The sequence below is a fragment of the Rhizobium sp. 01L419 genome (assembly GCF_056400025.1).
Genome location: NZ_JBFTSM010000003.1, coordinates 390083 through 446851 on the forward strand (window position 1 = coordinate 390083; position 56769 = coordinate 446851).

Genomic DNA, 56769 nt, shown 5'->3' on the forward strand with positions numbered 1-56769 from the left:
CAACGAGATCAAACAGATACAGGTTCTTCCTGTTATCTCGCTCACCGCAGCGTGTGTTAAGTTTCATCATTGTATTCGGAATGGCGGCCAACCCAACGTCATCGGGATTCCGTTTGCGGAAACCGTAGATTGATGCTGAAAGCTCCGCGGCAGTTGCGCTGCCGTTGTCGTACCTTCGCTCGTTTTTCTCACCAAGGCCCATGGTTGTCGCAGCCTTTAGCCCAACTCAACATTGCGACGGCGAGCACACTTATTTTTTCGCACTTTTTATTCACCGGCATATTCGAATTTGCACCGTAGCATCGCCACATAAATGCCAATATGCCGCATTTCGATGCGTGTATGCGGATCCAGGTCTACATCATCACTTTTCTGCTCAGCGCCATCATGTGGGGCGTGACCTTCGATGCTGCGCGCAACGCTTATCGTGCCGCGCATACGGCTGGCTTGATGCCCAATCTGCATATTCAGCATAAGATCGATCGGATTCTTTGAGCGCCTCGCTCCCTTCAGACGCTTTTCTCACTCCTCAAAAATCATAGTCCTGCCGCGCCGACGTATGGCGTTGCGAAACAGCAAATAATTCCAAGAGACTACCGGCAAATTATGCAGCCGAGCGGCAGAAACCGTTCGGCTGTTGGCCATTTTCGCGCGGGCTAAGGCAAGCCTCGCACAAGAACGAAATCGGATACCGGCATCACGATGAAGATACTGCCGTTACGCTCCGTGGAGATCGTTGCCCGCATGCAGGACATGTTCGCCAGGCGCACGCCGGCCGCAATGAATATTATCAGACACTTTGGAGTTGGCTTGGGATGAAAGTCGTAATTCTGGCAGGTGGTCTGGGTTCGCGCCTCGCCGAAGAGACCAGCGTGCGGCCTAAGCCTCTGGTTGAGATCGGCGAAAAACCGATCCTCTGGCACATCATGAACATCTACGCCCATCACGGCCTGAATGATTTCATCATCTGCGCCGGCTACAAGGGCTATATGCTCAAGGAATATTTCGTAAACCTGTTCCTGCATCACAGCGACATCACCGTCGACCTCGCCACCAACGCGATCGAATACCACAAGGGCTCGAAGCCCAGCTGGAAGGTGACCATTGTCGATACCGGCATGAACTCCATGACGGGCGGCCGTATCCGGCGGATCCGGGATCATCTGGATCCGGACGAGCCCTTTTGCCTGACCTATGGCGACGGCGTTGCCGATATCGACATCAGTTCGGAGATCGCCTTCCACCGCAGCCATGGGCTGAAGGCAACGATGTGTGCGGTAACACCCCCGGGCCGCTTCGGGGCGACGAATATCGAGAATGATGTCGTGACCGCCTTCATCGAAAAGCCGAAGGGCGACGGTCAGCGTATCAACGGCGGCTTCTTCGTGCTGGATCCTTCGGTCATCGACCTTATCGAAGGCGACGACACGATCTGGGAAGCCGGTCCGTTGCAGTGGCTGACATCCAACAAGCAACTGGCGGCCTTCCGTCACGACGGCTTCTGGCAGCCGATGGATACGTTGCGCGAACGCAATCAGCTCGAAGAGCTCTGGAGCTCCGGAAAGGCGCCGTGGAAGATATGGGCCTGACGGACTTCTGGAATGGAAGGCGTGTGTTCCTGACGGGACATACAGGGTTCAAAGGATCCTGGCTTTCGCTGTGGCTGGAAAAGCTCGGCGCGGAAGTGGCGGCGGTCTCGCTCGAACCCGAGACCAGTCCCTCTCTCTATGTGAGGCTTTCGCCCTGGAACGGGCAAGGCCACCACATCGCCGACATCCGCGACGTAACGGCGTTCAAGCAGCGCCTCGTCGATTTCAAGCCCGAAATCGTCATCCACATGGCAGCACAGGCGCTGGTCCGGCGCTCCTATGAAAATCCGAGCGAGACCTTCGCAACCAATGTGATGGGAACAGCAAACGTCCTTGACGCGGTCCGCGAGACTGCCTCCGTCAGGACGGTTCTCGTCGTCACCTCCGACAAGGTCTATGCCAACAATGGCAGCGGCATTCCCTTTATCGAAAGCGATACGCTCGGCGGCAAGGACCCCTACTCCAATTCCAAGGCCTGCACCGAATTCGTCGTCCAGAGCTACCGCGACAGCTTCTTCAAGGGGCGCGATATCAGCGTTGCTACCGTGCGCGCCGGCAATGTCATTGGCGGCGGCGACTGGTCCAAAGATCGGTTGATCCCGGATTTCATCCGCGCTTTTGAAAGCAACCAGCCGATCCTGCTTCGGTATCCCGAGGCCATCCGTCCCTGGCAGCATGTGCTGGAACCGCTCGGCGGTTATCTCGCCTTCGCCGAAGAACTCACGCTTTCGGATGAAAAGGAGCTGCCCGAGGCGCTCAATTTCGGCCCCGATCCGCAGAGTTTCGCAACCGTCTGTGAACTCGCCGATGCACTTGGCCTCGCCCATGGTGTCAACGACGTCTGGGCGCAGGCACCCGGAACGCATCTGCCGGAGGCGCCTGCCCTCACGTTGAGCTCGGACCTGGCATTTTCCGCCATCGGCTGGCGCCCGCGCCTGAGCCTTCAGCAGACAATCGACTGGACCGCCGCCTGGTACAAGGCCAACCGCGAAGGGGCCGACATGCGCGCCTTCTCGCTCGGCCAGATCGCGGCCTATGAGGAAGCAATATCATGACAGCGCATAATTGCCGGTTCTGCGGCGCTCCCTTGCAGCACCGTTTCGTCGATCTCGGCTCGACGCCACTCGCCAACGCCTATCTGACGGAAGAGCAGCTCAAGCAGCCGGAGCCGTCCTATCCGCTGCGCGCCTTCGTCTGCTCCGATTGCTGGCTGGTGCAGGCCGACGCCTTCGTGCCGCCTGAAGACATTTTCAGTCACTACGCCTATTTCTCCTCCTACAGCGACAGCTGGGTGGAGCACGCCCGCCAGTTCACCATCATGGCCCGCAAGCGCTTCGGCCTCGGCGAGAAGTCCCAGGTTATCGAGGTAGCGAGCAATGACGGCTATCTGCTGAAGCATTTCGTCGAGGCCGGCGTGCCGGTGCTCGGCATCGAGCCGGCCGAAAACGTGGCCGAAGTGGCTCGGCAGATCGGCGTGCCCACGGAAGCGCGCTTCTTCGGCAAGGAAACGGCGGCCGATCTCGTCTCCCGCGGCCTGGCCGCCGACATCGTCATCGGCAACAACGTGCTGGCCCACGTCCCGGACATCAACGACTTCGTCGGCGGGCTCTCAGGCGTGCTGAAGCACGATGGCGTCGTCAGCGTCGAATTCCCGCATCTGCTGCGGCTGATCGAAAATATCCAGTTCGACACGGTCTATCACGAGCATTTCTATTACCTGTCGCTGCTGGCAGTCGAAAAGGTCTTCGCGGCGCACGGCCTGAAAGTGTTCGACGTGGAAGAACTGCCGACACATGGCGGCAGCCTGCGCGTGCTTGCCTGCAGGACGGCCTCTACCGCTCATCCGACCGGCCCCGGCGTCGCCAAGGTGCGCGCCGACGAGGCGGCTGCGGGCTTCGACGAGGTCGAAACCTACGAGGCGTTCCAGAGCCGCGTGGCACCGATCAAGGACGGGTTGCTCGCCTTCCTAGCGGAAGCCAAGCGCGACGGCAAGAAGGTCGCTGCCTATGGCGCCGCCGCCAAGGGCAATACGCTTCTGAATTTCTGCGGCGTCGGCACCGACCTCATCGACTACGTGGTCGACCGCAATCCGCACAAGCAGGGCCACTTCCTGCCGGGCAGCAAGCTGCCGATCTACGCGCCGGAAAAGATGGACGAGACGCGGCCGGACTACATTCTGATCCTGCCATGGAACATCAAGAACGAAGTCGTGGCGGCCAACAGCAGGGTCGGGGCCTGGGGCGGACGCTTCGCCGTCGCCGTGCCGGAACTGACGGTGATCGGATGAAATTCGTTCCGACCGCGGTTTCGGGTGCTTTTGTCGTGGAGGTCGACGCGCGTTCCGACGACCGCGGACTGTTTGCGCGGACTTTCGACGCCAAGAGCTTTGCCGACCACGGTCTCGTGCCTGTTTATCCGCAGTGCAACGTGTCGCAGAACCACAAGCGCGGTACCTTGCGTGGCATGCACTACCAGGCCGAGCCACGGCCGGAGATCAAGCTGGTGCGCGCCACGCGCGGCAAGGTGTTCGACGTGGCGCTCGATCTGAGGCGAGATTCGCCGACTTATCTGAAATGGGCCGCCGTTGAGCTCGATGCGGCCAGCCACAACGCCTTCTACATACCCGCTGGATGTGCACACGGCTTCCTGACGCTCGAAGACGACTGCGAGCTCTTCTACCAGATGTCGGAAGTCTACGTGCCGGAGCTCGCGCGCGGCGTCCGCTGGGACGATCCCGCCTTTTCCATCGCCTGGCCGTTTATGCCGAGCGTCATCAGCGAGCGCGACGCCGCGCTTGAAAGCTACAGCCAGGAGACGAGCCTTTGAGCGGCATCAAACTCAGCATCTGCATTCCGACCTACAATCGCGAACCTTATCTCAGAAACGCGTTGGAGCATTGCGAGAGCTACAAGTTCAGCTTCCCCTACGAGATCGTCATTTCCGACAATGCTTCGACGGACAATACGACCCAGGTTGTCGAGGAGTTCATCGCCAAGGGACTGCCGATCCATTATCACCGCCGCGCCGTCAACGGCGGCTCGGGACCGAATCTTGCCTGCGCCTTCCATCACGCGGTCGGCGAATATTCGATCTACCTTGCCGATGACGATTTTCTGGTGCCTGCCGGCGTCGAGGCAGCAATGGCCTATCTGGACGCCAATCCCGATGTCGTCGCCTGCCACGCACCCTGGTATTTCTACGACGAGGTGCAGGACAAGGACGTCTCGAAGTTCTACGAGATCGCCGAGAACACGAAGTTCGCACGGCAGAATTTCGTGGAACTCTTCCAGTTCATCTACAACGGGCACATCTTCCCCGAGATCGGCATTTACCGCTCGTCCGCCCTGCGCTCCGCCTGGGTGCCGCGCGATTTCTGCTTCTGGGCCTTCGCCTATCTGGCGCATTTCGTCGATCAGGGTGCTGTCACCTTTCTTAAAGAGCCCTTCTATCGCTCGGTGACGGTTTCCAAGATCGCGCCGACGCGCCAGCAGGCCGGCAATGACGACGTGATGACCGCCTGGGACAAGTATCGCGGTGGCCTCGAATATTTCCTCTATATCGCCGCCAAGCGCGGCAAGCTGAATACCAGCCGCGAGGCGCGCGCCATCTATGACGAGATGTGCAAGATCTTCACGCTGAACCGCATGTCGGTTGCCGTCCGTTTCTGGGTGGCGCGCAAGGACTTCATCAAGGCCTACGAGCTCTATACCCGCATGGCGCTCGGCGGGCTCGGCGAGCATCCGGAAGTGGCCCAGCTTCGTCACAACTTCCCGATGGCGGTGGCGATCCAGACGCTCGCCTATCAGGTCAACGCGACCGCCGGCATCAACAGGCTCATCCTCAGCGGCATGGCCGATCCGAAATCGATCGGCGAAATGTTGCGTGACATCGGTTTGTTGCCGGAGATCGAGATCGTCGCCGACCCGCAGACGCATGATCCGGCGCTTCTGGAGAAGACGGCGATCTTTGCCGCCGACATGCCGAGGCGCGAGAACTTCCTGAAGCTCGGCTACAAGCCGAACCTCATCTTCATCGAAACCGACCTGACGCAGCACGTGCTCGTCTGATGCCTGAAGTTGTGTCCGACGCTGCAAAGCCTCGCGCCAGTTTCACCCCCTAGTTTTTACAGAGTTCAATGTGCCCCGATTGCGTGAGTCTCAGCCCCATCACAAAAGAATTAAGGCATGACAAACAGGATATTCTACACCAAACCGTCCATCACCGAGCTTGAGACGAGCTATGCAGCCGATGCTGCGGCGAACGGCTGGGGTGCCCGCTGCTACGACTATATCATCCGCTTCGAGAAGGAATTTTCTGCCTATCTCGGCACCAGCCACGCGATTGCGACGTCGAGCTGCACCGGCGCGATGCATATGGGGCTTGCCGCGCTCGGCATCGGCGCCGGCGACGAGGTGATCCTCGCCGACACGAACTGGATCGCAACCGTTGCGCCGATCAAGCATCTGGGCGCTGAGCCCGTTTTCGTCGACGTGCTGCCCGATACCTGGTGCATCGACCCCGCGGAGGTCGAGCGCCAGATTACGCCGCGCACGCGCGCCATCATCGCCACCCATATCTATGGCAATCTCTGCGACATGGATGCGTTGCTCGACATCAGCCGCCGCACCGGCATCCCCGTCATCGAAGACGCAGCCGAGGCGATCGGTTCCGTCTGGCACGGCCGTCGCGCCGGCTCCATGGGCATTTTCGGCACCTTCTCCTTCCACGGCACAAAGACGCTGACGACGGGCGAAGGCGGCATGTTCGTGACCAGCGACACCGATCTCTATGAAAAGGTGCTGACGCTCAGCAATCACGGCCGCGCCCGCAGCCAGAAGAAGCAGTTCTGGCCGGATGCGATCGGCTTCAAATACAAGATGTCGAACATCCAGGCAGCGATCGGCTGCGCCCAACTGGAGCGCATCGAGGAGCTCGTCTCCCGCAAGCGGGAGATCCTGGCAGCCTATATGGTGCGCCTCTCGACCCTGAACGGCATCAGCATGAACCCGGAATATACCGGCACGATCAATGGCGCCTGGATGCCGACAGCCGTCTTCCACCCTGCCACCGGCATCACCCGCGAAGTGCTGCAGCAGGCCTTCGAAGCCGCAGATATCGATGCGCGCGTCTTCTTCCACCCGCTTTCCAGCCTTTCGATGTTCGGAAAAAAGCCCGCCAACATCAACGCCTGGAGCATTCCGGAGCGAGCGATCAACCTGCCGAGCTACCACGACATGAGCGAGGCCGATATCGACCGCGTGGCAGAAACGCTGATCTCGGTCGTCCGCAGCCATCAGGACAACAGCGCCGTTCACCTCCGCCAATCGGCCTGAGCGCATAATATACAGAAGGTTTCATAGACTTATGACCACCAAGGACGATCGCCTCGAATTCGAAGCCCACAAGCGCGAAATGGCGCTTGCACTCGGCAAGGACGAAGATGCCTTCCAGCACGCGCTGAACACGCTGATAGTGCTCGACAAGTATGACTATGCCTATCTCTGGTCCTGGATGGGCGTGCCGATCATCCAGATGCCGGCCGACGTGATGGCCACCCAGGAAGTGGTCTGGAATACCAAGCCTGACGTCATCATCGAAACGGGTGTGGCGCGCGGCGGCTCAATGATCTTCATGGCTTCGCTGCTGAAGGTGATCGGCAAGGGCAAGGTGGTCGGCGTCGATATCGATATCCGCGCCCATAATCGTGATTCCATTGAAAAACATCCGCTCTCGCCGCTGATCACGCTGATCGAGGGACCATCGACGACGACCGAGACGCTTGCCAAGGTCAGGGCCGAAATTCCGGCTGGCGCTTCCGTCATGGTCGTTCTCGACAGCGACCACGGCCGCGATCACGTTCTCGAGGAGCTGCGCTGCTACGGCCCGCTGGTCACCCAGGGCCAGTATATCGTCGTCGCCGATACCGTGCTCGGTCGCGCAGACATGTCGCAGACGCCGACCAAGCGTTCGAAGATCTGGTATCCGGGCGACGAGCCCTATGCGGCGCTGAATACCTATCTCAAGGAGACCGACCGTTTTGAGACCGATGAGGCGCTGAACTCTAAGCTGGTGCTTTCCAGCTCGCCGGGAGGATATCTCAAGTGCATCGGCAAATGACTAAGCGCCACGGCCATGTGGCCTGGCATGACCGGCGACGCGATGCCGTGCAAGCAGCGACTGGAGACCATGCAACATGACTGCCGTCGTCATTTCGCAACCGATGCTGTTTCCCTGGCCGGGCTTCTTCGAACAGCTCATGATCGCCGACAGCTATGTCTATCTCGACGATACGCAGTTTTCGAAAGGCAGCTTCACCAATCGCATCCAGCTTCTGCGCGGCAACGATCGCTGCTGGATGACGATCCCACTTGCCGGCAAAGGCAGCTTCCAGAAGATCTCCGAGCTCGCTGCGGCAGGCGAGGACTGGAAGGCGAGCCATCGCGCGCTGCTGCGTCAGTCGCTGCTTGGCGCACCCTTCATCGACGATGCTCTTTCGATCTTCGACAGCGTCTACAGCCATTCCTCCCTGCCGGAGCTGCTGATCGCCAGCATCGAGGAGCCAGCCCGGTATCTCGGCATCGGTGCGAACCGGACGGTCGAAAGAACCAGCAATATGGGCGTCGAGGGCACTTCCTGGCAGCGCGTGCTCGACATCGTTCTAAAGGCCGGCGGCACCCGCTATCTCACGGGCCATGGCGCGGCGAATTATATGGATCACAAGGCCTTTGAACGAGCCGGCGTGCAGGTGGACTACATGGACTACAGCCGCACCCCCTGGCCGCAGCCCGGAGGCTCGTTCACCCCTTATGTTTCAGTACTCGATCTCATCGCCCGAAGGGGTCCGGAGGCACGTCACTGTCTCATCCCGACCACCGTGGCGTGGCAAGACTTCCTGAAGGAGGAAACGGTAACATCATGACCGACGCAATCCCAACGTTCAAAGACAACCTGCGCGCTGAATTCGACAGTAAAGGCTATCTCGTCATCCGCGGTTTCTACGATCCGGCGACCGATATCGCTCCTATCCAGGAAGGTATCCGGAAGATCATCGAAGCCCTCTGCAGGAAGTACGGCGTCGATGCTCCGACCGGAACCACGCTCGAGGCCATGACGATCGCCTATCCGAAGCTCATCGCGCAGAACCGTTCGTGGGGCGGCGAAGTCTATGATGCGGTGAAGCAGATTCCGGCCTTCATGCAGCTCGTCACCAAGGCGAAGAATACGACGGTTTTCGAAAAACTGCGGCCCGATTCCGTTCCCGGCATCGCTGCCGGCGGTTACGGCATCCGCATCGACAATCCCGGCGAAGAGAAATTCCGCGCGCAATGGCATCAGGAATTTCCGGGCCAGCTGCGAAGCCTCGACGGTATTGTCTTCTGGACGCCGCTGTTGCCGGTAACGGTGGACATGGGTCCGGTACAGATCGCCGAAGGTTCCCATGCCGAGGGGCTGATCCCCGTCTATCGCGATGACGCGGGGCTCGGAAAAACCGGCGCCTACGCGCTTTTCATGGACCGGGTCGACGAACGGCTGGCGAAATATAACGTCGTCGCACCGCTTCCCGAACCGGGCGACCTCATTCTGATGGACTTCCTGACCATGCACCAGGGTGGGCATAACGTTTCGAAGACGCCGCGGTGGAGCATTCAGTTCCGGTATTTCAATTTTGCCGAACCGCTCGGCGTCCGCATCGGCTGGTGCGGTTCCTTCGCCGCTGGTGTCGATTTCAGCAAGATCCTGCCGGAACTGGTGACCGATGGGGAGAACGCCATATGACAGCGTGCCGCGTCTGCGGGTCGCATATCGCCGAAGCCGCATACGAGGCTTCGGCGCCGGCGCTCACAACGACCATGGCGTTCGTCGATATTCCGACGCTCGCCTTCGTTTGCGATGAATGCGGCCATGCGCAATCGGGCGACCTGCCCGATATCGAGGCCTTCTATGATACGTCCTACCAGATATCGATGGAGTCGGACGATCACGACCAGATTTTCGCGATCGGCGCAGACAATCAGCCGATCTACCGCACCGACCATCAGGCAGCCGTGAGCCTGCGCCTGCTCGACCTGCCGCAAGGCGCCGCGATCCTCGACTACGGCGCGGCGAAATCGACGACCTTGCGTAAGATGCACAAGGCAAGGCCAGATCTTCGGCCGCACGTCTTCGATGTCAGCGCCGACTACAAGTCTGCATGGCAGGGATGGGTCGCCCCGGAAGCTCAGGCATCCTATACGATACCGGCCGAATGGGCCGGTCGCTTCCAGGCGATCATGAGCCATTTCGTCATCGAACATGTGCCCGAGCCGGTCGCCTTTCTCAAGGTCCTGCATGATCTCCTTGCCCCCGAGGGGCGTCTTCTCCTGTCGATGCCAGATGTCGTCGCCAATCCAGGCGACATGGCGGTTGCCGATCACCTCAACCATTTCAGTATCCCATCGCTGAAACGTGCCTTCAGCCTTGCCGGCTTCAGCGTCGATACGATCGACAGGGAGGTTTTTCCCGGCGCATTCTTCGTCGTCGCGAAGCGTGCCAACGATTCTGTTCCCCTGATCGTGGACAGGGCCGAGATCGCCACGGCGACCGAGAAGGCCAGGGAGATTTGTGCTTTCTGGAAACGAGCAGCCGTCCGTCTCGACGAAGCAGCGAAAGAGTTTGCCGGTCGCCGCGCGGCAATTTACGGCTCCGGCTTTTATGGAAGCTGGATCTGCAGTCGGATCGAAAACGATGTCGATCTCAGCGTCTTCCTCGACCAGAATCCCAACCTCCAGGGTGCCCGACATTTCGGCAAACCGGTCATAGCACCAGCGAACCTCGCCGAGGACATTGACGTGGTTTTTGTTGGACTCAATCCCCTTAAAGCGAGGGCTGCCATCGCACAGCAGCCGAGCCTGCATCGTCCCGGATTGAATCTCGTCTGGATCGACGGCTAGCGTCCACAGCCACCGGCAAGCCAGAGGGCATTATAAAAGGTCATGAGCCGGACGATTGTCATCGCCAACTGCGGAGCCGACGGCACCATGTTGGTACATTTAGGAACCATCGACTCGAAGGAATTTGTAGAATGACAGCAGCAGCCATAAACCTCGATGCGGTAACGTCAGAATATCGTCCGACCGGTGCGACGGCGATCGAGAACGATCTCATCCTCAACTGGTATCCCGAGCGGATCATCAGGCGCTTCGGCCATTGCGGTTCACTGCTGGAATTGGGCATCGGGCATGGATACACGCCTGGTATCTTCAACGCTGCCTGCGACCGCCACGTCATCATCGAAGGGTCCCAGGTCGTCATCGATCTCTTCAACGAGAAAAGCCCCGGCTTCTCCGGCGAGGTTGTCTTCTCCTACTTCGAGGACTTCGATACGGAAGAACGCTTCGACGTCATCGTCATGGGCTTTGTTCTCGAACATGTCGAAGATCCGGGCGTGGTTCTTGAGCGGTTCAGAAAATTCCTGAAGCCGGGCGGCAAGCTCTTTGCCGCCGTTCCGAACGCGAAGTCGATGAACCGGAGACTCGGGGTCGAGCTCGGCAAGATCGACGATATCTACAGCCTGAACGCGAACGATCTGGCACTTGGGCACCGCAGGCAATATTGCCGCGATACGTTCCGTCAGGACTTGGAACGCCACGGGTATTCGGTGACCCATCAGGAAGGCATCTATCTCAAGCCGCTTCCGCTCGGTGTTCTCCAGACACTGCCGGATTTCCAGGAAAATCTCGAAGCGATGCTGCGCGTCGGCATCGAATTTCCCGATCTCTGTGTTGCTTTGCTGATGGAAGCCGAAGCGGCATGACGACAGCCGTCGTCATCGGTCCGCGGTCCATGCTGGGAAGCCAGATTATCGAGCGGCTGCGGGCGCTCGATATCAAGATACTGACGGCGGGACGATCGGCTGCGGACGATATCGTCCTTGATCTCGGTGTCTCCGAGGCCAAGGTGCCGGAAGGGCTCTCGGCCGATATCGTCTTTCACTGCGCAGCAAGTTTTGCCGACGACGGTGACAAGGGACACAGACAGAATTTCGACATCAATACGGCCAGTGCGATCGATGTCGCAGGGCTGGTCAGGGGACTCGGCGCCGGCGCTTTGGTTTATGCAGGCTCCGCCTTTTCCGACGAGACTTCGGATCCGGGCAATTTCACATCCTATGCCCTCACCAAAGGTCTCGCCGAACAAATCCTTGCCTGGGCGGCGCAAAAACATGGGTTTCGGTTTTGCAGCCTGCACCTTCCGCAGATCTACGATGTGGAAGGACGCTGCTGCAGCCATCAACCATGGTTCGGCCGGATCATCGCGTATGCCTCGCGCGGCGAAAATATCCGCATGCCCCGGTCGCTCGGCATCCGAAACTTCCTTCATGTCAGGGATGCCGCTGACTTGATGATCCGTGCCGGTCATACCGAGGTTAGAGGCATACTGAATATCTCCCATCCGGAAGCGATGACATCGGATGAAATCGCTATGGTCGCTTACGACACGTTCGGTCTCGGCGGCAATGTCATCGACGCGCCGGAAAAAGCGCCGTTCCGTAAGATAAACTTTCCCGATGGAGCACAGGCTTTCAGCCAGCTGAACTTGTTGCCCTCGATCACGATGAAAGACGGCATTGAGATGATACGGAATGCGGGGACCGCGAAAGCCTTCGGCCCCATGGATCTAATGTGACGGCAGCAGGCATGAAGACAACTCCCATCACCGTCGTCGTGACTGCGGTCGGCGCCATCATCGGGCAAGGAATTGCCAGCTCCCTCCGGAAATCCGGGCTCTCCGTCCGGGTCATCGGCGTCGATCGGGATGCGCACGGTATCGGTCCCTACTGGTGCGACGACTTCTTCGCCAAGCCGCCATGCAGCGAAGAAAGCCCCGACTATTTCGACTTCTGGAAAAATCTCCTGATCCGGGAAAACGTCGATCTGGTATTTCCAGGGCTGGAGTCGGACGTGCTGTTCTTCAACCGAAATCGGGCTCTTACCCAAGGGACAGACGCTCGGGTCATCCTGAACAATCCCGATCTGATCGAACTTGCGCAGGACAAATGGAATTTCGGCGAAGCGCTGCAACGCCTGGGCCTGCCGGCCATACCTGGTTGCCTTACTGCAGACTGGCACGATGCGATCGATCGCCTTGGCGCGCCCCCTTTGCTTTTGAAACCGCGGCGCGGAAACGGATCGCGCGGCATCGCCGTTCTTCGGGACGAGCATGACTTTGCCTATTGGAGCCGGAAAAGCACCGACGATTTTCTCATCCAGAAATTCATCGGCAGCGACGACACTGAATTCACCGTCGGCGCCTTCGGCTTCGGCGACGGCACCAGTCTGCCGCCGATCATCTTCCGTCGCAAGCTGTCCGTCGCCGGCAATACGCAATATGCCGAAGTCGTCGAGCATCCGGTGCTGGCCAAGGCGGTCGAGACGATCGCCGGTCTTTTCAAGCCATTGGGACCGACAAACTATCAATTCCGCATGGATGGCGAGATCCCTTATCTTCTCGAAATCAATCCCCGGTTCTCCAGCAGTACGTCCTTGCGCGCCGCCTTCGGCTACAACGAAGCCCTCATGGCCGTAGAGCTCTTTCTTTGGGCCAAGCGGCCCGCAGCACCGGAGGTCCGCCCGGGCCGCGGCTGGCGCTACTATGAAGATTATGTGGTGACATGATCGCGATCATTTCAGATATTCACGGTAACCTGCCGGCCCTCGAGGCCGTGCTGGAGCGCATCGATGCGCTCGGCTGCCGCCGGATCATATCGCTCGGCGATGTCGTGGGTTACTACGCTCAGCCGGGCGAATGTATCGATCTGCTGCGTGCCCGCGGGATCGTCAATATTCTGGGAAACCACGACCACTACATCGTCAGCGGCGAGGGATGCCCGCGTTCGAAACTGGTTTCGGATATCACCGATTATCAGAGAACGATTATTTCGCCGCAGCAGGTCTCCTGGCTGGCGACTTCGAAGAGTTTCATTGCCGACGGTCCGATCCATTTCTACCACGGCGGCATGCGGGACCCTATCGACCAATATCTCTATCAGATCGGACCCGCTGATCTTCCGGACGACGCATCGATCCTCTTTGCGGGCCACACCCATGTCCAGGCTTTGCTGAAACTGGGCGGGAAGCGCTTCTGCAATCCGGGCGCTGTCGGACAACCGCGCGACGGCGACCCGCGTGCGGCCTTCGCCACGCTCGCTGGTGATGTCATCGATCTGCACCGGGTCGATTACGACATCGACCGGACGGCATTTCATATGCGGCAGACAGGTTTTCCGGCGAAATGCTACGAGAACCTCTATATCGGAGCCCAGATCGGTGGCCGGATCGACAAGATCTCGCTAGCGGCTGTCTGACGGCTGGATAGATAACTTCAGGTTAGGTCCGTCAGCAGTATCCGCTTCCGGCTTTTACCGCACCGGCTGATAATGGCCGCGCAGCGGCACGCGGCTGTCCATGGAAATCACACCGTCCCGCTCGCAGACATACATCAGGGTCGGCATGCCGCCGGAGCGGAAGATCTCGTCGTGGCGGCGGCGGATCTGCACGGTTTCGGTGTGGCAGGCGTAGGACTCTTCCACCTTCTTGTCCGGCTGGGCCTTCACGCCCGGAAGATCCTTGTAGGGGTAAAGCGGCTGCACGGCCTGCCTGCCGGAATTCTGCCAGTCGATGGCAAAGGCGGGCGCGGCCGAAGTGCCGGCAACAAGCGACAGCAGGAGAACGGCAACCAACCGCATGACAACCTCTTTCACGCATCTTCCGTTCGATGCCCACTTTCAGGATGTAGGAAGATTGGAGGCCGCCATCAAGCGGAAGCGCGGGTGGGCTTGCGGAAATAACCTCTGATGACGGGATGAGAGAAGAGGCCGGCGAGGATCGCAAAACCGGCACCGACAGCAAAGCCGGCGAGCAGGCCGCCGATGATGCCCGCGACGATGATGATTTTCTTGCTCGGTCCATCCGCCTTGACCGGAACTTCGGCAGGGGAGACGACGCGGATATTGCTCTGGTTGAGGTTCTGCTGTTCGCTGGTCTCACCGGAGCGTTTGAGCACTGCCTCGTAAAGTTCACGGGCGGCGGTCGCCTTGCGCTGCAGCTCGTTCAGCTGCACCTGCTTGTCCGACGTCGTAGCCTGAAGAGCCTTCTGGATCGCCAGTTCCTTGGCGATATCGTCTTCGGCCTTCTTGGCCTGTTCATAGTCGGCCCTTGCCGAGGTCGCGACCCGCTGCAACTCGTCCTTGATTTCCGCCCCAATACTGCCGAGCGAAGAGCGGGCGGCCTGAAGGCGCGGGTGGCGGGCACCCATCTGGCTCTGCAGGCTGCCGACAACGGCCGCCTGCGCGGAATATTGCTGGCGCAGGCTGACGAGCGGCGATGTGCCCGTGGCGCCATCCGCCTGGCTGCCGGCGACGACATCCTCGACCCGCAGATTTGCGGCGGCATCGGCGCGGGCCTTGGCCTGAATGGTCTTTTCCTGGGAGTTGACGAGCAGCGTATTCAAGGATGAAAGGCGCTGGTCGGAGATCAGATTGCCCTCGGTCGCCGCCATGTCGTTGTCTGCGCGGAAGGTCTCCACTGCCTGCTCCGCCTGTTGCACTTTCTGGCGCAGATCGTCGAGGCGGCCGTCGAGTGTCGACGACGTGGTCTCGTAGATGCCGGTCGATGCACTGCTTTCCTCCTGCATGAAGGAGGTGACGACCTGGTTTGCGAGCTTTGCCGACTTTTCCGGATCGTGGGTCGTCGCCGCAAGCGAGACGACGTAGGTGTTGTTCTCACGCGTTATCAGCAGAGCTTTCTGAAGGGCGCCGATAACGGCGGCGTCATCCGTCCTGCCGCCAGTGAATTCCGGGTCCTGATCGAGTTTCAGGGCGTTGGCTACGCGGCGCAGCACATTGCCTGAGGTCAGTATCTGGACCTGGCTGTCGATCAGCGTCGAAACCATTTCCGGCGACACGGTCGAATTCTGCGAACCGCTATCGGCAAGACCGATCTGGCGCGGATCGAAATAGAGGGCGGCAACTGCTGTGAATTTCTGTTGAATGCGGGGCGCGATTACCGCGCCGGCGGCAGCACCGAGCAAACAAAGGCAGGCAACGATCAGGCGCCTGCTCCAGACGGCGCCAACGGCGGATCTGATATCGAGAAGTGGTCCGGCAACGACTGACGCCCCTTCGGCTGGGGGTTCGGGCGTTTCTCTGACCGGGAGAATAGCGCGAGACGAAGGCGCGGGCGCCGGCTCGGAAGCGTGGCGTTCCGATACTACCGGACGAGCAGGGAGCGGCTCGGGTTCGGGCGGCGGCGGCGGAACGAAATCGGTCGGCCGGATGATCGGGCTGCGCGCACGGGTTCCTTCAGGCGCAGGCTGAGACGACTCAAAACTGCGCCAGGCAGGCAGGCGGCTTACCCTGTTCCTGTCATACTGGTTCATACACACCGCATCCGCCCGGCGAGAAAGCGTGGCCGAGACAGAGCGACTTTAGAAATTCTTAGCTAACGGACCGTTAAGATACCGGCATCGAAGCCACGTGGCGACCTGCCGCGACCCACGAGGATGGCCCATGAGACGGAAAAGACTGCTGCAGAGGCTGCTGCTTGCCGCCGTCATGACCATTTCGTCTACCGTCCATGCGACGAGCGGGCCGCTCTGCTACTACGGCGTCAATCTTTCCGGCGGCGAGTATGGCGAGCGCGGCGGCGTCTACGGCACGAACTACACCTACCCGACGGAAGAAACGATAGGTTATTTTGCCAAGAAGGGCATGACGATCATCCGTCTGCCCTTCCGCTGGGAGCGCCTGCAGCCGACACTTGGCGCACGGCTTGACGATGACGAACTGCAGCGGCTGAAAGATACTGTGGCACTGGTTCGCAAGCACAGGATGAGCGTGCTGCTCGATCCGCACAATTTCGGCTATTACGACAAGGAACAGGTCGGCAAGCCGCCGGCGACGAATACGGCTTTTGCCGATTTCTGGGCGCGGCTTTCCGTCGAGTTTGCCAATCAGGATGGCGTGCTCTTCGGACTGATGAATGAGCCGCACGACATTCCCGCAACCGACTGGCTGAAAGCCGCCAATGCCGCAATCCGCAGCATTCGGGCGGTCGGCGCCCGCAATCTCATCCTCGTTCCGGGCACGGCCTGGAGCGGGGCGGCAAGCTGGGAAAGCGATGTGATCGGCGGCGCGAATGGAACCGTCATGCTCGGCGTGCGCGATCCGCTCGATTTTTATGCCTATGAATTCCACCAGTATCTCGATGTGGATTCTTCCGGAACGCACGATACATGCGAGGGTTCAAAGGCCGCGACCGATGCCGTCACCAATGTGACCGCCTGGCTGAAGAAGAACGGCAAGCGTGGCTTTCTCGGTGAATTCGGTGCTTCGGCGAATGCGGATTGCCTCGACGGGCTGAAGACGATGCTCACCACCGTGTCCGACAACAGCGACGTCTGGTTCGGCTTCTCCTATTGGGCAGCAGGCGAATGGTGGCCGGCGACAGAACCTTTCAACGTGCAGCCGCGCGATGCGCCGGAGCGTCCGCAGATGCGCCTTCTCGAGCAGATGGTGGAGAAACACGCCCCCGTCTGTGCCGCCGTCAAACCCGCGGGGAAGTGACATGACGGCAATCGGAGAAACCAGTGCGAGGTTTGAAAGGGCGGCCGGCGCGGCCAGCACCGCTTCACGTCTCGATTACCCGATCCTGATACTCGGGCTGCTTTCAGTCCTCTACAACGGCATCCTGGCTTTCATAAACCACAACATCATGCCGCTTTCGATGACCCATGTGGCTGCCAGCGAAGGCCTGATCATGGCAAGCGCGATCCTCTATATCCTGCACAAGGGCATTTACGAGGAGGATCTTCCGGCTTTCCTCTTCATGCTTTTCACGCTGATCGTGACGATCTATGTCAGCGTGCTCAACCGCATGGCCTTTATCGACCATTTCCGCAACGTGCTGATCATTTTCTGCTTCACCGGGCTTGGAGGCTGGTGCAACGAACGGACGCTGAAGCTGGTCTTCCGTGTGGCCTGCGCCATGGTGCTGCTTTTCCTGATCTTCGAGATCATCAGCGTGCCATTCTATGTCAGTATCGTGCATCCCTCGGACTATTTCGCCAATACGCGCGGACTGTTGCCGCTCAGCTACAATAAAACCGGCCTGTTTCAGAACGCACTCGGCTTCGAGGGTCGTTTCTCCTTCGGCCTTATCGACCATCGTTCCTCGTCGATCTTCCTCGAACAGGTGTCGCTTGCCAATTTCTGCGGCGTGATCGCGATCTACCTGATTTCGATGTGGGATCGGCTGACGAGGACTGACCGGGCGCTGGCTATTGCGACAGCAGTCCTGATCCTGACGACCAACGACACGCGCACGATGCTGATCTTGTGCATCTGCTGTATCGGTGGCTATTTCGTCTTTCCGAAAATCCCCAAAGCCGTCAACCTGGCACTGATGCCGCTCATCGTTTGTGCCGGCTTCCTTGTCTACATGAAGGACCCCAACGCGATCGGCGACAATTTCACCGGGCGCATCAATCTGACGATGAAGAAACTGATGGATCTCGATCCGCTGGCGGTCCTCGGACTTTCGGTCGACAAGGTCGCCCAATTCGCCGATAGCGGCTATGTCTATCTCGTCTATGGCGCGACGGTCTTCGGCGTCATCGCCTTCTGGCTTTTCGTCTGCCTGTTCCCGGGGGGCACGAGCCCGGCCCAACGGCGCTGCGCCCATTCACTTTCTCTTTTCATTTTTCTGAATATGATGATCGGCGGGACGGCAATCTTCTCGATGAAGATCGCCGGCCTTCTCTGGCTTGTCGTTGGGTACATGCGTTTCCGCGACACGCCACGCATCCGGCAGGATCGTCCGGCAAATGTACTGAGTTGACGAAGCGGCCTGCCGAGGGGCAATCCGCAGAGCCTGTGGGAGCAAGACATCAGATGCTTGTCCAGCTGCAATATCTGCGCGCTATCGCGGCGCTTATGGTCGTCTATTTCCACGCGATCCTGCAGCTTGCCAAGGTCAATCCCGCCATCGACGCGACCTCGTTCGTCTATGGCGAAACGGGTGTCGATATCTTCTTCGTGCTCAGCGGCTTCGTGATGTGGTTGACGACGAGCGGCCGCGCCATGACGCCGGCCGACTTCGCCCGTAAACGCGTCAAGCGGATCGTGCCGCTCTACTGGCTGGCGACGCTTTTCTCAGCGACGGTGGCACTCATCGCCCCATCACTTCTGAAGTCGACCGCCTTCGACCTGCCGCATCTCATGGCATCGCTGCTCTTCCTGCCGTGGATCAACCCGGTCGATCCGACGATGATCGCGCCTGTTGTCGTTCCCGGCTGGACACTGAACTATGAGATGTTTTTCTATTTCGTCTTCGCCTTGCTGCTGCCGCTGCGCGAGGATTATCGACTGCCTGCCCTGTTCGGCGCCTTTTTAGCCATCCTGATCGTCTGCCATCTGCTGCCGGAAACGACGGCCACGACATTCTACGGCGAACCCATCATCCTGGAATTTCTGGCCGGTGCGGTGCTTGGCTGGCTCTATGGCCAGAAAATCCTGTTGCCGCAGCGCTGGGCATGGGTCCTGCTGGCCGTCGGCTTTGCCTTCCTGTTCATCAACGAGGATCTGGTGCGGCCCGAGAACCGCTATTACGGCTGGGGCATACCGGCGATCTTCATCGTCTACAGCGCTGTTTCCATCGACTTTTCGAAACTGCCAACTGTCGGCTGGCTGAACTATCTCGGTGATGCCTCCTACGCGATCTACATCACACACGCGTTCACGCTGGCGTTCCTGCGGATCATCGCCAATCATTTCCCCATCGGCGCACTTCAGCAGCCCGTTTTCTTCGTGATCCTTTGCCTTGTGCTCTCTTCTATTCTGGGAGCAGTTATTCATGAAATCACCACGCCGCGCCGAAAAGTCCGGGTTGCCAGCCGACCGGCCACGTGACTTCAACACATCAAAAGGCGAGGACGGGCTTTCCGACGGCGCAGGCAGAACGGAATCCTGCATAGCCTGTCATAAGCTTGCGGCCATGAAAGCAAATGCCGCAGGCGTGAAAGTTCGGCTTGCAGTTTATTGCAGAAATGAAAGCTTGCCGGCCTGTTCGCGGCCACGGCTTTGAACTAAGCACGGGCCGGCGCCGCAAAGAGGGAAGAGGACATGACGGACTATGTATTGACGGTAACCTGCAAGTCGACGCGCGGCGTCGTAGCGGCGATTTCCACCTATCTCGCCGAAAAGGGTTGCAACATCATCGATAGTTCGCAGTTCGACGACCTCGATACCGGCAAGTTCTTCATGCGCGTCAGCTTCATTTCGGAAGAGGGTGTGTCGCTTGCCGAGATCCGCGAAGGCTTCAAACCGATCTACGAGAAGTTCGGCATGGACGCGGAAGTGCATGACGGGAGCGAGCGCCTGAAGGTGCTTCTGATGGTCTCCCGCTTCGGCCACTGTCTCAACGACCTGCTCTACCGCTGGAAGATCGGCGCGCTGCCGATCGACATCGTCGGCGTCGTCTCCAACCATTTCGAATACCAGAAGGTTGTGGTCAACCACGACATTCCCTTCCACCACATCAAGGTGACGAAGGAGAACAAGCCGCATGCCGAAGCCCAGATCCTCGACATCGTCGAGCAGACCGGCACCGAACTGATCGTGCTTGCCCGCTATATGCAGGTTCTCTCCGATGCCATGTGCAAGAAGATGTCAGGCCGCATCATCAACATCCACCACTCCTTCCTGCCGAGCTTCAAGGGTGCCAATCCCTACAAGCAAGCCTACGAGCGTGGCGTGAAGCTGATCGGCGCGACCGCGCATTATGTGACGGCCGATCTCGACGAAGGCCCGATCATCGAACAGGACACGGCGCGCATTACCCATGCGCAGAGCGCCGATGACTATGTCTCGATCGGCCGCGACGTCGAAAGCCAGGTGCTGGCGCGCGCCATCCACGCCCATATCCACCGCCGCGTCTTCCTCAACGGCAACCGCACCATTGTCTTCCCCGCCAGCCCGGGAAGCTATGCTTCCGAACGCATGGGTTGAGCCGGGCAACCGGCCTCCACCCAAATCCGGACGGCTGAAATCTTCCGTTGCCTGTCAGCAAGTGCTTGATTATCTTTTTTATTAGGTAGTCGAATCATGCTGCGGAGGGGTGCCATGACCGAGGAAGCGCTTGTGGACCGCATGGCGCTGCCGCGCCCCGATGTGACCGCTTCCGAAGCTGCGGATATTCTGCTCACCCATTACGGGCTTTCCGGCACGCTCTCCGAACTCGGCAGCCAGCAGGACCGTAACTACAGGCTCGATACGGACGATCGCCGCTATGTGCTGAAGATCTGCCATGCCGCCTATGCGACAGAGGAGCTTGAGGCGCAGAACGCGGCGATCCGTCATCTGCGCACCAAGGAAGCCGCGCCCCGCGTCCCCGATGTGCTTGCCTCTACCGAGGGGCGGGAGATTGTCGCGGTCACCGTACGGGAGCAGGACTATCAGGTTCGGCTGCTCGAATATCTCGAAGGAGAAGGCCTGGCGCACCGGTCCTATCTGGCGCCCGCTTCGGTCGCAGCACTCGGCGCGCTCTGCGCACGGCTGGCTGAGGCACTTGCCGATTTTACCCATCCCGGGCTCGACCGCAGCCTGCAATGGGATCTGCGACGGGCCGGCCCCGTGGCCGTGCAACTGCTTTCATCCATTACCGACAGTGTCGCCCGCGACAGGATCGCCAAGACGATGGTCATGGCTGTGCGCCGCATCCAGCCGCTTGCGCCGTCGCTGCGGCTTCAGGCGGTTCATCACGACGTGACGGGCGACAATGTCGTCAGCCGCCCCGACGCGCATGGACGACCCGTTCCCGACGGGGTGATCGATTTCGGCGACATCATCCGCGGCTGGCTGGTCGGCGACCTTGCTGTGACCTGCGCCTCTCTGCTGCATCAGGCCGATGGCGATCCCTTTTACATCCTGCCGGCGGTGAAAGCCTATCACGCAATCTACCCGCTGACGGAGGAAGAGCTGAAGGCACTCTGGCCGCTCATCGTGGCGCGCGCCGTCATTCTTGTCGCCAGCGGCGAGCAGCAGATCACGATCGATCCTGACAACGACTATGTCAGAGGAAATCTGGAGGGCGAACGGCGCATCTTCGATACGGCGATGGCCGTGCCGTTCGAACTGATGGAAGCGGCAATCCTGAAAGCGGCCGGTCTCGATATTGCCGGTGCCGATACGTCGGACTGGCAGCCGCTCCTGCCGGAAATCGATCCCACATCCATCACCTATGTCGATCTCGGCGTGCAAAGCCCGCATTTTTCTGATGGCAACTGGCTGGCGACCGACATGGACTGGCGGTTGCTTGCCCGCGCGGCAGTGGAAACGGGAACTGCGGCGACGCGTTACGGCGAATATCGCCTGTCCCGCGCTGGCCTGCACCATGCAAAGGCCCAGGCGATCTATGCCCTGCACATGGATATCTGCCTTGCGGCGGGCAGCCTCGTTGCCGCGCCCTATGCCGGCCGGATCACCTGGTACGACCAGCATCTGGTGCTTACGGGCGCCGACATGAAGCTGCATATCGACGGCATCGAACTCTCAGTCGCTGATGGCAGCGAGGTTACAGCCGGCCAGGAACTCGGCACAGTCTCCGGTGAAACATCCTCGCTTGGCGGATTGCGCCTGCAGCTTTGCAGCATCGCCGGCTTCGAGCCGCCACTCTTTGCGACACCGCAACAAGCCGGGGCGTGGTCTGCGCTCTGCCCCTCGCCCGCGGTGCTCCTCGGGCCGGGCGCCGATGCGCCGAAACCCGAAACGGCAGCGCTTCTCGAACTGCGGCAGGCGCATTTCGCCAGCCCACAGAAGAATTATTACGAGCACCCGCCGCAGATCGAGCGCGGCTGGAAGGAGCATCTCTTCGATATCGAAGGTCGCGCCTATCTCGACATGGTCAACAATGTCACCATCCTCGGCCATGGCCATCCGCGCATGGCGGAAGCGATCGGCCAGCAATGGCTGATGCTGAACACCAATTCCCGCTTCCACTATGCCGCCGTCGCGGAATTCTCCGAGAGCCTTGCATCGCTGGCGCCCGACGGCATGGATGCCGTGTTCCTCGTCAATAGCGGCTCGGAAGCCAACGATCTGGCGCTGCGGCTTGCCTGGGCGCATAGCGGCCGACGCAACATGGTTTGCCTGCTGGAGGGCTATCACGGCTGGTCGGTGGCGAGCGACGCCGTATCCACTTCGATCGCCGACAATCCGCGGGCGTTGACGACACGGCCGGACTGGGTTCACGCGGTCGTTTCGCCCAACACCTATCGCGGCCAGTTCCGCGGGCCGGAATCGACGGCGGAATATCTCGGCACCGTGATGCCAGTGCTGGAGACCATCGACGCCAAGGACGAAGGGCTGGCCGGCTTCATTGCGGAATCGGTCTATGGCAATGCCGGCGGTATTCCGCTGCCCGACGGGTATCTGACGGAGGTCTACCGGCAAGTGCGGGAGCGCGGCGGTCTCTGCATCGCCGACGAGGTGCAGGTGGGTTACGGGCGGCTTGGCCATTATTTCTGGGGCTTCGAGCAGCAAGGCGTCGTGCCCGATATCATCACCATCGCCAAGGGTATGGGCGACGGCCACCCGCTCGGCGCCGTCATCACGACGAAAGAGATCGCCGCTTCACTGGAGAAGGAAGGCTATTTCTTCTCCTCGGCCGGCGGCAGCCCGGTCAGTTGCGTTGCCGGCATGACGGTTCTCGACGTGATGGCCGAGGAGCGTCTGCAGGACAATGCCCGCGCGGTGGGCGACCATCTCAAGGCGCGGCTGGCGGCACTCATCGACAGCTACCCCATCGTCGGCGCCGTGCACGGTATGGGCCTTTATCTCGGCCTCGAATTCGTACGCGACAGAGTGACGCTGGAGCCGGCGACCGAGGAGACGGCGGCGATCTGCAACCGGCTGCTCGAACTCGGCGTCATCATGCAGCCGACGGGTGATCACCTGAACGTGTTGAAGATAAAACCGCCACTTTGCCTGACCGAACAAAGTGCTGATTTCTTCGTCGACATGCTGGAAAAGCTGCTTCGGGAAGGCTGGTAGACAGGGAATTGCGGCCATTAAAGAATTCGGTCTTTTCGAGGCTTTGCGATTTTTAACGAAACGCCCCATTGCCCGAATCAAATCGGCTTCCTATGTCTGCCTCGGCGATTTCGAGGCGTCTCGAACCGTCACATTGATTGCACGAAGGCGTGATAGAATTGTTCCTGCAAATCGAGATGTGATGGAATGAATTTTTTCGGATCGTCGAGATTTTGACACGTTTCGGAATATGTTTCTTATAGGCCGTCCGCTATTCTCTACTAGGTTTGTAGATTATAGAGATGGTCTTTCACCGGCCCCGGGCTCTTCCGGGACCTCGCAAGTGCAACGCCAACGCAAGGAACGAGACATGTTTGATTTCGAAATTCTCGCCGTACTGCCTGGGCGATCTGTGCTTGGCAATGACCGTCCGGGCGCCCTCTCCCGCCCGAACTGTCGAATGTGACGTTCGTCCCCCTTTCAACGGTACCAGACAAGTCAATTCGCCATAGCCTGCGCATCCGCGCGGCAGGAGTTCTACGCATGAAAAAAGAAGTTATCGAATATGCAGGCATCCCGGTTGGGATCGTCATTCCGGATGATGATCGGCTGAAATTCATCGCCGTCAAATTCCATGTCCATGACCTCGACGAGCAGCATTTCAGCTCGCCCGCCGAGGTGAAACTGGCCATTCACGATCTGATGACCCGCCGCCACCCGAAGCCCCTTCATGCCTGACGCAGAACGCGGCTTTGATACTATCAGAGGATTTCCGACCGGCCCGGCAAAACGGGCCGGTCTTGTTTTTTGATAGTCTTGTCTTTTAAACGCATTTGACTTCCTATCGGCGCGCTTCCATTCAAGACAGGAGCCCGCGCTTGTCCGATCTTCTCAACCTCCTCACCGATATCGAAGGCGTCTCCGTCGGCCATGCAACCGACCTCTCGCTTGGTTCTGGCGTCACGGCCATTGTCTTCGATGAACCGGCAGTCGCTTCCGGCAGCGTGCTCGGTGGTGCGCCGGGCGGGCGCGATACAGCATTGCTCGACCCTTCCATGGTCGTCGATGCGGTCGACGCCTTCGTGCTGTCAGGCGGATCGGCCTTCGGTCTCGACGCGGCAGGCGGCGTTCAATCCGGATTGCGGGAGATGGGACGCGGATTCCAGGTCGGCCCGGTGCGGATCCCGATCGTACCGCAGGCAATCCTGATGGATCTGCTGAACGGCGGCGACAAGGACTGGGGGGTGCATTCGCCTTATCGCGAGATGGGATATGAAGCCGTCAAAGCGGCCAGCAAGGGCGCTTTCGATCTCGGCACTGTTGGTGCCGGCACGGGTGCCACGACCGCGACCTTCAAGGGCGGGCTCGGCTCGGCAAGCGCCGTCAGCAGCGCTGGGCATCGCATCGCAGCCATCGTCGCCGTCAACGCCGTCGGCACCGCGACGATCGGCGAAGGCCCGCATTTCTGGGCCGCACCCTTCGAGCAGAATGGAGAATTCGGCGGATTTGGCATGCCCAAGGACATCGATCATCGGCTGCGGCTCAAGGGCGCGAAGACGACGGCAACGACAATCGGTGCGGTTGTCACCGACGCGTCACTCATCAAGGCGGAAGCACATCGGCTTTCCATCGCCGCTCATGACGGGCTGGCACGTGCGGTGTTGCCCGCCCACCTGCCGCTCGACGGCGATACGGTTTTTGCGGCTTCCACCGGCAAACATAAGCGCAACGACATGGCAAGCCTGATGGAACTGTGTCATCTCGCCGGGATCGTCATGGCGCGGGCAATCGCACGCGGCGTCTACGAGGCGATGGCACTTCCGGTGCCGGGCGCTCTGCCGGCATGGCGCGACCGCTATGCGGCCGGGCGCTGATCGCCTAGATTAAATAAAATTGCCTCACGGCGGAGAACGGGTGAATGCAGATTCGGGCGCTGATGTATTTCGACGAGCTGGTGCGAACCAACTCCATGCGCCAGGCGGCCGAAAACCTGAATGTCGCGCCGACGGCCATCAGCCGGCAGATCGAGAATCTCGAATACCATTTCGGCGCGCCGCTGGTGGAACGCAGCGCCCGCGGCGTGAAGCTGACGGCAGCCGGCGAATTGCTGGCAGCACGCGCCGGGCGCACGCTGCGCGAACTCGACCATGTGCAGCAGCTGATCGAAGATCTGAAGGGCCTGCAGCGCGGCCGTGTCAACATTTACGCGAACGGCGCGACCGTCGCCAATCTGCTTGCACCTGCGCTGGCCGAATTCAGCCTGAAATATCCCAAGCTGCGCTTTGCCGTGACGATCACGAGCGCGCGGGCCGCCATCGAAGCCGTGAACAGTGCAGAGGCCGATATTGCGGTGACGCTGTTTGCGCCACCGATGTCCGGCACGAAGGTGCGGCTGCGCTCGGAGATCACCTACGACCTCATCACCTCGCCGAACCATCCGGCGGCGGCGCGTCCGGATATTCCCCTTGGGGAATTGGCCGATTATGCGCTGGCTCTGCCCGATCAATCCTTCGGCTTTCGCCAGGCCTTCGACGCGCTCTTCGAAAAGGACGGGCTGAGCCTCGATCCGGTTTTCGTGACAAGTTCGCTGGAGATGCTCAAAGAACTGGTGTTGAGCAACGCGGCGGTGACGCTGCTGCCGGCGCTGACCGTTCGCCGCGAGATCGAGGCCGGGCAGCTCTGCGCCATTCCCCTTGCCGACAAGACCGGCATCCGCACGCATGTCGATCTATGCGTGGCGCCCGATCGGCAGCTTTCCTTTGCCGCAACGAAGCTTCTCGATTTTATCGAACGCTTCATGCGCGAACGCGCCAACCGCAAGGCCGACAGCAAGCCGTAGACCCTCACGGACTTGCATTAGGCCAGGAATTGCTGTGTAGCTTTTTCGGCTACACTGAGCACACAAAATCGTCATTGTGTGTGCACTGTCGTAGTGTCACTTTACTTGCAAAAGGGATCCGCCAAGCAGCGGAACCAACAGGGGAACAGGATGATCAAGGTTTTGCTCGCGCCGTCGGCGCGCCTCATGCGGCGTCTTTCCATGGGCGTTGCGCTTTCCGCGGGCATCATGATGCTGGCGCTGACGCCTGCCGAAGCGGCCAAGACCACACTCAATCTCGGCATGAGCGTCGAGCCTGCCGGACTCGACCCGACAATCGCCGCACCTGTCGCCATCGGCCAGGTGACCTGGCAGAACATCTTCGAAGGTCTTGTTAGCATCGACGAGACCGGCAAGGTGCAGCCGCAGCTCGCCAAGAGCTGGGAGATTTCCCCCGATGGGCTGACCTATACGTTCAAGCTGCAGACGGGTGTCAAATTCCACGACGGCGAGGCCTTCGATTCGGCCGCCGCCAAGTTCGCTCTCGACCGCGCCCGCGGCAAGGATTCCGTCAATCCGCAGAAGCGCTTCTTCGCATCGATCGCATCGATCGATACGCCGGATGCCGAGACGCTGGTGCTGCATCTTTCCAGCCCGACCGGCAGCCTGATCTACTGGCTCGGCTGGCCGGCTTCCGTCATGGTCGGACCGAAGTCCGCAGCCGACGACAAGACGACGCCTGTTGGTACCGGACCGTTCAAATTCTCCACCTGGGCCAAGGGCGACCATGTAGAGCTCGTCAAGAATGCCGACTACTGGAACAAGCAGGCGGTGGCCAAGCTCGACAAGGTGACCTTCCGCTTCATCAATGATCCGCAGGCGCAGGCAGCGGCGCTCAAATCCGGCGACCTCGATGCCTTTCCGGAATTTGCAGCTCCGGAACTGATGAGTTCTTTCGATGGTGACGCGCGCCTGGCAACCAAGATCGGCAATACCGAGCTCAAGGTCGTGGCCGGCATGAACAATGCCCGCAAGCCCTTCGACGACAAGCGCGTGCGTCAGGCCCTGATGATGGCGATCGACCGGAAGACCGTGATCGACGGCGCCTGGTCCGGCCTCGGCACCGAGATTGGCAGCCACTACACGCCGAACGATCCCGGCTATCAGGACATGACCGGCGTACTGCCCTACAATGTCGAAAAGGCGAAGGCACTGCTCGCCGAAGCAGGCTACCCCAACGGCTTCACCTTCACGATCAAATCGCCGCAGATGGCCTATGCGCCACGAAGTGCGCAGGTGATGCAGGCCATGTTTGCCGAAATCGGCGTGACGATGAATATCGAGCCGACGGAATTCCCGGCGAAGTGGGTGAAAGATGTCATGACCAGCCGCGACTACGACATGACGATCGTCGCCCATGCCGAGCCTATGGACATCGACATCTATTCGCGCGATCCCTACTATTTCAACTACAAGAACCCCGCCTTCAACGATCTCATGAAGAAGGTGCAGGAGACGCCCAACCCGGCCGAACAGGCGCAGTTTTACGGCGAAGCGCAGAAGATCCTCGCCGAGGACGTGCCGGCGCTCTACCTTTTCGTCATGCCCAAGCTCGGCGTCTGGGACAAGAAACTTAAGGGCCTGTGGGAGAACGAGTCGATCCCCTCCAACGTTCTCAGCAACGTTTCCTGGGAAGAGTAAATATCGGGTGCGGGCGGCGGCTGATAGGGTGACAAAGACGATATGATCGCACTACTTTCCCGCCGCCTCGCCGGCCTTGTCATTACCCTTCTCGTCGTTTCGCTTGTGATCTTCGCCGTCATGGATCTGCTGCCCGGCGATCCCGCCTCGATTATGCTCGGCACCTCGGCAAGCCCGGAGACACTGGCGGCGCTGCGGCATGAGCTCGGCCTCGACCAGCCGCTCATCCTGCGTTACGGCCAATGGCTTGCCGGTGTCTTCTCCGGCAATCTCGGGCAGTCCTATACCTATGGCGTGCCGGTTGCCGGACTGATCTTCGAGCGGCTGGCCGTAACGCTGCCGCTTGCGCTGATGGCCATCGTGCTCTCGGTGCTGATCGCATTGCCACTCGGCGTGCTGGCAGCGGCGCGGCGCGGCGGCATCCTCGATGCGATCGCCACGATCTTCTCGCAGGTCAGCATCGCCGTGCCGGCCTTCTGGGTGGCACTGCTGCTCATCATCCTTTTTTCCACGACGCTCGGGCTGATGCCATCGGGCGGTTTCCCAGGATGGAGGTCCGGGTTTCTGCCCGCATTGCAGGCGTTGGTGATGCCGGCCGTGGCACTGGCCCTGCCGCAAGCCGGTGTGCTGACACGCGTGGCTCGCTCAGCGGTGCTCGACACCATGCATGAGGATTTTGCCCGTACAGCGCTCGCCAAGGGGCTGTCGCGCAGCACCGTACTCTGGCGGCACATCGTGCCGAATGCACTGGTGCCGATCCTGACCATCCTCGGGCTGCAATTCACCTTTCTGGTCGCCGGTGCGGTTCTGGTCGAAAATGTCTTCAACCTGCCGGGGCTCGGGCGACTTGCCTTTCAGGCCCTGTCCCAGCGCGACATCATCGTCATGCAGGATGTCGTGCTGTTCTTCGCAGCCCTCGTCATCGTCATGAACTTCATTGTCGACCTCTCCTATCTCGCGATCGACCCGCGTATGCGAAAGGCGGCATGATGGCACCCATCGTCTCTTCCGCCATTATTCCGCGACGCCGAAGCTTCAGGCTTAGCCGGCGAAAGAATCTAATCGCCGGGATCGTCATCGTCGGCTTTCTGACCGCGATTGCCCTGCTGTCGCTTTTCTGGACACCCCTGCCGCCGGCCAAGATGCAGATCATTCACAAGCTGCAGCCGCCGCTTGCCTTTGGCCTGCTTGGGACGGATCAGTTCGGTCGCGACGTGCTCTCCATGCTGATGGTCGGCTGCTGGAATTCGCTGTCGATCGCCGTCAGCGCGGTCGCCATAGGCGGGACGCTCGGCTCGATCGCCGGCATTTCCGCGGCTGCGATCCGCGGCCCCTATGAGACGCTTCTGATGCGGGCCTGCGATGTGATCTTCGCGCTGCCGCCGATCCTTTCCGCCATGATCCTCGGCGCCTTTCTGGGACCAGGGCGCTTTACCGCAATCACGGCAATCGCTGTCTTCATGGTGCCCGTCTTTGCGCGCGTGACGCTCGCCACCTCGCTGCAGGCCTGGAGCCGCGACTATGTGCTGGCGGCGCAGGCGATCGGCAACAGCCGCTTCACGATCTCGGTGCGGCATGTGCTGCCTAACATCATGAGCCAGATCATCGTGCATGCTGCGATCCAGCTTGGCCTTGCGATCCTGACCGAAGCCGGCCTCTCCTTCCTCGGCCTCGGCATGGCGCCGCCCGCACCGACATGGGGCCGGATGCTGGCAGACGCCCAGACCTACCTTTCGCTGGCCCCCTGGCTGGCGATCCTGCCCGGCCTTGCCATTGCGCTTACCGTCTTCGGCTTCAACATGCTGGGTGACGGGCTGCGCGACCTTTTCGACCCGCGCGAAGCGAGCCGCTGATGTCCTCCCGAGACAAAACGCCCGAAAGATCAGATCATGCCAGATACCGATTTCACCATCCGCGAGCTCAGGCGGCGCTTCGCCGATAAAAGCCTCTCGCCGCTCGAATACTGGCTTGCCCTCGAAAAGCATATCGAGGCCTGGGAGCCCTCGATCGCCGCACTTTACCTCTACGACCCGAAAGGGGCGCGAGAGCAGGCGAAGGCCTCGACCGAGCGCTGGATGACGGGCAGGACGCTTGGCGCGCTGGACGGCATCCCGGTCACCCTGAAGGAACTGATCGCGACCAAGGACCAGCCGGTGCCGCTCGGCACGAAAGCCGTCGAACTGAAACCTGCGGAGGCGGATGCGCCTGCTGCGGCACGTATTCGGGAAGACGGTGCTATCATCTTCGCCAAGACGACCTGCCCCGATTACGGCATGCTCTCGTCGGGCCTTTCCAGCTTCCATCATCTGAGCCGCAATCCCTGGGACATGACGCAAAACCCCGGCGGATCGAGCGCGGGCGCCTCTGCGGCAGCCGCTGCCGGCTACGGGCCGCTGCATGTCGGGACCGATATTGGCGGCTCTGTGCGCCTGCCGGCAGGCTGGACAGGCGTGTTCGGCTTCAAGCCAAGCCACGGGCGTATTCCGGTCGATCCCTATTATGTCGGGCGCTGCGCGGGGCCGATGACCCGCACCGTGGAGGACGCCGCTTATTCGATGGCAACGCTTTCCCGCCCGGACTGGCGCGACGGCACCAGCCTGCCGCCGAATGATTTCGACTGGATGGATCTCTATATCGATCTCAGCGGCATGCGAATCGGGCTGATGCTCGATGCCGGCTGCGGTCTTGCGGTCGATGAGGATGTGAGGATATCAGTCGAAGAGGCTGCGAAGCTCTTCGAGGAGGCGGGGGCGACGATTGTCCCGGTTGGCCCGGTGCTGACGCGCGCCATGCTGGATGGGCTCGACAATTTCTGGCGCTCGCGCTTCTGGGGCGATATTGCCGGGCTCAGCGAGGAACGCCGCGAGAGCATCCTGCCCTATATCTACGAATGGGCGAAGGGCGGCGCCGATATCAGCGGCGTGGATGCGGTCAAAGGCTTCAACCAGACAATCGAGATGCGCAAGACCTGCGGTCAGCTTTTCACCGGCGTCGATGCCGTGCTGTCACCGACCAATCCGATCGTTTCCTATCCGGCCGAATGGGCCTCTCCCACCAATGATCCGAAGCTGCCCTTCGAGCACATCGCCTTCACGGTACCGTGGAACATGTCGGAGCAGCCGGCGTCGTCCATCAATTGCGGCTTCTCGCAATCCGGCATGCCGATCGGCCTGCAGATCGTCGGACCGCGTTTCGACGACATGCGCGTGCTGAGGCTTTCCAAGGCCTTCGAAGATCGGACCGGTGGCGTGAAGAACTGGCCGAAGCCGCCAATCGCCTGACGCTGGCGGGTAACGCCAGAGCAATCCAGCAAGAGTGCGTAGCGGTTTTGTGTCCGGAATTACGCCAAAACAAAGAGATAGAGCATTTGCGATTCGAAGAACAAAAATGCCCTAGAACGGCCGGCGATAACCGGTCGGTCGCTCGTAGAGCCAGCCGATGCGCTCGACAGCGCCCTCGAAATTCTCGCGCGCGACGGTCATCGTATGGCCATTGGCATGGATGATGGTTTCGGGATCTTCGAAAATCGCAACATGCCCCTTCCAGAAGACCAGATCGCCGCGGCGCACATCGGAGCGCTCGATCGGCTCTCCGAGATCAGCCGCCTGCATGTCGGTATCACGCGGCGCGCTTCTGCCGGTCATCTGCAGCGCAAGCTGGACGAGGCCGGAGCAATCGATGCCGAGGCCGGAGCGGCCGCCCCAGAGATAGGGCGTCTCCAGAAAGCGAGAGGCGATATCGACATAGTCCTGGCCGTCCAGAGCACCGAGCGGCTGCAGATGCTTGGAGAAGATCGCGGTGCCGTCATCGAGCACAAGATAGTGGTTGCCGCGCGCTTCCGCCTTGCCGGCAATATGGACACGGCTGCCCATCGAGAGGACCGCCTTATAAGGTTTGCGAAGTTCCGGCTCGCGATAGAGAAACGTCCGTTGCGGAACGACGATATGGGTCGGGGCCGGTCCCGCTTCGGTGAGTGCTTCCTGCGGTAGATAGCCGACATAGCTGTCGGAAACCGCCTTGATCCAGCACCAGCCATCGGCGCGATCGAATACCGTGACATCCTCGCCGAACAGGAGTTCCGTATCGATGCCGCGCGAAAGATCCGGCTGCGGGCGCAAGGCTACGACCGGAATGGAGACGCGAGCCGGCGTGCCGCTCACAAAGCGCGTCGCCTCAACCTTGCCTTCAAGGCCGGCTTCTGCGAGATCCGGGCGGTAGGCGTGAAGGCGGCGGTCGAGCATCGTCATGGTATTCCTTTCAGATGGGCCTTTCAGAGTGGCCTTTCAGTCGGGGGCCTTTCAGACCGAAAGCTTGCGGCCCTGCTCGCGCACGAGGTCGCCGAGCTTTTCGAGATAGAGCGCACCGCCGACGGTGCGCTTGATGATGACGTTGCGCCGGTCGGCATCGTCGCGGACGCGGTCGACGAGGCCCATCTCGCCCATCGTATCGAGCGCCCGGGTGATGACCGGTTTCGTCACGTTCAGCGTCGCTGCCAGCCCGCGCACGGTATGCGGCGGCGGCACGAGATAGATATGCAGCAGGATCGCCATCTGGCGCAATGTCAAATCTCTGTTGTCGTGACGGACCTGGTTGAGCGCCACACCATGCCAGAGGCCAAGCGCCTGCGAGGCGGTCAGTTCGATCGGCACGGACCCTCCGGAAATCGTTACGCTAACGTTCCATTTTCCGGCAGTTACAGCGCGCAAGCAAGAGGCGGCACAGAATGCCGCCTCACAAGGTGAATAAAATTTTAACGATTGGCTCAGCGAAGGCTTTTGTTTTCACATGTCGTTATCGCGAACCGCTGCACACTTTTGCGCGACATGCTTTGGCGGCTCAACGGACGTTGTGGCGGATATGGTGGTAAAGCGCACGGATGGCCTGCGCCTCGCCGCCTCCCGGCGAATGCGCGCGCTCGTTCGGCGCCCAGCCGTAGATGTCGAAATGCGCCCAGCTTTTCGCCTTGCTGACGAAACGCTTCAGGAAGAGTGCCGCGGTGATGGCGCCCGCCATGCCACCCGCCGGAGCGTTGGTGATATCGGCGAACTTGGCGCGGATGTCCTTCTCGTAGCCGGTGTAAAGCGGCAGTCGCCAGAGCGGATCGTCCGTTTCGAGGCTTGCTTCCATCAGGTCGTGAGCGAGGATCGCATCATCGGTGAAGAAGGGCGGCAGATCGGGGCCGAGGGCGACGCGGGCGGCACCTGTGAGAGTTGCCATGTCGATCAGCAGATCCGGTTCTTCCTCATCGGCATAAGCGAGCGCATCGGCCAGAATCAGGCGGCCTTCGGCATCGGTATTGTCGATCTGGACCGTCAGCCCCTTGCGGCTCTTGTAGATGTCGCCGGGGCGGAAGGCATTCGACGAGATGGAATTCTCGACGACCGGGATGATGACGCGCAGATCCACCTTCAGCTTGGCATCCATGATCATGAGCGCCAGGCCCATGACATTTGCAGCACCTCCCATGTCCTTCTTCATCAAGAGCATGGAGGAAGCCGGCTTGATGTCGAGGCCGCCTGTGTCGAAGCAGACACCCTTGCCGACCAGCGTAACCTTGCGGTGGCCCTTCTTGCCCCAGCGCAGTTCCAGCAGGCGCGGCGCATCGGCGCTGGCGCGGCCAACGGTGTGAACCAGCGGGAAGTTTTCCTTGAGCAGGTCGTCACCTATGATAACCGACATCTCGGCCTTGTAGTGCGCTGCCAGGCCACGGAAAGCGGCTTCGAGCTGCTCCGGCCCCATGTCGTTGGTCGGCGTGTTAATAAGGTCGCGGGCGAGGAAGACACCGGCGAGCTGGCGCTTGATCTCGCTGCCGTCGGCATCGCGCGGGATCATCAGCGTTGCGGTGGGGGATTTTTCAGACTTGTAACGGTCGAAACGATAGCTGCCGAGACCGAAGCCGAGCGCCAGGCGGTTCGCCGTCAGCGGTGCGGTCTCGATGTGCCAGTCGCCGGCCGGAAGCGCGCGGGCGAGCCTGCCGGTGATGTAGGGCTGCTCCGACGGATTGGTGCCGAGGCCGAAGAGCGCACCGCCGAGGTGGCCCTCAGCCGTCGGGATCAAAAGCAGGGAGCCGCTTTCCGCCTTGTAGCCGGCTTTACCTGCCCAATCGAGCGCGATCGGATCAATGGTGCCGGTTTCGATATGGGCGGGCGTGACAGCAAAGATTGGCAGCGTCGACCCACCCTTGGTGTTGAAAGGCGTCGGTCTCTCGATGAACTGGAAGGGGGCCATGTTTGTCCTTAGCGGCAGGGGCAGAATCACTTCTTAACTGTCTGTTAGGGTTAACAGACTATTGCTGGAGCGAAGATTGCGTCAAACCTTTCCCTGTTCCGCTTCGAGGTCAGGCGCCGATTTATTCAGGAACGCGCAATGCCCTTCTCGGCCTCTACCCCTTTTAAGAAGCGTGTTTTTCAGGGAACCGTAGCTCTTCTCGCCATGCTCGCCCTCGGCGGCTGCTCGACAACATCAAAGGATCGGATGACGACCGGTTCGATCCCGAAACTCGACAGGCCAGTCGAGCAGATGGATGCCAACGAATTGCGGGTCGCCACCGACCGCGTCGGCCAGGCCTATGAGAAGAACCCGCGCGATCCCGTCAACGGCGTCAACTACGCCAATCTGCTGCGCATGAACGGGCGCGACGCACAAGCGCTTGCCGTCATGCAGCAGGTCGCCATTGCCAATCCCGGTGATCGCAACGTGCTTGCCGCCTATGGCAAGGCGCAGGCCGCCGCGGGGCAGCTTCAGCAGGCGCTGGACACCATCGGCAGGGCGCAGACGCCCGATCGGCCCGACTGGCGGCTGATCTCTGCGGAAGGCGCGATCCTCGATCAGATGGGCAAGCCAAACGACGCGCGTCAGCGCTACCGCGACGCGCTCGACATCCAGCCGAACGAACCGTCGATCCTTTCCAACCTCGGCATGTCCTATCTCCTGACGGGCGATCTGCGCACGGCGGAAACCTATCTTCGCTCGGCGGCAGGCCAGCCTTCCGCCGACAGCCGCGTGCGCCAGAACCTCGCCCTCGTCGTCGGGCTGCAGGGCCGTTTTCCCGAGGCGGAGCAGATTGCGCGGCGCGAACTCTCACCGCAGCAGGCCGACGCCAACGTCGCCTATCTGCGCGGCATGCTTTCCCAGCAGAATTCCTGGCAGAAGCTTGCGGCGAAAGACACGACGTCCGTCGCCGCCAGCAATACCAACTGAACTATTTGCCGCCCAACCCGGACAGGATGAGACGCAGGCCAAGGCCAGCCATGACCGCGCCTGCGGCCCTGTCGATCCAGGCCTTGGCGGCGATATAGATCTTACGCGGACGATGGGCGGAAAAGGCAAATGCCACAATCGCATACCATCCCGCCTCCACCAGGAAGACACCGACGGGCAGCGCCAGCAAAAGCTCCACCGGCACGGTTTTGGGCAAGAGTGCCGCAAAGATACTGGCGTAGACCACGATCGCCTTCGGATTGCTCAACTGCGTCAGCAGAGCGGCCGTAAAACTGCGTGCCGGCATGCTTTTGCCGGCGATATCGCCTGACAGCGCGAGTGGTTCACTCGCTCCCTTCCAGATCGCGAAGGCAATGTAAATCAGATAGGCGCCGCCCGCGATCTTCAGCACCAGATAGAGCCACTCGAATTGTGAGAGCAGCGCCGTCAGGCCCGCAAGAGCGAGAATAGCAAAGGTCACGCCGCCGACGCCCATGCCAAGTGCGGCGGCGAGCCCATCAAAGCGCGAGCGGGAAATGGCAATGCGCGAGACAACGACAAAACTTGGACCGGGGCTCATGGCGCCGATCATCAATGCACTGATGATACTGATAAAAATGCCCATGGAGGACATAGCAAAACTCCATTTTCACGCAATTCCGGCCGTAAAACCGCTACGCATTTTTGCTGGCTCAAGTTATCGAGGATTGCCCAGGCGAGCGGCAGGGACGTCCGCGCCTCCCGATGGAGACCCATCTCATTTGCCAGCTACGCGGAGGCGCAAGCTAGCGGGATTTGCGCTGAGCGGCAAGCGTCAGAACCGGTCCGCAACCTGGATGCCGGCCGGACCAAGGATGACGGCGACCAACACCGGCAGGAAGAAGAGGATCATCGGAACGGTCAGCTTCGGCGGTAGCGCAGCAGCCTTCTTTTCCGCCTCGTTCATCCGTTCGTCACGGCCTTCCTGCGCCAGCACGCGAAGCGCACTCGCGACCGGTGTGCCGTAACGGTCTGCCTGGATGAGCGCCTGGGTAACCGAACGGACAAGATCGATCTGGGTACGAATCGCCAGGTTTTCGAGCGCGACGCGGCGGTCCGGCAGAAAGGAAAGCTCGGCGGTCGTCAGCACCATTTCCTCGGCGAGCGCCGGCGACTGTTCGCCGAGCTCTTCGGAAACACGGCGCATGGCCGCTTCGACGGAAATACCGGATTCCACGCAGATCAGCATCAGGTCCAGTGCGTCTGGCCAGGCCCGCTTGATGGAGTGCTGACGCTTGCCCATGCGGTTGGAGATATAGATGTTCGGCGCGTAGAAACCCAGATAGGCGATGCCGATGACGGCCAGGAACTGTATGGCCGGACCCTTGCTGGCAAGGTTCCCAAGACCGAATACCCAGAAGGTTGCAACGGCCATAAAAATGAAAGGCAGAAGAAAGCGTGCGACGAGGAAGGTGTTCAGTGCGTTCTCCGAGCGCAAGCCCGCCGCGCGCAGTTTGTTCACCGTGTTTTCGTCGACAAGCGCCTTGCGTAGATTGAAGCGCTCGACGATCTGCCGGGTGGACCGGTTGTTCTGACTTCTGAGCGTTGCCTTGGCGCCGGTATCATTCATCCGCGCACGTTCGCGGGCGCGGATCTGCTCGCGTTCGGTGGAGACGGCCTTCATGCGCTTGTTGAGGTCGCCACGTTCGAAGAAAGGAACGGCCAGCGTGTAAAACGTAGCGAAGACAGCGATCGCGACGAGGACAGCCACAAGCATGGCGGGATCGGTCAATTTCGCTGCAAGTTCCGCCGACATGGTGCCTTCCTTCCGCTAGATATCGAAATTGACCATGTTGCGCATCACGAAGATGCCGATCGACATCCAGATGGCGGAGAAGCCCAGGATGAAGTGGCCGCGCGGGTCGGTGAACAGGACCATGATGTAATTCGGCGAGCTTATGTAGACGAGCAAAGCGACGATAAAGGGCAGTGCGCCGATAATGCAGGCCGATGCCTTGGCCTCCATGGAGAGCGCCTTCACCTTGGCTTTCATCTTCTTGCGATCGCGCAGCACCTTGGAAAGATTGCCGATCGCTTCCGACAGGTTACCGCCGGCCTGCGACTGGATGGCAATGACGATTGCGAAGAAATTGACTTCCTGCAGCGGCATCTGATTGGTCATACGGGCACAGGCATCCGGGATGCTGAGGCCGACCTGCTGTGCTTCAATGATGCGGCGGAACTCGCCCTTGACCGGTTCCACCCCTTCATTGGCGATCAGGCGGATCGCATCGTTCAGCGGCAGACCGGAGCGAATGGAGCGGACGATGACGTCGAGCGCATTCGGAAACTCGTCGAGGAATTTGTTTTGACGACGCTTGACGAGGAAGCCGACGACCCAGCGCGGCAGGCCCAACCCCGCCACGACCGCAACGCCCAGCATGACGACAAGCGATGCACCGACAATGAGCAACAGCAGAAGCAGGACAAGGGCAAAGAGCGCGCTGAAGAGATAAAACCGAGCCGGGGTGATCGGTAAGCCGGCTTGAGTGAGACGAGACTTAAGCGACAACGTCTTCTTGGTTTTCTCAAGCTGCCGCTTTTCCAGATCCTTGAGATTGTCCTGCACCGATTTGCGACGCTTCGACAGTTCCTGAACGCGGTCGCGAGCAGCCTTGACCTTTGTACGATCGACTTCGGCCGATTTGACACGGTTGATGCGGCTTGCCGACTTCTTGTCGCTCTCGATACGCGAGAACAATACGGCATAACTCACCCCGGCCGCCGCAACGGCTGCGAGAACGACGATTGCCAGTACTGTCGGATCGATGCCGAACATCTCAGTCCTTCGATTTCGCTTCCAGCTCGTCGAGCGCAGCGGCGAGGCGTTTGTCTTCGTTGTAGTAGCGGGCGCGGTCCCAGAAATGCGGCTTGCCGATACCGGTAGACATATGGCGGCCGATCAGACGACCGCTCGCGTCCTCGCCGTCGATTTCGTAGCGCATCAGGTCCTGGGTGATGATGACGTCACCTTCCATGCCGACCACTTCGGTGATCTGGGTGATGCGGCGCGAGCCATCGCGCAGGCGCTGGGCCTGGATGATGACGTCGATCGAGGAGGAGATGATTTCGCGCACGGTCTTTGCCGGCAAGGTGAAGCCACCCATGGCGATCATCGATTCCATACGGCTCAGGCATTCACGTGGATTGTTGGCGTGGATGGTGCCCATGGAACCATCGTGACCGGTGTTCATGGCCTGCAGGAGGTCGAAAACCTCCGGTCCGCGCACTTCGCCGACGATGATGCGTTCGGGACGCATGCGCAGGCAGTTCTTGACCAGATCACGCATGGTGATCTCGCCCTCGCCTTCGATATTCGGCGGGCGGGTTTCGAGACGCACGACATGCGGCTGCTGGAGCTGCAGTTCGGCCGTATCCTCGCAGGTGATGACGCGCTCGTCGCGGTCGATGTAGTTTGTCAGGCAGTTCAAGAGCGTGGTCTTGCCCGAACCCGTACCACCGGAGATGATGACGTTGCAGCGGACGCGGCCGATGATCTGCAGGACGGTCGCGCCTTCAGGCGTGATGGCCCCGAAGCGCACCAGCTGGTCAAGCGTCAGCTTGTCTTTCTTGAATTTGCGGATGGTGAGTGCCGGGCCATCGAGCGAAAGCGGCGGCGCGATGACGTTGACGCGCGAGCCGTCGGGCAGGCGCGCGTCGCAGATCGGGCTCGATTCATCGACGCGGCGGCCGACCTGGCTGACGATGCGCTGGCAGATCGACAGAAGCTGCGAATTGTCGCGGAAGCGGATTTCGGATTCGATCGTCTTGCCACCGACTTCGATGAAGGTCTGGCCCGCGCCGTTGACCATGATATCGGCAATATCGTCGCGCGCCAGCAACGGCTCCAGCGGACCGTAGCCCAGCACATCGTTGCAGATATCCTCGAGCAGTTCCTCCTGCTCGGAGATCGACATCGCGAAATTCTTGATGGTGATGATATCGTTGACGATATCGCGGATTTCCTCGCGCGCGCTTTCGCCATCCAGCTTCGAAAGCTGCGAGAGGTCGATCGTATCGATCAGCGCGGAAAAAACCTGCGCCTTGGTATCGTAATATTCGTCCGTGCGGGCCGGGCGCTTGCGCTGCGGCGTCTGCATCGGCGGCGGCGTCACCTGCTGGCGGACAGGTTCGCGCGACGGCTCGACAAGCACCGCGGGACCGGATGGGGCGGCAGCCGGCATCGGCGGCGGAGGAGCGGCGATACCGCCGGCACCGGCCTTTCCGAAACCATCATTTCCGCGTTTTCCGAACATTGAGCCGATCCAATTCTACTCGTTTACTTGCGCTTCAGAAGGCCGAGAAGGCCGCCCTTCCTGGATTTCTTGATTGCCACGCGACCGGTGACGATGTGCGAGATCTGCGAAAAGGTCTCCGCCGTCGGAGATTTCGGATCGACCTCCGAAATCATCCGGCCACTGTTGGCGGCGTTGCCAAAGAGGCCGATATCGAAGGGAATGATGGCAATCGGCTCGACTTCCAGCGGTTCGCAGAAATCGGAAATCGAGATTTCCGGCCGCTTCGGCATACCGACCTGATTGAGAATGAGATGCGGCAGCTTGTCGTTCGGGCGTATCTTGCGCAGCGCATCAAGCATGTTCTTGGTGTTGCGCAGGTTGGCGAGATCGGGAACGGCGCAGATAACCACTTCGTCAGCGCTTGACAGGACCGTACGGGTCCAGTCCGACCAGGCATGCGGAACGTCGAGCACCGTGACAGGCGCACTGCGCTGCAGCACATCCATGACAGGCTGGAAGGCCTGGCCCTCGAAATCATAGGCGCGGTCAAGAAGCGAGGGGGCGGCCAGCAGGGAAAGATGCTCCGAGCACTTCGTCAGCAGGCGGTCGAGGAAAACCTCATCCAGCCGCTCCGGCGCAAAGACGGCCTCGGCAATGCCCTGGGCCGGATCCTGATCGAAATCGATGTTCGCCGTGCCGTAGGGCAGGTCGAGATCGGCCAGGATCGTTTCAGTCGAGAACAGGTTCGAGATGCCGAAGGCACAATTATGGGCGACGGTCGACGCGCCGACACCACCCTTGGCACCGATAAAGGCAATGCTGCGGCCAAGCGGCTCGGCTTCCGGATCGACGAAGATCGTCGCCATCGCGCCCATGATATCGGGCATGGCGACAGGTTGGACCATATATTCGGAAATGCCGTTGCGGATCAGATCGCGGTAGAGGCCGATATCGTTGTAGTAACCGACGATGATGACCTTGGTCGAGGGATCGCAGACGGCAGCGAGCGGAGCCAGTTCGGCGAGCACGCCGGCGGAGTTCGCCCTGGTCTCGATGATGATCAGGTTCGGCGTCGGTGCGCCTGAGAACATGTTTGCGGCAGCAGCCGTGCCGCCGCTGGTGATGCGCAGACTGACCTTCGACATGCGCCGGTCATTGGCGCAGCGCTCCATCACCCGCTGCAGTCCTTCGCTTTCGCAGAAGGCATGAACGGAGATGCGCGGCAGCGGCCGCATGTTTTCCAGTTCGCCCATGCGCATCGCTTCTTCTGCATGGCGGAGCTCGCTGGTATTCTTGATCTCGTAGTCGACGGTGCTCATCGTTCTGTCCCGCGGTACTCCTGGATTGCCTGGTTACGCTGCTCTGCGTCGATCGGGGTCATGCCGCGCGGAGCGATGAAATCTTCCGGATTGGCGACCTGGGCGGCGAGGTTGTTCTGCGAGGCACAGCCGAAATTGTAATAATTCTGGTTCGTGAAATCGGCCGAGATATCCTTCGGCCATTGGCCGCACTGTGTCGTTACCGCCGTCATGCCGGTGAAGCTCAGGCGTATCGGCGCGGCATCGAGAAGGCCGGTTGCGGCGTAAGTCGTGTTGATGATCCTGTTGCTCGCAATGCCGCGCGAAGCAAGTTCAACGCGAACCTGGCTGCGCAGGGCGCGGGCCGCTCCCGCATTCGCCGAGCCTTCCGGAGACAGGATGTAGACGGGGCCAGACGCGCGCGACACGTAATTTTGCGCAAAGCCGCGGATCAACTCGCGCTGGGCGATCGTCAGTCGGCGGTCGCTGGAGGCAACAGGAATGTCCACGGTTTGCTCGGCTTCCGTCACGACGATCGGGTGGCGCTCCCGGTAATCGTCGGGAATACCGCCAGTGGTCAGCTGATCACGCGGGCCGGCGCAGCCGGAAAGAATTGCAACGGCGAGTGATGCAGCCACGAGCAGAGGCTTTGTCGTGCGGAAATGTTTCGCGCTCCAATGGGCCATCGCCTGATCTCTGTTCGTTTTCATCGGTCCAGACCGTGCTCCGCTCATTTGTAGATAAATCCGATAGAACCGTGGAACTGCGCATCGGCAACCGGCGCCTCGCGGCTGCCGTAAACCTTGTTGACGCGGTTCATGAAGAAGGCGGACGCATCATTCATCGGGCTGAAATTATCATCCGGCCGATTAAGCTGATTGCGCGCCACCGGACGCACCAGATAGGGCGTCGCGATGATGACGAGTTCCGTTTCCTGGCGTTCGACTCCCTTCTGGCGGAACAGCGTGCCGAGAAGCGGGATCTTCGAGACGCCGGGGGTGCCGTTCATCGTCTGGGAGATGTTGTCGCGGATAAGGCCAGCAAGAGCGATCGAGCCACCCGAGGGAAGCTCGACCGAGGTCTGTGCCGAGCGGCGCTGATAGGTGGGCGCAGCACCCGATACCGACGGCGCCGGCTCCGAGACGTTTGTGTTGATCTGCAGGCTGATGCGGCCGGATGAAAGGACCAGCGGCTTGAAGGCCAGATTGATACCGTAGTCATAGGGAACGACGGTGACGTTGCCGTTATTGTCTGTCGTCGAGTAAAGAACCTGACCGCCGGAATTGAAAGTCGCAGCCTGGCCGGAGATCGCCGTCAACGTGGGTTCGGCCAGCGTGCGGACGACCTTGCCCTGTTCCAGCGCATTCAGATAGGTCGAAATATCATACTTGCCGATCGAGTTCTTGAAGAGTGCGGCGAGGCCGCCGCCAACGACGGATGTGGCGCTATCGGCGGACGGGCTGCCGAGCTGGGCGACCGTCATGCCCGAGGAATTGGTGACGAGATTGTCGAAGCCAAGCTGTTTCAGGACTTCACGGCGAACCTCGGCGATCGTGACCTTGAGCGTGACCTGGTCTTCGCCCTCGATCTTCAGGAGGTTGACGACCTGGGACTCCTGACGGCCTTCGTTAAACAGCGCAACCGAATTGTCTCCACCGCTGCCGGAAATACTTTGCGAGCGCGTGGTGGCCTCGCCGCCTTTCAGGAAGGCCTTGGCGAGCGCTGCCGCCTGCGTGGCATCCTGAGGTGTACGAACGGTACCGGTCAGCACGATATTGTCGGAAACGATCTCGACCTTGATGGCGGAGTCCGGGATAAAGCGGCGTAGATTGGTCTCGAGACCGGAGACGTCGCGCTCGATCTCGACATCGAGGCTGACGACCTCTTCGCCGCTGGCGCCGAACACGAAAATATTGGTCTGTCCGACCTTCTTGCCGAACAGGTAGATGCGCCGCGAGGTGCGGGTCACGGCATCGGCCATGACCGGATCGGAAACGAGAATATCGTGCGCGTCGGCAGGCAGATCGACGACGACGGCCTTGTTGAGACCGAGCTTCACGCGACGATGCGCACCGGGGCCGCCCTGCGATATGCGGATGAGGCTTTCCGACGCGGCATTGGCCTGTTCGATGCCCGAGGATGCGATGAAGGAGAGCGGCGTGATGCCGGCGGCAGCCATTGCCAGGGAAAGGCAGCCGGTGAGGAAAAGCCTGGTGCGCTGTGTCGAGTTGCCCATCTGCATTTCCTTTACTCCGGCTTTACTGAGCCGGTGGCATCCGTGACGATGGAGCCGGACTTGATGACCTGGATGAGTGCGCTGCCGTTGTCGCCGCTGAGCAGATAGTCTGCCGCGCTGGTGTCCTGCTCCTGCGCATCGGCGACCGACCGCAGGGCAAGCGAAAGGCGATCGGCCATCTGCTGGGCGACGGCCAGAACCTTGGTCTGATCGGGGGTCAACTCCAGCGTTGCGGTGGTGCCGACCGCTGCCTTGGTGCCGTCTTCCTTTTCTTCGATCTGCTGGTCGATGGCGAGGACGCGAACGTTGCTCAGGACGGTTTCGGTTATGTATTTGTCGCTGCCCTGCCCCTTGCGCACCATGATGACATCGACACGGTCGTTGGGGAGGATGAAGCCACCAGCACCGGTCGAAACGGAGATTTCGGTCGCCACGGCGCGCTTGCCGGCAGGCAGCAGGGAGGACAGGATGCGGCTGTTGGAATCGGCGACCTTTTCCGGACGGATCGGCTCTCCTTCGAAGACCGGGAGGCGCACGACAGCCCCCTGCAGATCCTTGATGGCATCAGGCCGATCGGTCTCGGTAATGAAGCCCTGGACAACGCCATTCTGAGGCCAGGCCATCCAGTGGACGGCCTTCTCATCCAGTCTAGCGCCGACAGGAAGATTGGCGCTGGAGACCAGCACGTTGACGCTCGGTTCCTTCTCGATGACGGACTGGACCTTCGTCACGACGCCACGATTGCCGGCCATGTTCATCGCAAGAAGACCGGCAAGGCCGGCTGCCACCACGGCGACAGCTAGAATAATAAGGCGGGCCGGTTTCATTGATCATTCCTTGGGGCACAACGCGTTCGCCCCGCAGAATGCTCAGGAATTGGTGTAATTATGGTTAATGGAAGACTTACATTTTAAGTTAACGGCCGATTAAAATGCCGTTATTTCAAGCTTTCCAGTGCTGCGATGAACAGCGGCGAGGATGGGAACGCCATGAAGCCGCCGATCGCGATAGCAATGCCGTAGGGTATCTTCTTGGCGAGCAGGAGCGAACTCGGCAACGGCAGGCCGATGGCGAGAATGGTGTTCGATTGCGATCTTACCAGCAGAATAAGCAGTGTCAGAAGACCGCCGATCAAGCCGACATCGGCCACCAGAAAAAGAAGAGATTGGTTAAAGCCGAACCAGAGTGCCGTCGCACTCAACAGCTTGGCATCTCCGCCGCCCATCACGTTGACCGCAAAAAGAGCAAAGCAGACGCAGAAGACGATGGCAGCACCTGCGAGGTGCATGCCGATAACATCCCAGCCCAGGCCAGAGAGCGGCGCAATGACGGCGAAAGAGGCAATAAGGATCAGTGAAACACGGTTCGGGATCGTCATGGTGAACAGATCCGAGAATGCTGCGATGGCCAGACAGAGTGGCAGTATCACGAAGACTGCAGCTGCGATCATGTTTATATGCCCGATCGGAACACAATGCGAAAAAGGCTCACGGCTGTTAAGCTGCGAGCCCGATCATTGAGTGGCCGGATCATCTCCGGCCGACACTTTGTAAATAAAATTACGGCTGCACTGTAGAAGCGGTCTTGGCCTTATCCATCTGATCGCCAAGATTGTTGAACGTGTCGCCGATCTTGCCGCCGAGCGTCGTTGCACCAGCAATGAGGGCTACGGAAATGAGGGCGGCGATCAGGCCGTATTCGATTGCGGTCGCGCCGGATTCATCCTTCAGAAAACGGCTAAAAAGCTTGCTCATGGTTACCTCTAACTCCAGTTGATGTTCAGCACGTCCGCCAACTGTTTCCGTTGATCGGATGGCTGCAACCTAGCGAATGGCCGTTTCCATCGACTTAATGAAATGCGTTAACAAGGTGTAAACGAGACAACCGGACCGGTCAGAGTAAGTAATTCCTTATCGCATTGCTTACGTTTCTAGTGAAATTCCGGAGGAAACGTGGAACAATAGCTTACAGGCATCCAGAAATGGCACGAATTTCCGCAGCCAGTCGATCTCTCGCCACATCGGCTCGTGCCGAAACGATCCAATGCGTTTCACTCATGAACATGGCACGGAGAGCTTAAAGCTTCGTTCACCATTTTTTTCCATTCTATCTGCAATTTGCATATCGATCGTGAAAGAGGCCAAAATGCCATCGAACGGCAAGACCGTTTTCTTTGCCTGGGTGATTGCGGCTCTTACGGCATCCACAGCCTCCGCCCAGGAAGACATGCTGCGCGTCTATATGGATCACGCGCGCGTCCTGAAACTCGACCGGCCGGTCAGCAAGGTCATCGTCGGCAATGCCAAGGTTGCCGATGCGACGGTCGCCGACGCGAGGACAATCGTATTGACGGGCCGCGCCTTTGGCACGACCAACATCGTGCTGCTCGATGGTGACGGCAACGCCATTCTGGACGAACGCATTCTCGTTTCCATCGATGAAGGCAATACGGTGCGCGTCTATCGCCAGACGGAGCGCTCGGTTCTTTCCTGCACGCCCAATTGCGAGCAGCATTCTCAGCAAGGTGAAGCCACTTCTGCAAACTAGGCAATATCATCGGAATTCACGCGCATTCGTTAAAATAGCTGCTCCGACCTGAAACGGAAAATCAACGAACGCGCCCTAGTGTGACGCTCGAAGAACATTTTCGAGGCCAGACTATGGCGATCAGTGAGCAGGAGACGGGCAAGGTGCGTGCGTCCCTCCGTTTATCCAGACTTCGCGCCCTGGCCCGCTCGCGCGACGGCTCCGCAGCGATCGAATTCGCGCTGCTCGCCATTCCCTATTTCGTCGTCGTATTCGCCATCCTGGAAACCTTCATCGCCTTTGCTGCGGAAGAACTCGTCTCGAACGCCGTCGATACGATGAGCCGCCAGATGCGGACAGGGCAGATCACCTTCGTCGATCCCACGCGTGCGGGCTATAAGACGCAGACCCAGTTCCGGCAGGCCTTCTGCGACGAAATCTCGATCATCATCCGTTGTTCGCAAACCGAAGCGGCAACACCCGGCAAGCTTTATCTGGATGTGCAGAGCTTTCCCACCTTTGCTGCCATGCCGGTGGCGATCCCCAGAATGTCTGCGGATAAATATTCCGATCTGAAAATTTCAGCCTTTAAATTCACGCCCGGCGGCCCCGGTTCAATCAACATGCTGCGTGCCTATTATCGCTGGTCCATCATCGTCGATCTCGTGCGTCCCTACATTACGGGGCTTCGTCCGGTTGGCAGTTCCATGCCGAGCGAATATTTGATCGTCTCGACGGCCGCCTTCCAGAACGAGCAGTATCCATAGTGGCCCGCCGCGGACTTCTCATATGGCTGGGTTCGACGGCGCGGCGTTTTGCATGCGACCGGAAGGGCGTCGGCGCCATCGAGTTTGCCATCATCTTCCCGGTTCTGGTCATGCTCTATCTCGGCGCATTCGAGATCACGGTCGGGCTCAGCGTCAGCAAGCGCACGACACGCGCTGCCGGCTCGATCGCCGATATCGTCACCCAACAGCAGAGCGTCACAAAGAGTTCTCTTACAGATATCGCTAAAGCCGCGCCGCCGATCTACTCGCCCTACAACAGCTCGGATATGCTGGTGAAGGTCACCGCAATCCAGATCGACGGCAGCTCCAAACCTACTGTCATGTGGTCCTGGGCGTCAAAGGGGGCAGCGCCTTATGCCAAAAACAGCACGGTTTCCGACGTGCCGACGGAAATGAAGAAGGCCAACAGCTTCCTCATCCGGAGTGAACTCGGCATACCCTATACACTATTCGTCTTTGCGCCCAACTTCATGCCTGCGAAGATGCGCACGATCACGATCAGCCGCAGCTATTTCTATCGCCAGCGACAGAACGAAAATATCCCCTGCGGGGACTGCTAGCATATCACGATCCCTCGTATCCGCCTGCCACGCTGTCGATGAATGTCGTTATCGCAAACCACTGCACACTTTGCGCAACATGCTCTGTCTGGCGCATGTCGTCATCGCAAAACCGTTATACACTTTTGCGCGACATGCTTTCTATCTGGCGCATGTCGTGATCGCAAAACCGCTGCACACTTTTGCGCGACATGCTCTGGCGCTTCCACACCTCAAATTTGCCAAGCGGTTCCCGTCATTATATGGCTGGGCGCCAGTCAGATCGTTCCAGCTTTACGCTGGCGACAGCAGATAATACGGGTGAAAAATGGCGCGTGCCTTTCTCTTCGTTCTGGATTCCTTCGGTGTCGGCGGAGCGCCGGATGCGGCGGCCTATGGCGATGAAGGCGCCGACACGCTTGGCCATATCGCCGAATTCTGTGCTGCCGGTGCTGCCGACCGAGCAGGCCTGCGTTCCGGCCCTCTTGCGCTCCCGAACATGTCGGCACTCGGATTGTTGCATATTGCGCGAGCCGCCACCGGGCAGTTTCCTGCCGGCATGCCACTGCCGGACACGATCTACGGTGTCTATGGCGCCGCCAACGAAACCTCGCGCGGCAAGGACACACCATCGGGACATTGGGAAATCGCCGGAACGCCCGTCACCTTCGACTGGGGCTATTTTCCGAGCGAGGGCGATGCCTTTCCACAGGAACTGATCGAAGCGCTCTGCCGTGCAGCTGATGTGCCCGGCATTCTTGGCAACTGCCATGCGTCGGGAACCGATATCATCGCCCGCTATGGCGAAGAGCATATGCGTAGCGGCAAGCCGATCTGCTACACATCTGCGGATTCCGTCTTCCAGGTGGCGGCTCATGAGGTCTATTTCGGCCTCGACCGCCTGCTCAACTTCTGCCAGATCGCCCGTGGCCTTCTCGATCCCTATAATATCGGCCGCGTCATCGCGCGCCCCTTCATTGGCCAGAGCGTTGCGACCTTCCAGAGAACGGGCAACCGCCGCGACTTCTCGGTGCCGCCGCCGGAACCGACGCTGCTCGACCGGCTCGTCCAGCATGGCCGCAATGTGCATGCGGTGGGCAAGATCGGCGATATCTTCGCCCATCACGGTGTTTCCCGGGTGATCAAGGCCAATGGCAACGATGCCCTCATGGATGCGACACTGACTGCGATCGACGAGGCGGAGGACGGCGATCTCGTCTTCACCAATTTCGTCGATTTCGACATGGCGTACGGTCATCGCCGCGATGTGCCGGGTTATGCAGCCGCTCTCGAAGCCTTCGACGCACGCCTGACGGAAGTTCACAAGAAGCTGCGGGCCGGCGACCTCGTGGTTTTGACCGCCGATCACGGCTGCGACCCGACCTGGCGCGGCACCGACCATACGCGCGAGCGCGTGCCTGTTATCGCCTATGGTCCCGGCATCAGATCACGCTCGGTCGGCGTGCGCCGGACCTACGCCGATATCGGCGAGAGCATTGCGCGGCATCTCGGCATTCCCTCGGGGCCGTATGGGAGGAGTTTTCTGTGACATCGCATTTGAAGAAGGTCGAGCTGCACTGCCATCTGGAGGGGGCCGCCCCCCCTGCCCTGACCGAGGCGCAGGCGCGTAAATACGGTATCGACATCAGCGCCTATCTGCAGGACGGCGCCTATGTCTGGCACGATTTCGCAAGCTTTCTGGAATGCTATGACAAGGTTTCCGAGGTCTACAAGACCGAGGATGACTATGCGCTGCTGACGGAAACCTATCTCGAAGAGCTTGCCGGCATCGGTACGATCTACAGCGAGCTCATCGTTTCACCCGATCACGGCAAGCGTATCGGGCTCGGCGCGGACGCCTACATTGCTGGCGTCTGCGAAGGTATCCGCCAGGCGAAGGCAAAAAGCGGCATCGAAGCACGGCTGATTGTAACAGGTGAACGGCATTTCGGCCCTGAGAGCGTGATCGGCGCTGCCGAATATGCGGCGAAGGCCAATAATCCGCTGGTTACCGGTTTCAATCTTGCCGGCGAGGAGCGGATGGGTCGCGTTGCCGACTATGCGCGCGCCTTCGACATCGCCCGCGATGCAGGGCTCGGCCTGACCATCCATGCCGGCGAAGTCTGCGGTGCCTTCAGCGTTTCCGACGCGCTGGACGAGGTGCGTCCCTCGCGTATCGGCCACGGTGTGCGGGCAATCGAGGATGCCGATCTCGTCAAGCGGCTTGCTGACCAAGGCACGGTGCTGGAGGTCTGCCCCGGTTCGAATATTGCGCTCAAGGTTTTTCCAGATTTCGTCTCCCACCCGCTACGGCAACTGCGGGATGCCGGCGTGAATGTGACGATCAGCTCCGACGATCCACCCTTCTTCCACACGTCGCTCAAGCGGGAGTACGAGCTTGCCTCGGAGGCTTTCGGCTTCAGCGACGCTGAAATCAATGCGATGACGCGAACGGCCATCGAGGCGGCTTTCGTCGATGAAGAGACCCGTAAAGCGTTGCTTGCGCGCCTCTAGAGGTGGACGGGATTGTTAATGCTCCAGGCAAATTCACCTCTGCTCTTGCAGTGGAGGCAATTTCCATGGAAAAAAACAGCCGATAAGAACAAAGAACTGGAAGGTTTCCCCTATGGACGGCGTCACAGTCATCGATCACCCGCTCGTGCAGCACAAACTCACCATCATGCGGCGCAAGGAAACCTCGACAGGCAGCTTCCGCCGGCTGTTGCGCGAAATCTCGACACTGCTCTGCTATGAGGTGACGCGCGATCTGGAACTGACGATGGAGACGATCGAAACGCCGATCCAGGAGATGCAGTCGCCGATCCTCGAAGGCAAGAAACTGGTTTTTGCCTCCATCCTGCGCGCCGGCAACGGACTGCTGGAAGGCATGCTCGATCTCGTGCCTTCCGCCCGCGTTTCCCATATCGGCGTCTATCGTGATCACGAAACGCTGCAGCCGGTCGAATATTACTTCAAGGCGCCTGAGGATGTCGCCGAGCGCCTGATCATCGTCGTCGACCCGATGCTTGCGACCGGCAATTCCTCGATTGCCGCCATCGACAAGCTCAAGGAGCGCGGCGCGCACAATATCCGCTTCCTCTGCCTGCTGGCCGCTCCCGAGGGGATCAAGAACTTCCGCACTGCCCACCCCGACGTTCCCGTCTTCACGGCGGCGATCGACAGTCATCTGAACGAGAAGGGCTATATCGTGCCCGGTCTCGGCGATGCCGGCGACCGCATGTACGGCACCAAATAATTTCGATTTCCTTTACCAATTCGAAAGACTTGCAAGGCCCGGGCGCTTCGTTCCGGGCCTTTTTTATGTTCCCGTTAGCAACTTTTCAGCACTTATGGCTTAGCTGCTTGAAGCGTGAGGTCCCGCATGAGGCGGGGTTTATACAGGAAGGATTTCTGTTTCATGCTCATGCGTACGGTCATATTTGCCAGCATCGCGGCTGCGCTGGCGACACAAGTGCCTTCTTTGCTCACCCGCACGACGCAGCAGCCCGGCAATACAATTTCCGCAAATTTCGTCTCGACCGAAGATAGCGCGCCTGACGCGCCGGCCACGATCGGCGATGGCGGTATGACCCGCCTGCAGGCCGATGCGCAGGGCCATTATACCGGCAATTTCAGGATCAACGGCAAGCCGGTGCAGGGGCTGATCGATACCGGCGCCACCTATGTCGCGCTGAACGAAAGCCTCGCCCGCAGGCTGGGCTATAGCGGCAACCAGCTCGATTTCCGTTATGCGGTCAATACGGCGAACGGCCAGACCAAGGCGGCACATGTGATGCTCGATCGCATGGAAATCGGCGGCATCCGCGTTCGCAGCGTCGAAGCTTTCGTGCTGAAGGACGAGGCGCTGAGCGGCACGCTTGTTGGTATGAGCTTCCTGCAGAAGCTTGCTTCCTACTCTGTTGCCGACGGCTCCCTCAGCCTCAAGCAATAAATCCCATCAGATACGGCCGGCGATGACGGGCGGCAGCGCCGGTTTTTCGTCGGCAATGCGATAGTTTGCTGCAAGTGCGACGACGGCCCTTTCGGCCGAAGCCTCGTCGGCAGCGTGAACGAGGGCGATCGGATCGCCTTCATTCACACGCGTTCCGAGCGGCTGCAGGCCGGTGAAGCCGACGCTGTGGTCGATCCTGTCAGCCGGATGGCGGCGGCCGCCACCAAGATCGATGACGCTGACGCCCAATTCACGCGCATCGCAGGCAGCGAGCCAGCCGGCGCGGGACGCCGGAACGGGGCGCTCGACCGGTGCCCGGCGCAAATAGGCATCCGGCCGTTCCAGAAGATCGGCCGGGCCGCCCAGCATATGCACCATGCGGGTGAAAATCTCCGCAGCCCTGCCGGAGGAAAGCGCTTCCTGTGCCCTGCCCTCCGCCTCGAACAGCGAGCCGGCAACGCCGGACTGCACGAGCATTTCAGCGGCAAAGGCAAGCACCACGGTTTCGAGGCGGGTGCCGGCCTTTCGGCCTGCGAGGAAATCGAGACAGTTGCGAACTTCCACCGCGTTGCCGGCGCTGTCGGCAAGCGGCTGGTTCATGTCTGTTATCAATGCCGATGTCTTCACGCCCGCGCCATTTGCGACTTCGACCAGCGAATGCGCCAACACGATTGCCTGCTCCGGATCGGCCATGAAGGCGCCGTTGCCGGTCTTGACGTCGAGCACCAATGTCTGAAGGCCGGCAGCAAGCTTCTTGGACAGGATCGAAGCCGTTATCAGCGGGATGGAATCGACGGTTGCCGTCACATCGCGCACGGCATAGAGCCGGCCATCGGCTGGCGCCAAGGCACCCGTCGGGCCGATGATGGCGCAGCCGACATCTTTGACCACCTTGCGAAAGAGACCAGCGTCCGGGTTGATTACATAGCCTGGAATGGATTCGAGCTTGTCGAGCGTACCGCCGGTGTGGCCGAGACCGCGGCCTGATATCATCGGCACCGCCAGACCGCAGGCAGCGGCAATCGGCGCAAGCATCAGCGAAACATTGTCGCCGACGCCACCGGTCGAATGCTTGTCGGCGACCGGCCGGTCGATTCCTTCCCAGGAGAGCATGTCGCCGGAGCGCGCCATGGCGAGCGTCAGCGCAACGGTTTCGGTGCGCGACATGCCCTTGAACCAGACAGCCATGGCGAATGCGCCGATCTGGCCCTCCGACAGATTGCCGGCAACCAGCGCCGCGATAAAGGCGTCGATATCGCCCGATGGAAGTTCCGCGCCATTGCGCTTCTGGCGGATGATCTCCTGCGGGATCATCTCAATAGCTCGAGGCAGCCGCCGGCTTTGGCTCCGTGCCGCTGAGAACGGAAAGGATATTGTCGAGCAGGCCGGATGCTCCGAAACGGAAAGTTGAAGGCATGGCCCAATCCGGCGCCATGATGGTTTCGGCAAGGCTCAGATAGAGGGTTGCATCCGCAACGGTGGAAATGCCGCCGGCCGGCTTGAAGCCCACCTTGCGACCACTTTCTCTGATCGAGCGGATCATGATGTCGGCCGCCTCCAGCGTCGCATTGACGGCGACCTTGCCGGTGGAGGTCTTGATGAAATCGGCACCGGCCTCAATCGCCAGTTCGGACGCGCGGCGGATAAGGGCAACATCCTTCAGTTCGCCGGCCTCGATGATGACCTTCAGCAGAACAGGCGCAACACATTCGGCGCGCACGGCCGCGACCATATCGGTCACAGCCTTCTCGTTGCCCGCCATCAGCTTGCGATAGGGAATGACAAGATCGATCTCATCGGCGCCGTCGGCAATCGCCTCGCGCGTTTCGGCCGCGACATCGGCAATTTCCATGTCGCCGGAGGGGAAGTTGACGACGGTCGCGATGCGGACCGGATGGCCCTTGCCGAGCACGATGCGGGCATGGGCGACGAAACGCGGCCAGATGCAGATTGCAGCGCTATTGCCATAAGGCGTCTGCGCGCGGGCGCAAAGCGCATCGATCTGCTCCTGGGTGCAGTCATCCGCCAGATTGGTGAGATCGAGAAGGGAGAGGGCAACAGCGGCCGTTTCCCGGCTGGAATGGCTATTCATTTTCGCTTCCTCCGCCGGCAATCATTTACCGGCAATCATTTCTTTCAGTATAGCGGCGAGACGGGCACCGCCAACCGGCGCCATATCCTTGGTTTCCTCGTGGCTGAGCTCGTTTCCGGTCATGCCAGCCCCATAGTTGGTGATTACCGAGGCGGCGGCAACCCTCAAGCCCAGCATTCTTGCAATGATGACCTCGGGCACAGTCGACATGCCGACCGCATCGGCGCCGAGAATGCGAGCCATGCGGATTTCGGCCGGGGTCTCGAAACTCGGGCCCGAGAACCACATGTAGACGCCGCTTGCGAGCGGGATACCAAGCGTCTTGGCGGCATCTCGCATCGCAGCCGAAAGCTCCGCATCATAGGCATTGGTCATGCCGACAAAACGGCGGTCGCTCTCTTCACCGATCAGCGGGTTCATGCCGGAATAGTTGATGTGATCGGCGATCTGCATCACCGAGCCGGGCGCAATGTCGTCTTTCAGGGAGCCGGCCGAATTGGTGAGGATCAAGTTCTCGACGCCGAGGGCGTGTAACACCTCGATCGGCAGGCGCATGGCGTTGGCATCGCCCTTTTCATAATAGTGGACGCGGCCCGAGAGCATGATGACCGGCTCCGAACCGAGATGGCCGGCAACGACGTTTCCTGCATGACCGGAGACCGCACTGACCGGAAAGCCCGGCAGGTCCTTGTAGGGAATGCACACGGCATCCGTGACCTGATCGACCAATGAGCCGAGGCCGGAGCCGAGTATGATGCCGTAGCGCGGCTTGAGCCCGCCGAGCAGAGCCGCGAGCAGATCGATGGTCGCGATCATCCGAGTTCCGTCTCGAAGCTGAAGGGAAGAAGCTCTTCCATGGTCATGGTCTTCTTCACCCCGGCTTCGTCGCAGAGATAGATCCTTGTGTCCTTGGAGGCGAATTCCGAAATCTTCTGCCGGCAGCCGCCGCACGGCGGGCAAAGCGGCAGTTTTTCGGCGATGACGGCCATTTCGACGATCTTCTTCGCACCACCCATGATCATCGCGCCGATCGCCGTCGGCTCGGCGCACCAGCCTTGAGGAAAGGAGAGGTTCTCGATATTGGCGCCGGTATAGACCTTGCCGTCCTCGGCGCGGATCGCGGCGCCCACCGGAAATTTGGAATAGGGCGCGTGCGCGAAGGCCATGGCGCCGCGCGCGGCTTCGAACAGATCGTGAGACATATCAACGCTCCTTCGTATAGGGCACGCCACCGGCCTTCGGCGGGATCGCGACGCCGATGAAGCCTGCGAGCAGGACGCAGGTCAGGATATAGGGCAGTGCCTGGAAAACCTGTACCGGCACTTCGCCGATCAGCGGTACCGATTTGCCCTGCATGAAGTTCGACAGCGCATCGAGGAAACCGAAGAGCAGGCAGGCGAACATGACGGGCACAGGCCTCCACTTGGCAAAGACGAGTGCGGCGAGCGCGATATAGCCCTTGCCCGCCGACATGTCCTTGATGAAGGCGGCTGACTGGGCGATCGCAAGATAGGTGCCGGCGAAGCCGCAGAGGATGCCCGCGCACATGACGGCGCGGTAACGCAGCCAACTCACCGAAATGCCCGCCGTATCCACCGCACCCGGATTTTCACCGACAGCGCGAAGGCGCAGGCCGAAACGTGTGCGATAGAGAACCCACCAGGAGAAGGGCACGGCGAGGAAGGCAAGATAGGTGAGGATATTGTTGCCGGAGATCACGCCGGCATAAAGCGGGCCGATGATCGGCACGTCGCGCATGGCATCGGCGCCCGGAAGCGTGATCGGCGAGAAGCGGGCGTCAGCTGCCAGCTGTGGCGTGCGGCCGCCCTGCCCGAACCAGGCCTGGCCGAGCACGATGGTGATACCGGCGATGAAGAAGTTGATGGCGACGCCCGAAATGATCTGATTGCCGCGATTGGTGATTGAGGCAAAGCCGTGCACGAGGCTGAGCGCCACCGAGCAGACCACGCCGGCGCCGAGGCCCGCCCAGGCCGAACCGGTGAGATAGGCGACACAGGCAGCAGCAAATGCAGAACCCAGCATCTTGCCTTCGAGACCGATATCGAAAATGCCGGCGCGTTCGGAAAACAGGCCGGCAAGTGCGGTGAAGATCAGCGGGATGGAGAGCCGGATCGTCGAGCTCAGAACGCTGATGAAGATTTCATAATAATCCATCGTCCGTTCCTCAGGCTCGCTTGAACTGCTGGTAGATGTGCACCATCGCCGGGCGGAACATATATTCAAGCGCACCGGCAAACAGGATCACCAGACCCTGGATGACAAGGATCATCTCGCGGGTGATGTTGGGCATTTCGAAGGAGATCCAGTCGCCGCCCTGGTAAAGGATGCCGAAAAGGATTGCAGCGAAGACGATGCCGAGCGGATGGTTTCTTCCCATCAGCGATACCGCAATGCCGACAAAACCTGCGCCACCGACGAATTCCACCTGCAGGCGGGCCGACGAGCCCATGACCGGGTTCAGCGCCATCATGCCGGCGAGCGCACCCGACAGCAGCATGGCGATGATGACGGTGCGCGCATAGGGAATGCCCGCATAGGCGGCAGCCGTCGGGCTGACGCCCAGCGTGCGCATATCGAAGCCGAGCTTGGTGCGCCAGACCAGCACCCAGACAAACCAGGCGGCGATCAGCGCGATGATGAAGGAGACGTTGAACGGCGCAGCACCGAGCTTGGCTCCGAACATCGTCATGATCCAGCCGAGCTTCGGAAGCTGTCCGCCTTCAAGGAAGGTGCGGGTTTCCGGCGCCATCTTGCCCGGCACGATCAGCACATGCACCAGCAGATAGACCATGAGGGCTGCGGCGATATAGTTGAACATGATCGTCGTGATGACGATATGGCTGCCGCGCTTGGCTTGCAGGAATGCCGGAATGAAGGCCCAGGCAGCACCGAAGAGCCCTGCGCCGATGACGGCGATCGGCATCGTCACATACCAGGGCACGTAATTATCGAGCGCCAGTGCCACCAGCGCGCAGCCGAGGCCGCCGATATAGGCCTGGCCTTCCGAGCCGATATTGAAGAGGCCGGCATGGATGGCAACGGCGACCGAAAGGCCGGTGAAGATGAAACTCGTCGCATAATAGAGCGTGAAGCCGATGCCCTCGCCGCTGCCGAAGGCGCCCTCGATCAGCAGCGAGAGGGCGGCAAGCGGGCTTTCGCCGATCAGCCAGACGACGAAGCCTGATATCAGGAAGGCGATGACCAGGTTCAAAAGAGGGATCAGACCGTAATTGATCCATCTCGGTAGTGTTACGGAAGCAGTGCTCATCGAGGCCTCACGCGGCAATGCCGGCCATCATCAGGCCGAGGGTCTGTTCACCGGCATCGGGCGTCTTCTCGCCGACCACATGGCCGGCAAACATGACAAGGATACGGTCTGAAAGGGCACGGATCTCATCGAGTTCGACTGAGACGAGCAGGATGGCCTTGCCCGCATCGCGCATCTCGATGATCCGGCGATGGATGAATTCGATGGCGCCGATATCGACGCCACGGGTCGGCTGGCCGATGATCAGCATCTTCGGATCGCGTTCGATCTCGCGGGCAACAACGATCTTCTGCTGGTTGCCGCCGGAGAAATTCGCGGTCTTGAGGCGCGGGTTCGGCGGGCGGATATCGTATTTCTCGATCTTCTCCATGGCATCCTTGCGGATGGCATCGAGATCGAGC

General features: G+C 60.3%; 57 protein-coding genes and 1 riboswitch (1 of these 58 running past the window's edge). Of the genes, 35 read left to right on the forward strand and 22 right to left on the reverse strand.

Going from position 1 to position 56769, the window contains the following annotated elements; translation table 11 throughout:
* Window positions 1-321: 321 nt before the first annotated feature.
* The 15 genes from AC1DUP_RS08945 (at window position 322) to AC1DUP_RS09015 (ending at window position 13932) form a co-directional block, all read left to right on the forward strand.
* Entirely contained in the window at window positions 322-495 is a 174-nt protein-coding gene (locus AC1DUP_RS08945) for a hypothetical protein (protein WP_477832457.1), read from the forward strand.
* A gap of 320 nt (window positions 496-815) precedes the next feature.
* Window positions 816-1589, forward strand: a complete 774-nt coding sequence (gene rfbF, locus AC1DUP_RS08950) for a glucose-1-phosphate cytidylyltransferase (RefSeq protein ID WP_113298214.1) — start codon at window positions 816-818, stop codon at window positions 1587-1589.
* A complete protein-coding gene (gene rfbG / locus AC1DUP_RS08955) occupies window positions 1580-2644 on the forward strand; it encodes a CDP-glucose 4,6-dehydratase (protein WP_477832568.1) in 1065 nt (354 codons plus the stop codon). The genes rfbF and rfbG overlap by 10 nt, the downstream gene beginning before the upstream one ends.
* A complete protein-coding gene (locus AC1DUP_RS08960) occupies window positions 2641-3876 on the forward strand; it encodes a class I SAM-dependent methyltransferase (RefSeq protein WP_113298212.1) in 1236 nt (411 codons plus the stop codon). The genes rfbG and AC1DUP_RS08960 overlap by 4 nt, the downstream gene beginning before the upstream one ends.
* Complete coding sequence (gene rfbC / locus AC1DUP_RS08965) at window positions 3873-4415, forward strand: dTDP-4-dehydrorhamnose 3,5-epimerase (protein WP_113298211.1); 543 nt, start codon at window positions 3873-3875, stop codon at window positions 4413-4415. The genes AC1DUP_RS08960 and rfbC overlap by 4 nt, the downstream gene beginning before the upstream one ends.
* Window positions 4412-5656 carry a glycosyltransferase family 2 protein gene (locus AC1DUP_RS08970; protein ID WP_477832458.1) on the forward strand — a complete coding sequence of 415 codons (1245 nt, stop codon included), beginning with the start codon at window positions 4412-4414 and terminating at the stop codon, window positions 5654-5656. The genes rfbC and AC1DUP_RS08970 overlap by 4 nt, the downstream gene beginning before the upstream one ends.
* Before the next feature lie 117 nt (window positions 5657-5773).
* The gene (locus AC1DUP_RS08975) at window positions 5774-6922 is read left to right on the forward strand and encodes a DegT/DnrJ/EryC1/StrS family aminotransferase (RefSeq protein ID WP_477832459.1); all 1149 of its coding nucleotides are present in this window, start codon (window positions 5774-5776) and stop codon (window positions 6920-6922) included.
* Between the two features lie 31 nt (window positions 6923-6953).
* Window positions 6954-7706 carry a cephalosporin hydroxylase family protein gene (locus AC1DUP_RS08980; protein ID WP_477832460.1) on the forward strand — a complete coding sequence of 251 codons (753 nt, stop codon included), beginning with the start codon at window positions 6954-6956 and terminating at the stop codon, window positions 7704-7706.
* 76 nt (window positions 7707-7782) lie between these two features.
* A complete protein-coding gene (locus tag AC1DUP_RS08985; RefSeq protein WP_113298207.1) occupies window positions 7783-8508 on the forward strand; it encodes a WbqC family protein in 726 nt (241 codons plus the stop codon).
* Window positions 8505-9365 carry a phytanoyl-CoA dioxygenase family protein gene (locus AC1DUP_RS08990; protein WP_477832461.1) on the forward strand — a complete coding sequence of 287 codons (861 nt, stop codon included), beginning with the start codon at window positions 8505-8507 and terminating at the stop codon, window positions 9363-9365. Before AC1DUP_RS08985 ends, AC1DUP_RS08990 begins: the two co-directional genes overlap by 4 nt.
* The gene (locus tag AC1DUP_RS08995) at window positions 9362-10519 is read left to right on the forward strand and encodes a class I SAM-dependent methyltransferase (RefSeq protein ID WP_477832462.1); all 1158 of its coding nucleotides are present in this window, start codon (window positions 9362-9364) and stop codon (window positions 10517-10519) included. Before AC1DUP_RS08990 ends, AC1DUP_RS08995 begins: the two co-directional genes overlap by 4 nt.
* 131 nt (window positions 10520-10650) lie before the next feature.
* Window positions 10651-11382, forward strand: a complete 732-nt coding sequence (locus tag AC1DUP_RS09000; protein ID WP_113307250.1) for a class I SAM-dependent methyltransferase — start codon at window positions 10651-10653, stop codon at window positions 11380-11382.
* Window positions 11379-12254, forward strand: a complete 876-nt coding sequence (locus tag AC1DUP_RS09005; protein ID WP_477832463.1) for an NAD-dependent epimerase/dehydratase family protein — start codon at window positions 11379-11381, stop codon at window positions 12252-12254. The genes AC1DUP_RS09000 and AC1DUP_RS09005 overlap by 4 nt, the downstream gene beginning before the upstream one ends.
* Before the next feature lie 11 nt (window positions 12255-12265).
* The gene (locus tag AC1DUP_RS09010) at window positions 12266-13243 is read left to right on the forward strand and encodes an ATP-grasp domain-containing protein (protein WP_477832464.1); all 978 of its coding nucleotides are present in this window, start codon (window positions 12266-12268) and stop codon (window positions 13241-13243) included.
* Complete coding sequence (locus AC1DUP_RS09015) at window positions 13240-13932, forward strand: metallophosphoesterase family protein (protein WP_477832465.1); 693 nt, start codon at window positions 13240-13242, stop codon at window positions 13930-13932. Before AC1DUP_RS09010 ends, AC1DUP_RS09015 begins: the two co-directional genes overlap by 4 nt.
* A gap of 54 nt (window positions 13933-13986) precedes the next feature.
* On the opposite strand, the gene AC1DUP_RS09020 is transcribed toward AC1DUP_RS09015, so the two are convergent.
* Both AC1DUP_RS09020 and AC1DUP_RS09025 read right to left on the reverse strand, forming a co-directional pair.
* Window positions 13987-14313: a hypothetical protein gene (locus AC1DUP_RS09020; protein ID WP_113307247.1), complete on the reverse strand. Its 327-nt coding sequence runs from the start codon at window positions 14311-14313 to the stop codon at window positions 13987-13989.
* A gap of 68 nt (window positions 14314-14381) precedes the next feature.
* Window positions 14382-16004, reverse strand: a complete 1623-nt coding sequence (locus AC1DUP_RS09025; RefSeq protein WP_113307246.1) for a GumC family protein — start codon at window positions 16002-16004, stop codon at window positions 14382-14384.
* 130 nt (window positions 16005-16134) lie between these two features.
* Between AC1DUP_RS09025 and AC1DUP_RS09030 the strand changes: the two genes are divergently transcribed.
* From AC1DUP_RS09030 to AC1DUP_RS09085, 12 genes are all read left to right on the forward strand, one after another.
* Window positions 16135-17190: a glycoside hydrolase family 5 protein gene (locus tag AC1DUP_RS09030; protein WP_477832466.1), complete on the forward strand. Its 1056-nt coding sequence runs from the start codon at window positions 16135-16137 to the stop codon at window positions 17188-17190.
* Window position 17191: 1 nt separating this feature from the next.
* Window positions 17192-18463, forward strand: a complete 1272-nt coding sequence (locus tag AC1DUP_RS09035) for a hypothetical protein (protein WP_477832467.1) — start codon at window positions 17192-17194, stop codon at window positions 18461-18463.
* Window positions 18464-18516: 53 nt separating this feature from the next.
* Window positions 18517-19533, forward strand: coding sequence for an acyltransferase family protein (locus AC1DUP_RS09040; RefSeq protein ID WP_477832468.1), 1017 nt, complete (start codon window positions 18517-18519; stop codon window positions 19531-19533).
* Window positions 19534-19746: 213 nt separating this feature from the next.
* On the forward strand, window positions 19747-20631 hold the full coding sequence (purU, locus tag AC1DUP_RS09045) for a formyltetrahydrofolate deformylase (protein ID WP_113298196.1): 885 nt from the start codon (window positions 19747-19749) through the stop codon (window positions 20629-20631).
* Window positions 20632-20745: 114 nt separating this feature from the next.
* Window positions 20746-23673 carry an aminotransferase gene (locus tag AC1DUP_RS09050; protein WP_477832469.1) on the forward strand — a complete coding sequence of 976 codons (2928 nt, stop codon included), beginning with the start codon at window positions 20746-20748 and terminating at the stop codon, window positions 23671-23673.
* A gap of 522 nt (window positions 23674-24195) precedes the next feature.
* A complete protein-coding gene (locus AC1DUP_RS09055) occupies window positions 24196-24390 on the forward strand; it encodes a hypothetical protein (protein ID WP_025669973.1) in 195 nt (64 codons plus the stop codon).
* Between the two features lie 140 nt (window positions 24391-24530).
* Complete coding sequence (locus AC1DUP_RS09060; RefSeq protein WP_477832470.1) at window positions 24531-25526, forward strand: P1 family peptidase; 996 nt, start codon at window positions 24531-24533, stop codon at window positions 25524-25526.
* Between the two features lie 44 nt (window positions 25527-25570).
* On the forward strand, window positions 25571-26491 hold the full coding sequence (locus tag AC1DUP_RS09065) for a LysR family transcriptional regulator (protein WP_477832471.1): 921 nt from the start codon (window positions 25571-25573) through the stop codon (window positions 26489-26491).
* 150 nt (window positions 26492-26641) lie between these two features.
* Window positions 26642-28171: an ABC transporter substrate-binding protein gene (locus tag AC1DUP_RS09070; protein ID WP_477832472.1), complete on the forward strand. Its 1530-nt coding sequence runs from the start codon at window positions 26642-26644 to the stop codon at window positions 28169-28171.
* 42 nt (window positions 28172-28213) lie between these two features.
* Entirely contained in the window at window positions 28214-29161 is a 948-nt protein-coding gene (locus AC1DUP_RS09075; RefSeq protein ID WP_477832473.1) for an ABC transporter permease, read from the forward strand.
* Complete coding sequence (locus AC1DUP_RS09080; RefSeq protein WP_477832474.1) at window positions 29161-30024, forward strand: ABC transporter permease; 864 nt, start codon at window positions 29161-29163, stop codon at window positions 30022-30024. Before AC1DUP_RS09075 ends, AC1DUP_RS09080 begins: the two co-directional genes overlap by 1 nt.
* A gap of 36 nt (window positions 30025-30060) precedes the next feature.
* Window positions 30061-31452: an amidase gene (locus AC1DUP_RS09085; RefSeq protein WP_477832475.1), complete on the forward strand. Its 1392-nt coding sequence runs from the start codon at window positions 30061-30063 to the stop codon at window positions 31450-31452.
* A gap of 111 nt (window positions 31453-31563) precedes the next feature.
* Here AC1DUP_RS09085 and AC1DUP_RS09090 read toward each other — a convergent pair whose 3' ends face one another.
* The 3 genes from AC1DUP_RS09090 to AC1DUP_RS09100 all read right to left on the reverse strand — a co-directional run bounded on the left by AC1DUP_RS09090 (window position 31564) and on the right by AC1DUP_RS09100 (window position 34399).
* Window positions 31564-32418: a C40 family peptidase gene (locus tag AC1DUP_RS09090; protein WP_477832476.1), complete on the reverse strand. Its 855-nt coding sequence runs from the start codon at window positions 32416-32418 to the stop codon at window positions 31564-31566.
* Window positions 32419-32469: 51 nt separating this feature from the next.
* On the reverse strand, window positions 32470-32820 hold the full coding sequence (locus tag AC1DUP_RS09095; RefSeq protein ID WP_113507335.1) for a MarR family winged helix-turn-helix transcriptional regulator: 351 nt from the start codon (window positions 32818-32820) through the stop codon (window positions 32470-32472).
* A 187-nt stretch (window positions 32821-33007) separates the two neighbouring features.
* Window positions 33008-34399 (reverse strand): leucyl aminopeptidase family protein, encoded by a 1392-nt coding sequence (locus tag AC1DUP_RS09100; RefSeq protein ID WP_113298188.1) that lies wholly within the window; start codon window positions 34397-34399, stop codon window positions 33008-33010.
* A gap of 138 nt (window positions 34400-34537) precedes the next feature.
* Here AC1DUP_RS09100 and AC1DUP_RS09105 point away from each other — a divergent pair, with 138 nt between their 5' ends.
* Window positions 34538-35371, forward strand: coding sequence for a tetratricopeptide repeat protein (locus AC1DUP_RS09105; RefSeq protein ID WP_477832477.1), 834 nt, complete (start codon window positions 34538-34540; stop codon window positions 35369-35371).
* Between the two features lies 1 nt (window position 35372).
* On the opposite strand, the gene AC1DUP_RS09110 is transcribed toward AC1DUP_RS09105, so the two are convergent.
* From AC1DUP_RS09110 to AC1DUP_RS09155, 10 genes are all read right to left on the reverse strand, one after another.
* Window positions 35373-36005 carry a LysE family translocator gene (locus AC1DUP_RS09110; RefSeq protein ID WP_113307234.1) on the reverse strand — a complete coding sequence of 211 codons (633 nt, stop codon included), beginning with the start codon at window positions 36003-36005 and terminating at the stop codon, window positions 35373-35375.
* A gap of 68 nt (window positions 36006-36073) precedes the next feature.
* Window positions 36074-36153: riboswitch (ZMP/ZTP riboswitch) on the reverse strand.
* Window positions 36154-36185: 32 nt separating this feature from the next.
* A complete protein-coding gene (locus AC1DUP_RS09115) occupies window positions 36186-37166 on the reverse strand; it encodes a type II secretion system F family protein (RefSeq protein ID WP_477832478.1) in 981 nt (326 codons plus the stop codon).
* Window positions 37167-37181: 15 nt separating this feature from the next.
* Window positions 37182-38189, reverse strand: a complete 1008-nt coding sequence (locus AC1DUP_RS09120) for a type II secretion system F family protein (RefSeq protein WP_113298184.1) — start codon at window positions 38187-38189, stop codon at window positions 37182-37184.
* A 1-nt stretch (window position 38190) separates the two neighbouring features.
* Complete coding sequence (locus AC1DUP_RS09125; protein WP_113298183.1) at window positions 38191-39666, reverse strand: TadA family conjugal transfer-associated ATPase; 1476 nt, start codon at window positions 39664-39666, stop codon at window positions 38191-38193.
* Window positions 39667-39689: 23 nt separating this feature from the next.
* Window positions 39690-40967: a CpaE/TadZ family protein gene (locus tag AC1DUP_RS09130; protein WP_477832479.1), complete on the reverse strand. Its 1278-nt coding sequence runs from the start codon at window positions 40965-40967 to the stop codon at window positions 39690-39692.
* A complete protein-coding gene (locus AC1DUP_RS09135; protein WP_115035931.1) occupies window positions 40964-41680 on the reverse strand; it encodes a CpaD family pilus assembly protein in 717 nt (238 codons plus the stop codon). Before AC1DUP_RS09135 ends, AC1DUP_RS09130 begins: the two co-directional genes overlap by 4 nt.
* Window positions 41677-43188, reverse strand: coding sequence for a type II and III secretion system protein family protein (locus AC1DUP_RS09140; RefSeq protein ID WP_477832480.1), 1512 nt, complete (start codon window positions 43186-43188; stop codon window positions 41677-41679). The genes AC1DUP_RS09135 and AC1DUP_RS09140 overlap by 4 nt, the downstream gene beginning before the upstream one ends.
* 5 nt (window positions 43189-43193) lie before the next feature.
* Entirely contained in the window at window positions 43194-44009 is an 816-nt protein-coding gene (cpaB, locus tag AC1DUP_RS09145) for a Flp pilus assembly protein CpaB (protein WP_477832481.1), read from the reverse strand.
* Window positions 44010-44119: 110 nt separating this feature from the next.
* A complete protein-coding gene (locus AC1DUP_RS09150; protein WP_477832482.1) occupies window positions 44120-44632 on the reverse strand; it encodes an A24 family peptidase in 513 nt (170 codons plus the stop codon).
* 109 nt (window positions 44633-44741) lie between these two features.
* Window positions 44742-44936, reverse strand: coding sequence for a Flp family type IVb pilin (locus AC1DUP_RS09155; RefSeq protein ID WP_477832483.1), 195 nt, complete (start codon window positions 44934-44936; stop codon window positions 44742-44744).
* A gap of 391 nt (window positions 44937-45327) precedes the next feature.
* Between AC1DUP_RS09155 and AC1DUP_RS09160 the strand changes: the two genes are divergently transcribed.
* The 7 genes from AC1DUP_RS09160 to AC1DUP_RS09190 all read left to right on the forward strand — a co-directional run bounded on the left by AC1DUP_RS09160 (window position 45328) and on the right by AC1DUP_RS09190 (window position 50987).
* A complete protein-coding gene (locus tag AC1DUP_RS09160; RefSeq protein WP_113298177.1) occupies window positions 45328-45729 on the forward strand; it encodes a pilus assembly protein N-terminal domain-containing protein in 402 nt (133 codons plus the stop codon).
* Between the two features lie 113 nt (window positions 45730-45842).
* Complete coding sequence (locus AC1DUP_RS09165) at window positions 45843-46475, forward strand: TadE/TadG family type IV pilus assembly protein (protein WP_113298591.1); 633 nt, start codon at window positions 45843-45845, stop codon at window positions 46473-46475.
* Window positions 46475-47056 (forward strand): TadE/TadG family type IV pilus assembly protein, encoded by a 582-nt coding sequence (locus AC1DUP_RS09170; protein WP_477832484.1) that lies wholly within the window; start codon window positions 46475-46477, stop codon window positions 47054-47056. Before AC1DUP_RS09165 ends, AC1DUP_RS09170 begins: the two co-directional genes overlap by 1 nt.
* Window positions 47057-47363: 307 nt before the next feature.
* A complete protein-coding gene (locus tag AC1DUP_RS09175; protein ID WP_113307223.1) occupies window positions 47364-48584 on the forward strand; it encodes a phosphopentomutase in 1221 nt (406 codons plus the stop codon).
* The gene (locus AC1DUP_RS09180) at window positions 48581-49549 is read left to right on the forward strand and encodes an adenosine deaminase (protein WP_477832485.1); all 969 of its coding nucleotides are present in this window, start codon (window positions 48581-48583) and stop codon (window positions 49547-49549) included. The genes AC1DUP_RS09175 and AC1DUP_RS09180 overlap by 4 nt, the downstream gene beginning before the upstream one ends.
* Before the next feature lie 112 nt (window positions 49550-49661).
* The gene (gene upp / locus AC1DUP_RS09185; RefSeq protein WP_113507326.1) at window positions 49662-50291 is read left to right on the forward strand and encodes a uracil phosphoribosyltransferase; all 630 of its coding nucleotides are present in this window, start codon (window positions 49662-49664) and stop codon (window positions 50289-50291) included.
* 126 nt (window positions 50292-50417) lie between these two features.
* A complete protein-coding gene (locus AC1DUP_RS09190; protein WP_113298173.1) occupies window positions 50418-50987 on the forward strand; it encodes a TIGR02281 family clan AA aspartic protease in 570 nt (189 codons plus the stop codon).
* A gap of 6 nt (window positions 50988-50993) precedes the next feature.
* On the opposite strand, the gene deoA is transcribed toward AC1DUP_RS09190, so the two are convergent.
* The 7 genes in view from deoA to AC1DUP_RS09225 are tightly spaced (at most 21 nt apart) and all read right to left on the reverse strand, a layout consistent with a single transcriptional unit that may run on beyond the window.
* Window positions 50994-52301 carry a thymidine phosphorylase gene (gene deoA / locus AC1DUP_RS09195; RefSeq protein ID WP_477832486.1) on the reverse strand — a complete coding sequence of 436 codons (1308 nt, stop codon included), beginning with the start codon at window positions 52299-52301 and terminating at the stop codon, window positions 50994-50996.
* 1 nt (window position 52302) lies between these two features.
* On the reverse strand, window positions 52303-53079 hold the full coding sequence (gene deoC, locus AC1DUP_RS09200) for a deoxyribose-phosphate aldolase (RefSeq protein ID WP_115035941.1): 777 nt from the start codon (window positions 53077-53079) through the stop codon (window positions 52303-52305).
* 21 nt (window positions 53080-53100) lie between these two features.
* The gene (locus tag AC1DUP_RS09205) at window positions 53101-53895 is read right to left on the reverse strand and encodes a purine-nucleoside phosphorylase (RefSeq protein WP_113307219.1); all 795 of its coding nucleotides are present in this window, start codon (window positions 53893-53895) and stop codon (window positions 53101-53103) included.
* Window positions 53892-54281 (reverse strand): cytidine deaminase, encoded by a 390-nt coding sequence (locus tag AC1DUP_RS09210; RefSeq protein WP_113298169.1) that lies wholly within the window; start codon window positions 54279-54281, stop codon window positions 53892-53894. Before AC1DUP_RS09210 ends, AC1DUP_RS09205 begins: the two co-directional genes overlap by 4 nt.
* Before the next feature lies 1 nt (window position 54282).
* Window positions 54283-55254, reverse strand: coding sequence for an ABC transporter permease (locus tag AC1DUP_RS09215; RefSeq protein WP_113298168.1), 972 nt, complete (start codon window positions 55252-55254; stop codon window positions 54283-54285).
* A 10-nt stretch (window positions 55255-55264) separates the two neighbouring features.
* A complete protein-coding gene (locus AC1DUP_RS09220) occupies window positions 55265-56368 on the reverse strand; it encodes an ABC transporter permease (RefSeq protein WP_113298167.1) in 1104 nt (367 codons plus the stop codon).
* A gap of 7 nt (window positions 56369-56375) precedes the next feature.
* Window positions 56376-56769 carry the final stretch of an ABC transporter ATP-binding protein gene (locus AC1DUP_RS09225; protein WP_113307292.1) on the reverse strand. Its footprint extends 1118 nt past the window's final position, so 394 of the gene's 1512 nt are visible here — the last part of the coding sequence; its start codon lies off the right edge, out of view; it ends in the stop codon at window positions 56376-56378.

Bases quoted from the DNA above. Each gene is read 5' to 3' on its own strand.
- AC1DUP_RS09160 (WP_113298177.1), top strand. From the start codon at position 45,328: ATGCCATCGAACGGCAAGACCGTTTTCTTTGCCTGGGTGATTGCGGCT.
- deoC (WP_115035941.1), bottom strand. From the start codon at position 53,079: ATGAATAGCCATTCCAGCCGGGAAACGGCCGCTGTTGCCCTCTCCCTT.
- AC1DUP_RS09105 (WP_477832477.1), top strand. From the start codon at position 34,538: ATGCCCTTCTCGGCCTCTACCCCTTTTAAGAAGCGTGTTTTTCAGGGA.
- AC1DUP_RS09215 (WP_113298168.1), bottom strand. From the start codon at position 55,254: ATGGATTATTATGAAATCTTCATCAGCGTTCTGAGCTCGACGATCCGG.
- AC1DUP_RS08980 (WP_477832460.1), top strand. From the start codon at position 6,954: ATGACCACCAAGGACGATCGCCTCGAATTCGAAGCCCACAAGCGCGAA.
- AC1DUP_RS09085 (WP_477832475.1), top strand. From the start codon at position 30,061: ATGCCAGATACCGATTTCACCATCCGCGAGCTCAGGCGGCGCTTCGCC.
- AC1DUP_RS09165 (WP_113298591.1), top strand. From the start codon at position 45,843: ATGGCGATCAGTGAGCAGGAGACGGGCAAGGTGCGTGCGTCCCTCCGT.
- AC1DUP_RS09000 (WP_113307250.1), top strand. From the start codon at position 10,651: ATGACAGCAGCAGCCATAAACCTCGATGCGGTAACGTCAGAATATCGT.
- AC1DUP_RS09065 (WP_477832471.1), top strand. From the start codon at position 25,571: ATGCAGATTCGGGCGCTGATGTATTTCGACGAGCTGGTGCGAACCAAC.
- AC1DUP_RS09110 (WP_113307234.1), bottom strand. From the start codon at position 36,005: ATGTCCTCCATGGGCATTTTTATCAGTATCATCAGTGCATTGATGATC.
- deoA (WP_477832486.1), bottom strand. From the start codon at position 52,301: ATGATCCCGCAGGAGATCATCCGCCAGAAGCGCAATGGCGCGGAACTT.
- AC1DUP_RS09015 (WP_477832465.1), top strand. From the start codon at position 13,240: ATGATCGCGATCATTTCAGATATTCACGGTAACCTGCCGGCCCTCGAG.
- AC1DUP_RS09140 (WP_477832480.1), bottom strand. From the start codon at position 43,188: ATGCAGATGGGCAACTCGACACAGCGCACCAGGCTTTTCCTCACCGGC.
- AC1DUP_RS09055 (WP_025669973.1), top strand. From the start codon at position 24,196: ATGAAAAAAGAAGTTATCGAATATGCAGGCATCCCGGTTGGGATCGTC.
- AC1DUP_RS09220 (WP_113298167.1), bottom strand. From the start codon at position 56,368: ATGAGCACTGCTTCCGTAACACTACCGAGATGGATCAATTACGGTCTG.
- AC1DUP_RS09205 (WP_113307219.1), bottom strand. From the start codon at position 53,895: ATGATCGCGACCATCGATCTGCTCGCGGCTCTGCTCGGCGGGCTCAAG.
- AC1DUP_RS09070 (WP_477832472.1), top strand. From the start codon at position 26,642: ATGATCAAGGTTTTGCTCGCGCCGTCGGCGCGCCTCATGCGGCGTCTT.
- AC1DUP_RS09090 (WP_477832476.1), bottom strand. From the start codon at position 32,418: ATGACGATGCTCGACCGCCGCCTTCACGCCTACCGCCCGGATCTCGCA.
- AC1DUP_RS09010 (WP_477832464.1), top strand. From the start codon at position 12,266: ATGAAGACAACTCCCATCACCGTCGTCGTGACTGCGGTCGGCGCCATC.
- AC1DUP_RS08990 (WP_477832461.1), top strand. From the start codon at position 8,505: ATGACCGACGCAATCCCAACGTTCAAAGACAACCTGCGCGCTGAATTC.
- AC1DUP_RS08985 (WP_113298207.1), top strand. From the start codon at position 7,783: ATGACTGCCGTCGTCATTTCGCAACCGATGCTGTTTCCCTGGCCGGGC.
- AC1DUP_RS09005 (WP_477832463.1), top strand. From the start codon at position 11,379: ATGACGACAGCCGTCGTCATCGGTCCGCGGTCCATGCTGGGAAGCCAG.
- rfbC (WP_113298211.1), top strand. From the start codon at position 3,873: ATGAAATTCGTTCCGACCGCGGTTTCGGGTGCTTTTGTCGTGGAGGTC.
- cpaB (WP_477832481.1), bottom strand. From the start codon at position 44,009: ATGAAACCGGCCCGCCTTATTATTCTAGCTGTCGCCGTGGTGGCAGCC.
- AC1DUP_RS09135 (WP_115035931.1), bottom strand. From the start codon at position 41,680: ATGAGCGGAGCACGGTCTGGACCGATGAAAACGAACAGAGATCAGGCG.
- purU (WP_113298196.1), top strand. From the start codon at position 19,747: ATGACGGACTATGTATTGACGGTAACCTGCAAGTCGACGCGCGGCGTC.
- AC1DUP_RS09040 (WP_477832468.1), top strand. From the start codon at position 18,517: ATGCTTGTCCAGCTGCAATATCTGCGCGCTATCGCGGCGCTTATGGTC.
- AC1DUP_RS08960 (WP_113298212.1), top strand. From the start codon at position 2,641: ATGACAGCGCATAATTGCCGGTTCTGCGGCGCTCCCTTGCAGCACCGT.
- AC1DUP_RS09075 (WP_477832473.1), top strand. From the start codon at position 28,214: ATGATCGCACTACTTTCCCGCCGCCTCGCCGGCCTTGTCATTACCCTT.
- AC1DUP_RS09100 (WP_113298188.1), bottom strand. From the start codon at position 34,399: ATGGCCCCCTTCCAGTTCATCGAGAGACCGACGCCTTTCAACACCAAG.
- AC1DUP_RS08975 (WP_477832459.1), top strand. From the start codon at position 5,774: ATGACAAACAGGATATTCTACACCAAACCGTCCATCACCGAGCTTGAG.
- AC1DUP_RS09150 (WP_477832482.1), bottom strand. From the start codon at position 44,632: ATGATCGCAGCTGCAGTCTTCGTGATACTGCCACTCTGTCTGGCCATC.
- AC1DUP_RS09130 (WP_477832479.1), bottom strand. From the start codon at position 40,967: ATGAGCACCGTCGACTACGAGATCAAGAATACCAGCGAGCTCCGCCAT.
- AC1DUP_RS09050 (WP_477832469.1), top strand. From the start codon at position 20,746: ATGACCGAGGAAGCGCTTGTGGACCGCATGGCGCTGCCGCGCCCCGAT.
- AC1DUP_RS09115 (WP_477832478.1), bottom strand. From the start codon at position 37,166: ATGTCGGCGGAACTTGCAGCGAAATTGACCGATCCCGCCATGCTTGTG.
- AC1DUP_RS08995 (WP_477832462.1), top strand. From the start codon at position 9,362: ATGACAGCGTGCCGCGTCTGCGGGTCGCATATCGCCGAAGCCGCATAC.
- AC1DUP_RS09025 (WP_113307246.1), bottom strand. From the start codon at position 16,004: ATGAACCAGTATGACAGGAACAGGGTAAGCCGCCTGCCTGCCTGGCGC.
- AC1DUP_RS09030 (WP_477832466.1), top strand. From the start codon at position 16,135: ATGAGACGGAAAAGACTGCTGCAGAGGCTGCTGCTTGCCGCCGTCATG.
- AC1DUP_RS09210 (WP_113298169.1), bottom strand. From the start codon at position 54,281: ATGTCTCACGATCTGTTCGAAGCCGCGCGCGGCGCCATGGCCTTCGCG.
- AC1DUP_RS09020 (WP_113307247.1), bottom strand. From the start codon at position 14,313: ATGCGGTTGGTTGCCGTTCTCCTGCTGTCGCTTGTTGCCGGCACTTCG.
- AC1DUP_RS09155 (WP_477832483.1), bottom strand. From the start codon at position 44,936: ATGAGCAAGCTTTTTAGCCGTTTTCTGAAGGATGAATCCGGCGCGACC.
- AC1DUP_RS08945 (WP_477832457.1), top strand. From the start codon at position 322: ATGCCGCATTTCGATGCGTGTATGCGGATCCAGGTCTACATCATCACT.
- AC1DUP_RS09175 (WP_113307223.1), top strand. From the start codon at position 47,364: ATGGCGCGTGCCTTTCTCTTCGTTCTGGATTCCTTCGGTGTCGGCGGA.
- AC1DUP_RS09080 (WP_477832474.1), top strand. From the start codon at position 29,161: ATGGCACCCATCGTCTCTTCCGCCATTATTCCGCGACGCCGAAGCTTC.
- upp (WP_113507326.1), top strand. From the start codon at position 49,662: ATGGACGGCGTCACAGTCATCGATCACCCGCTCGTGCAGCACAAACTC.
- AC1DUP_RS09125 (WP_113298183.1), bottom strand. From the start codon at position 39,666: ATGTTCGGAAAACGCGGAAATGATGGTTTCGGAAAGGCCGGTGCCGGC.
- AC1DUP_RS09190 (WP_113298173.1), top strand. From the start codon at position 50,418: ATGAGGCGGGGTTTATACAGGAAGGATTTCTGTTTCATGCTCATGCGT.
- rfbF (WP_113298214.1), top strand. From the start codon at position 816: ATGAAAGTCGTAATTCTGGCAGGTGGTCTGGGTTCGCGCCTCGCCGAA.
- rfbG (WP_477832568.1), top strand. From the start codon at position 1,580: ATGGGCCTGACGGACTTCTGGAATGGAAGGCGTGTGTTCCTGACGGGA.
- AC1DUP_RS09035 (WP_477832467.1), top strand. From the start codon at position 17,192: ATGACGGCAATCGGAGAAACCAGTGCGAGGTTTGAAAGGGCGGCCGGC.
- AC1DUP_RS09120 (WP_113298184.1), bottom strand. From the start codon at position 38,189: ATGTTCGGCATCGATCCGACAGTACTGGCAATCGTCGTTCTCGCAGCC.